This is a genomic window from uncultured Abiotrophia sp. (genome assembly GCF_938010525.1).
Classification (GTDB): domain Bacteria; phylum Bacillota; class Bacilli; order Lactobacillales; family Aerococcaceae; genus Abiotrophia.
Genome location: NZ_CALLVK010000014.1, coordinates 1 through 56602 on the forward strand (window position 1 = coordinate 1; position 56602 = coordinate 56602).

Below are 56602 nucleotides of genomic sequence, written 5' to 3' on the forward strand. Positions count from 1 at the left end.
TCGGATTATGGTGGTTATCAAGTCATACGCCTAGACTTCAACCCAAACTCACTAATAGTGGGGCGCATATTTGTTTTCTCTGGGCATCATGTTCACCCTTGGTCGAAATTAGGTAGGTCTTAAAAGTTAAATTCTGAAAACCGTCTGACTTGGTCCCATTATCTCTGACCGCTGCCGAATAAAGATTCATATCAAGATTATCTGGCAACTAAATTTTGTATTGCATTGATAATATGATCGACCTCCTCAACTTATATCTAACCCTCGGTCCCTATTAATACCACTTTTCGAATAGTCTTTCCTTTAATATAGCTGGGTTTGTAGGGGAAAGGAAATGATAGAACTTGTATTAATTGTACTATTCACGAAATGGGTTGTAAAGGCATTTATGTCTTCTATGCTTATCCGTATTCAATAAAGCTATGAAACACGCAAAAAAACGACCACCCTTACCAGAGTGATCGACTAATCAAGTGTTTGATTATAGTGAGGCTGGTTAAGCCTAGTTTGAGTTTGCTTCTTCTGAGCTACTACTGACTGCTTCTTCCGCCACTTCTTGGCTGGCTTCAGCAAGGTCTTCTGCCTTTTCCTGGACAGTTTGAGCACCTTCTGCGACCGCGTCCTTGGCGTCATCGGCTACTTCTGCGTATGGCGATTGCCTATGTCGGGCTATACCGAAATATGCAGGATCTCGTAGACATTCATACCTTGAATTTGATCCGGCAAGTTTTGGAAGAAATAATATTCTGAGCATTCCCATTTATCGGGGTTATAGATTAATAAGCGGGCTGCGTCCTGGTCAGTGTCGCAGGAGAAGGTCAATTCCTGCATGGTGGCTGACTCTGGGATAGCTCTTTTGAGCTCTATGCAGTATCGCGCTGACAGGAAATCCTCACTTCTTTGGAAGGATAAGGGAACCCCAATGGGAATCTGTTGCCAGCCAAAAGACTTGAGAATGTTGTCGTAGAAGCCCTGCCAAATGAATTGGTTCATCCCCTCTACCCCACTCCACAAATAGAGGGGCGCGTATTGATTTACCTGGGCATCATGTTGGCCCTTGGTCGCAATCAGGTAGGCCTTAAAAATTAAATCCGGAAAACCATCTGTCTTAGTCCCATTCTCTCTGACCCGCTGCCGGATAAGATTCATATCAAAGTCATCTGGTAACTGAATTTTGTATTGCATTGATAACATGGTCGTTCACCTCAACTTATATCTAACCTTCGGTCCCTATTATTATATCGCTTCTCCAATAGTCTGTCATTTAATCTAGTTGGGTGCCCTAGTTGATAGTCAAGTCTTCCTAGTCAAAAAAATCGACCACCCTTACCAGAGTGGTCGACTAATCAAACGTTTGATTATAGTGAGGCTGACTAAGCCCGGTTTGAGTTTGCTGCTTGTGAGCTACTACTGACTGCTTCTTCCGCTACTTCTTGACTGCCTTCAGCAAGGTCTTCTGCCCTTGCTTGGATAGCTTGAACGCCATCTTGAGCAAGGTCCTTAGCCTCTTGAGCTAGCTCTTTTGCGTCCTCAGTCGCCTCTTGGCCTGCCTCAGCAAGATCTTCTGCCGTGTCTTCAGCCACATGTGCTGCTTCTTCTGCAGCTTCTTCGGCTACATCCTTGGCTTGATCAGCTGTATCCTCGGCTGCATCTTTGGCCTGCTCAGCACCGCCACTAATGGCGTCCTTGGCCGCCTCAATGCCTTGGCCTACTTTGCCTGTCACCGCAGCGATACCACTGCCAATCCCATCTTTGGCTTTTTCCAAGGTATGGGAGGCAAATTCGCCTGTGCTTTCAGCCATATGGGTTACATGATCTTGCAGACTGACAGAATCAGCTTCTTGCTTGGCTTGAGTCTTGACTTCAAGGACCTTGAGATTGACATCAATCACGCTAAGGCCTGTCATGTTCCGAATGACATCGATCACTAAATGCTTGATGTCATGATATAAATCAGAAACGTTTTTCTTATATTCTGCGATGACATTTAAGTCTACACGCGCCTTTTCCTTACCAAGCACTAGCTTGACGCCACTGGTAAACTTGTCGGTGTTGACAATCTTGCCCGCTATGTTAGAGAAGAAGCCACCGTCAACTGCCAAGAGGCCGTCAACATTGGCTAGCGCCTGTCCAATCTGCTTTTTGATCGCTTTGCGATTGTAAGACTTGCCAGCAGGACTTGGATTGAGTGTCTTATCTGATGTAGGTTGATTATTTGACATACCCTATCCCCTCTCTACTTTTATTTGCGAGTATTTTGAAGATACCAACCAGCTGCTGCGCCAGTTCCTACAAGCGCGACAACAAAGATGGTTCTGAAAAACCCGATATTCAAAATGACAGTTGCCAAGCCAAGGCCAATGGCCCCTCCGAGAATAGGATAGGGTAGGTTTTTGATTTTCTTCATCATAAGACTTACCCCTAGTTCTCTAAGTTTTCTTGTGGCTGAGCTTCAAATGCTTGAGCTTTTTGGCTAGTTCGCTCTGCTGCAGTATTCAATACCTTCACATTGAGATAAATATTATGGTTCAAGCCCAAGTAGGAATTGAGGCCATTAATAATTTCCTTTTGTAAAGCGTTTGTTCTATTGACAACGTCGACCCCTTGGTTAATGTCACCCTTAACGGTTACTTCACACTTTTTCTTGGTGAGTTTGACCTTAACTTTAGGAGAAGCCATGTAAGAGGCGGCTGCAATAGCCGACTTCACATGGCTTACGATCGCTGATTTTTTAAGTGTCAACCGTCCATTTGCCTCCGACAAGACCACTTGGGTGTAGTCTCGCGGATAGAACAAGATGACAAGTATCGCAATGAGTGTCGCAATGGTCAGGACGAGAGATAACCAGAAGATTGCCTGGTTATAGTAGTACCCGAATGAAGACAGTTTGTTGAGGTACTCTCCTATCCAATCAAGATTGACATAGGACTGATTACGATACAAGTTAATCAAAAATAGAACAAGCGGTGGAATACACAGTAAGATGAGCAGAGATTTTTTAATTCGTGACATGATAGTCTCCCTATACTCTATTTAATGTTATGTACCTGCTTGAGTTTCCTATCGGTTGCTTAAGCCTTTTTGCCAAGTAGTGCAGATACGACTGCTACGACAACTACGGCACCTAATACAGATGGGATTAAAGCCATACCTGCAAGGCTAGGACCCCAAGACCCGAGGAAAAATTGACCAACAGAAGAACCTACTAAACCAGCAAGTACGTTAGCCACGATCCCCATTGAACCGCGTTTTTTAGTGAGGCTACCGGCTACTAAACCGATCAAGCCACCTACGATAATAGACCAGATCATGATATTGCTCCTTTCGTTCAGAATTGAAATGTAAGGACTAATTTCCGCCTTACATCTTCAACCTTATCACAGAGAACTTTACAAATCAAGTTCAATATTCTTGTTCACTCTTTACCATTTTGACAACATTAGATTCTAAAATTTGAAACTAATTTAATTAATTTCACAAGTTGATACACCAAAAATCAAGCTACAGCTCATAATTCGATTGCCTTTATATTAGTTTATATGACATATTTACTTATATCGTTCTAATGGTCGTTTGATTTTTATGTGAAATCAAATTAGAAAAAATCAGTCTTAGGACCGATTTTTAGCTAAAGCACTTTCCAATCAAAATTTTCTGTGCTATACTAAGGTCATCAAATGAAAAGGAGGACATTAAGATGTCTGATTTATTGAAAGATTTGTCTAAAAAAGCTGGCGAATTTGGCGAAAAAGCCATGGATGTAGCTGGTGATGTCTTTGAAAAAACCAAAGAAGTAGCAGGTAACGCATTCGAAACAGCTAAAGATGTAGCGGGCGATGTTGTTGAAAAAGCTAAAGAACTTGGTGGCGCAGCTAAAGACAAAGCTGAAGACGTTGCAGATGCTGCAGCTGACAAAGCTGAAGACGCTAAAGACGCAGCAGCTGATGTTGCTGAAGCGGCAGCTGACAAGGCTGAAGACGCTAAAGACGCGGCTGGCGAGGCATTACAAAACGCTGGCGAAGAACTCGAAAACTAATTCGATTTCGCAAAATAAAAGAGAGGCACTCTGCCTCTCTTTTTTTGTATGAATTAGCTGAATGATTGCTTCATATAGCCTATCGCTTGCCCCACTCCCTATGCCTGGCTCTCTTCTTTCCTTGCTGTCAACCCGCGCAAGGCCAGAAAAACTAGCATTGAGATCAGCGTGAAGGCTATCCAGGTCTTACTAATGCCGATCAGATCTGACAGGTAGCCGTTGACGGTTAGGAGCAGACTGGACATGAGGGCTTGTAAGGAATAGAAGGAAGAGACAAGCGAGGTCCGCAGGTGATCCTGCTTGATGAGCTTTTCGTGGATATAGGTGATAATCATCGTCCCATTAATGCCTACTAAAAAGACGTGGAAGAGGAATAAATAAAGGAAGACCGGCAGATAGAAGCTGATTACCAGGAGGGTCACCACATCTAGCAGGAGGACCCGGTCAATTAAGGCCACCATATCCAGCTTCTTCTTCAAGAGAACCTTGCTGAGGAAGAGGTTAGATAGAATGGTGGAGACCCCTATCCCGATGATATAATAGCCCACGATGTATTCCTGCACGGCATCCCCCAGGATGACCTGCCACTGGTTAGAAGGTCCTAGGTCCAAGACGGCCGGGATAGAAAACATGATGAAGTAGAGCAGGATGCGGCTGTCTTTGAGCGCTTCTAATAGGTTGACCACGGTTTCTCGGTAGACCTGCTTAATCTGGCCCCAGTGGTTCTGACGCGGGCGCGGCTTGAAGACATTGGGCACCAGCTGCACATAGACCAATAAGCCAATCAAGATGGCCGATGCCACATAGAATGGAATGGCCGGGTTGTCTTTGCCCAGTAACTGCGCGCCAACAAAGCCGGACAAGAGGCCGAAGAATGGACCGATGATTTTTAGGTTAGAAAATACTTGCGCGATATCGTAAGGCGCATTGGCTTCCTTGATTTCATTGACAATCCAAGACTGCAGGGTCCCAGAGCTGAGGGAGACGGCTAAGCCGGTTAAGACAGCCGTCAGGATCAAGACGACAAGGTTGCGGGTCCCTGCCATGAAGAATAGGCCAATGGCCCGCAGGAGAAAGGACAGGGACATGACCCGCTTCTCCCCGATAGAATCGACCAAGATCCCACTGGGAATCTCGGCGACCATGGTGGTAGCCGTAAAGGTAGCTAAGAGCAGGCCAATCTCGGTCATGGTGTAGCCTAGGTAGATCAAGAGCAGGTAGGTCAAGGAGACAAACATCTGCTCCGCGATGGTCTCCACCGTCATAATCAAATAAAAATTCTTAATTTTCCAATTCATGGGCTGCCTCCGTCTGAGGCGCTTGCCCTACTTGGGGATTGAGCTGGTAAGACTTACCGTAGTTATCCCGGATCAGAAACTTGTAATCCACCAGATATCTCCGCATGGTCGCGAAATCCTCGTAGACTTCCTTGATCCGTTCATTGAGCTCAGGTTCGGTGAATTCCTGGGCATATTGCTGCAAGTGTTGATAGATATATTGAAAGACTTCTAGTCTATTTTTTTGTTTGCGCGGCAGGACATAGAACCTACCATCTCTCATATAGCGCGAAATACTCTCTTCAACCATGCTTTGGCCTCCTCTGTTTTCAATAAAATGCTACTTGTCTCTATTCTATATGGCATTCTGCTAGATGGCAAGGGAGAGCGACAGTTGCCAGAAGCTAGAGCTAAATTTTTGCGCTAGAAAATAGCCACCGCTAGGTGGCTATTTGTTTTGTATTAGCTTAGCAACTGGTTGACCCTATCCTGCACGGTCTGATAATCATACCCCGCTTCAGTCAGCTCTCTAACCCGATCTTCCCCATTGCCATACTCGCCCCGAATCACATCCCAGGCTACCGCAGTAATGAGGTCGTCACTTGGTGTGGTGTCTTCCGATGATGCGGGGGCTGGCTCCTGACTACCCTGATCATACCTTGGTCTGGCGTAACCCGCAATGGCCTCATGGTTCCAGTCATAGTAGGCGCGAGCTACACGGCCGTTGTAATTGCCTTCTAGGGTGCTAATGGAACCATCTGCTTGGACTCGCTCGACAATGCCAATGTGGTCGACAGGTCCGCCATCAAAATTGAAGATGACAATGTCTCCTGCTTGGGGCCAATCTTGCCCTAGCCAGATGCCTTGTTCCTGGAACCAGGCTAGGTGGCGTGGGACACCGCACTCTCGGCCGATTAGATGGCTGATGCCTGCTTCATCTCCACATACGGTGACAAAAATATCGCACCAGTCGTCTCCGTATTGGACTTGGTAGCCTACAGGGATAGGACTGACTGAATTGTAGGCGTCTACCATAGCGAGGTGGTCGTCCGACCATTGACTGGTGCCTAGGTAACTCTGGGCAACTCTGATCAGTTTATCGGCCTGTCCCATGGTCGTCACCGCCCTTCTTCCAATAGTCTAGGCTGGACTTCTGAATGAGTGCGCCTAGGAAGACAGCGACTAGGTTAATGGTGGCCACTAGTTGACTGGTAGGCGCCCAGGCATAGAGGTCGCCCAAGCCTGAAGCTAGGACGGCCAAGGCGGGCAGGAAGATTAGTACTAGCCATTTGAGCGCATCATAATATCGGTTTTCTAAGTTCATTTACTTACTTCCTTTCTTCTAGTAGGGTCTCAATCTTGGTTATGCGCAGATCCATTGAAGCTAGGCGGTCGTCGATGGTCTTGACCACTAGCTTATTCGCCTCAATCTCTAGCTGCATCTCATCTATGCGGAGGATGAGGCTCTGGATGGCAGTAATGAGGTTGACTAGCTTGCTAATCAGGGTGATCACTGCCACCGTTGCCGATGCCAAGCCTCCAATTTCTAATAAGCTCATCCGGCTCATCTCCTCTCTTTATATATGAATAAGGGACCCGCTCCACGGGTCCCCTGCACCTACGGTGCTTGTTAGTTCTCTGCCTTGTAGATTTCTTCTACGGATCGTGTCACCATGTTGGCGTTCTTGGCGCTAGCATATTGGTCGACGCTGTCCTTCTCGAAGATGTTCTTGGCCACGATGGTCTCCATAGCGGACTTAACCGTGTTGGCATCTAAGTTGTCCTTGGCGTGGGCTAGACTGATCTTCTTGGACTTGCCGTCGGCTGCCTTGAAGTTGAGGTCTAGCTTCTTGGTTGTTTTGACTTCTGCCATTGTGGGTGGCTCCTTTCTTCTAATTTAGTGAGTAGTTGCTAGGCCTAGTTGTAGGCGTAGACTTCAGTGACTTTGGTTTCAGTGATTGGGTGCTTAACCAGTGTCCCCACTGCATCGCGCACCGCCGTCACATCTTCAGTAGAGGCGTTAGCCACCACATGACCTAGGCTGACGTTCTCCTTCTTCTTGTTCTCGTCGATAGAGGTCATTTGGAGGGTGCCCTTAACGAATGATCGTGCCATTGTAATTCGCTCCTTTGCTTTGATTTGTAGCTACATATATAAATAGGGTCTGAGCGCCCCCTTTCTACGTGCTCACTTAGGCACTACTTGTCTTTTTCTAAAAGAATTATCGTGAGCCTGGCCTGGTTCCTTGCAAAGCTCCCAGTTTTCTGACCTATTCCTTAGTTTCTGACCGAGCCAGTGGGCCACTAGCTCATGGCAAAACCCCGGTTCCTGCCCTTTTCCTCAGTTCCCGGCCTAGCCAGTGGTCCACTCTCCAAAGTGGGCCACTAGCTCCTGACAAAACCCCGGTTTCTGCCCTTTTCCTTAGTTCCCGGCCCAGCCAGTGGTCCACTCGAAAAAGTGGTCCACTAGCTCCTAACAAAACCCCGATTTCCTGCCCTTTTCCTCGGTTTCTGTCCGAGCCAGTGGTCCACTCGAAAGAGTGGACCACTAGCTCCTACCAAAACCCCGGTTTTCTGCCCTTTTCCTCAGTTTCCGGCCCAGCCAGTGGTCCACTCGACGGAGTGGACCACTGGCTCCTAACTTTTCTCCTGATTCCAGCCTAAGCCCACACAAAAAAGCCTTCCCATCAGGGAAGGCTTTTGCTTCTATGCTAATCTACTGATTTCAGGGCTTCTAGCATGTCGACTTGGCGGAGTTGGCGGTCTACTAGCCAGCCCAGGGCGGTCAGGATCAGAAGAATGGCCACAACTGGGGTCAGGTAGACGGTCCAGGCGACATTTTGGTTGAATTGGACGAAGTCAGCGCTAATACGATTCAGCAAGTAGCGGTGTAGGACCCAGCCGCCAGCCAAGCCTAGTAGGATGCCGACTAGGGACAGGGCTACGGTCTCACGGTAAATGTAGCGGGTGACTTCGCGATTGTGGAAGCCCAGAACCTTAATGGTCGACAGCTCCCGAATCCGCTCGGCCACATTAATCGTCGTCAGATTATAGAGGATGACGGCGGCCAGCATGACGGACACCAGGGTCAGAATCTGCATGACCAGGGCCAGGGAATCGACTGTCACCTGGATTTGGTGGCGGATGCCGCTGTTTTGGATGACTGAACGCACGCCGTTCAAATCCATAAAGCGGGCGCTGACCTTAGCCAGGTCGCCTTTGGCTTCAGGCGTCAGCCGGACCAAATGGGCGTTGGCTGCCCAGGCTTTGCCATAGGCGGCCTCATAGGCGGTCCGGCTTAGGTAGACACTGTGGCCGGCATAAAGCTCCACAATGCCTGCCACCGTTACACTGACCGGCTGACCGTCGGGGTCTTCCAGGGTCAGGCGGTCGCCCACCTTGAGTCCGGCCTTTTCCGCCATTTTCTGGCTAATCAGGGCGCCCTGGTCGGGCAGTTCCAAGCGCTTATGGCTATAAGCATCATAGAAATTCATGAGCTGGCCAAAGCCACCAGCAGGCGCCACCATAATGGTCACTTCCTGCTGGTCCTTGAAGCCAGGCAAGTGCTGGCGACCCGTTTGCAGCTGAATGTCCAGGGTCTGCGCCAGGTCATCCTGGGCCAGGGCAGAGGCCAAGTCGCTTTCCTGGGAGGCATTGACGTGCGGCTGACGGGCCACAATCAGGTCATAACCCACCAGTTGGTCAAATTGCCGCTCGGTGATGCCGGCGAAGGACGAGGAAATGCCCAGGCCCGCGAAGAGCAAGGCCACCGAGCCGGCCACCCCCAGGATGGTCATGAGCATGCGTTGCTTGTAGCGGAAGATGTTGCGGGCCGTCACCTTCTGGGTGAAGGTCAAGCGGCGCCAGAACCAGGTCACCCGCTCCAGCAAGATGCGGCTGCCACGCGCTGGTGGCTTAGGTAACAGGAGCTGGGCTGGCGTTTCAGCCAGTTCGCGCCGGGCCACCCACCAGATAGGCAGCAGGCTGGACAGGAAGGACAGGCCCAGGGCCAGAGCCGCAAGCGGCCAGTAGAAATGCAGTTGAATGGGCGGATAGGTCGAAGTGGCAAAGAGGGTATGGCCCAAGACATAAGGCAGGCCATAGGTCCCGGCCACAATGCCCAAGACAGCCCCTAGGCCACTAGACAGGAGGCCATAGAGCAGGAATTTGGCTAGGATGTCGCCAGGGCCATAGCCCAGGGCTTGCAGGAGTCCGGCCTTCAGCCGCTCCTCGCTAATAAAGCGGGTCATGGTGGTTAAAGTCACTAGGGCGGCTACTAGGTAGAGCACCACGGGGAAGACATTGCCCACATTGGCCATGCCCTCGGTCCGCAGCTTGCTGGTATAGAACTCGATGTCGCCCGGATAATTCTGGCGACTGTAAACCCGGTACTTAGGCGTCACCAGACCGGCCAGGGCATCTTGGGCCCGGTCAAGGTCGGCCTGACCCTCCTTGATGGCGGCTTGGGCCTCCGCTTCCTTGCTGGCAAATTCAGCCTGCTGGTCATCCAGCTCCTGGCGGGCAGAGGCCAGAGCTTCCTGGCCACTGCTGATTTCCTGGCTGGCCGACTCCAGGGCCTGGGCCCCGGCTTGGGCCGCCGCCGACTGACTGTCGAACTGGGCCTGACCGGCTTGGTATTGGCTCAAGCCGGCTTGATAGTTGGCAGCCTGGCTGTCATATTGGGCCTGACCCGTGGCCAGGGCCGCGACGCCTGCTTGGTAGCGGGCCAGCCCTTCTTGGTAGCTAGTAGTGGCGGCCTGCCACTGGGCTTGGCCGGCTTGAAGTTGGCTTTGGGCGCTGGCCAGGGTCTGGGCTTCTTGAGCTAGGGCCTGGCGGGCGGTCTCAATGTCTGGCATGGTGTCCGGGTCCTGGCCGGCTTGGCGCAGGGCTTCTTCTTGGGCGGCCAGGGCCTGCTGACCGGCGGCTAGTTTGGCTTGGCCGTCAGCCAAGGCCTGGCTCTGGCTTGCTAGCGTCTCAGCCTGGCTGTCCAGTTGGCTCTTGGCGGCGTCCAACTGGGTCTTAGCTTGGGCCAGCTCCTGGGACTTGGCCGTCAAATTGGCCTGGCCGCTGGTCAAGGCGGCTGCCCCGCTATCCAGTTGGGCCTTGGCCTGGGCTAAGGCGGCTTGGGCGCTAGCTAGCTGGCCTTGGCCCTGGGTCAAAGTCTCATCCTGGCTAGCCCATTGGCTGGCCGCTTGGTCCAAGGCAGACGACTGGTCCGCCCACTGGCTTTCAGCTGAAGCTAGCTGGCTGGAGCCTGATGCCAGGGCCTCTGAGGCCGAATCCATATCGGCCTGGCCCTGATCGATTTGGCTGTGGACCTGGGATTGGACTTGGGCCAAACGGGCGGCGCCGTTATCGGCTAAGATGGCCTCCAAGTCAGCCTGGTGCTGGTCCACCAATTCCCAGTAGCGGGCCTGGTAGGCGTTGAGCCCGGCCAAATCCTCATAGCGCAGGCGGGCAATAGTGTAGACCGGACTGTCAAAGTCCTGGGCCGCCACCACCCCGTAGCCAGCCAGGGTCCCGCTGCCGGCCGTGGAAGGACCGAAGAGGACCTGGTTGCCCAGCTCGCCCGAGTTGACGAAGCCCGTAATGGTGAAAGTCGTCTGCCTGAGCATGGCCTTGGCATTGCCGGACTCCTTGAGCTTGACGGTGTCGCCTAGCTGAAAGCGGCCTTGCAGGCTACTTAAAAGGGCAATTTCCCCCGAGGCTTGAGGCAGGCGGCCGGCTACTAAATGATAGTGGGCCAAGTCCTGGGTCAGGCTGAAGATCCGCCAGGCTTCAGGCGTCTGGTCCAGCACTACGTCGGTCAGATAGCCCCCTTCGACCTGAGCACCCGACAGTTGGGCCAGCTCCTCCATGTCTTCTTGGGACAAGCCGTAGTCGGACAGGACGGTCAAGTCCTGAACCCGCAAGCCTTCTAGGTAGGCGCTGGCAGTCTGGGTAATGTCCGGCGGCGCTGCCTGCAAGCCTACCAGGGCAAAGGACCCCAGCATCATGAGGCAGACGATGGATAGGAAGCGCCCCTTGGTCTGACCAAGGCTACGCCAGAATTCTTTGAAAAGTGTTGACTTGGTCATGGGCTGACCTCCTTATGGATCGAGATGTTAGTTAAATTTTTTGCGGGGTGGCTGACAGGTTCATGGCGCTGGCTCGGCTGACACAAGGCGCTGGCTCGGCTGGCTCAAAGCTCGCCCGACTGGCACAAGTTGCTGGCTCGGCAGGCACGCAGCGCACGGCTGGCTCAAGTTGCTTGCATGGCAGGAACAAAGCTCGCGCCCGGCAGACACAAGTTGCTGGCCAGCAGGCAGGCAGCGCCCCGCTCCACAGAGCCAGTCGCCAGCTCTTTTGCACCCATCTTCTAGTACTCCAAGTCCCCAATATGCTGCGACTGGTCGTTGACCGTGATCGACTGAATTTGGGCGTCATGTAGACGAATGACCCGGTCGGCGATAGGCGCTAGGGCACCGTTATGGGTGACGATAATGACCGTGGCCCCCTCCTGGCGGGACATGTCCTGAAGAATCTGCAGGACCTGCTTGCCGGTCTGGTAGTCCAGGGCGCCAGTCGGCTCGTCACAGAGCAGGAGTTTGGGCTTCTTGGCCAGGGCGCGGGCGATAGAGACCCTTTGCTGCTCGCCCCCTGATAGCTGGGCCGGAAAATTATCCAGTCGGTGGCTGAGGCCGACGGCGGCTAGGGCTTGAGCTGGGTCCATGGCATGGGGCACGATTTCCGCGGCCAGCTCGACATTTTCCAGGGCGGTCAGATTGGGCACCAGATTATAAAACTGGAAGACAAAGCCCACGTCATAGCGGCGGTAGTCGGTCCGCTGGTGGCTGGTGTAGTCGGCGATGTTCTGGCCGTCAATCCAAATCTCCCCCTGGCTGGCCGTGTCCATGCCCCCCAGAATGTTGAGTAGCGTCGACTTGCCGGCGCCGGAAGCTCCCAGTATAATGACCAGCTCGCCCTGCTGGATGTCAAAATTCAGGTCTTTGTTAGCTGTAATTTGCCCCTGACCCGATGGAAAAAACTTAGAACAATCTTTTACTTCAATATAGGCCATGCGGTCACGTCCTTTCTCCTGCCTGAGGCGGTTAAATTGACAGGTGTTGATTTATGTCTGCTTTTATTATAGAATAGATGAAAAGCTAAGACAATGAGCAAAAATCAACAGAGTGTCTATTTAAGGAGGGCCTATGACTCAAAAACGCCAAACCCAAACCAAAACGGTCATCAAAACGGCCCTAACCCAGCTCCTGCAGGAAGTAGGCTTCGAGCAGCTGACCGTCCGCCAACTCTGCCAGCGGGCCGGCATTAACCGCGGTACCTTCTACCTGCACTACCAGGACAAGTTCGACCTTATGGAGCAACTCAAGGAAGAGACCCTGAGCCAGCTGCGCACCTTCTTCATTGAAAATCAGGAGCACGATGTCCACCTGGTGCTAGTCCTGGAGTATATTAAGGAAAATTACGACTTCATCTACGCCCTCTCCCAGAGCAACTACCTCAACTTCAAGGCCACCATCCGCGAATTCATGCTGCAACTCTTCCAGCGCGAAGACCCAGCCGATTTACAGGCCTTTCTAGGCCGCAACTTCCCTATTAGCCAAAAGTACGCCCTGGAATGCGTCCTCAGCTTAGTCGAAGGCATCATCAACCTCTGGGTCAGCAGCGGCGCCAAAGAATCCCCCCAAGAAATCCGCGATATCTTTGCAAAAGTGCTAGACTTTACTAACTGGTAAAGGGGTTGGTGGCGAGCTAGTGGTCCACTCGACGGAGTGGACCACTGGCTCCAGCTTTTTCTACCTTTTTGGGGGCTAGAGGCCGCTTTCGTGGCGCGCCAGTGGTCCACTCGACGGAGTGGACCACTGGCTCCAGCTTTTTCTGCCTTTTTGGGTGCTGGAGGCTTTCGTGGCGCGCTAGTGGTCCACTCGACGGAGTGGACCACTAGCTCCAGCTTTTTCTGACTTTTTGGGGGCTGGAGGCTACTTTCGTGGCGCGCTAGTGGTCCACTCGTCCGAGTGGACCACTGGCTTTGGCGGAATCTATCTTTTTAGGAGGCCAGCGCCCCGCTCCCTTTTTCCAAAACACAAAAGAAGCCCTGCCACTAGAATGGCAGGGCTGTTTGCTGTTAACGGGAGTGTTTGCGGTGTTCGGTGTAGGCGATCCAGATGCCGGATACGATTAGGAGGCCGATGATGAAGAGGGAAAGGATTGAGGAGGCTTCACCAGTGCTTGGGAGGCGGCGGCCATTACGGTCATAGCGAACGCCTGGCTCTTTAGACTCCTTAGTTGCTTGGCTGGCTGCGGAGCTTTGGCTCGTAGCTGAAGATTGGTTGGCGGCTGGAGCTTGGCTCGCAGCAGAAGATTGGCTAGCACTTGAAGCCTGGCTCGCAGCAGAAGATTGGCTAGCTGCTGATGACTGGCTTGCGGCAGCACCTTGGTTGTTGCCGGAAGTTTGGTTGGCGCCTGATGCTTGGTTGGCAGCTGGTGCCTTGCTTTCTTGGCTTTGGCTATCGGCAGCCTGACTAGACTGGCTAGCTTGACTAGACTGCCCTGCTTGCCCGGCCGCCACTGCGGTCAGCACATAGTTAGAGCGGTAGACCTTGAAGGTGCCCAGGTTAGTTTGCACCTCTTCCTTGGCGTCTGGGTTGATTTGGCCAACTTGTTGAGCTTGGCTGGCGTCGACTTTGTAGTCGGGATGGGCTTTGACGAAAGCTTGGGCCGCCATATCGAAGGGAGACTGGCTGGTCTCGCTGTTAACCAGGTAGTGGCTAGTTTCGGAGACTGCTTGTTTGTCATCTTGAACCTTAACCGTCATCAGTTGGGCGTCTAGAACAGGGTTTTTCTTAGGCAACTCTGTCACCGCGTAAGTCTTAGGTTCTTGGGCTTCCTCTACTGGCAGGCTGTCGGCAGCTTCCAAGACAAAGTTGGCTTCAAAAGTATGGCCGTCAAACTCGCCCTTGTCTGTGACATAGTGCTTCTTAGCCGTATCAGTCTTGATATTCTGAGGGACGCGCTCAATCTTATAAGTGCCCTTAAGCAAGTCATAGATTTGGTTAAAGGTCACGTCTCCTGTATTGACGCTGGTATAGTAGAGGGTCTTGTGGACCTTGCCGTCCTTGTCGACTAAATGAATCTTGACTAGCCCCTTCTCGAAAGCTGTCTCGTCCGCCTTAGGCATGAGGTTGACAACGGATAAGGTCTCTTGCGCTTGGGCAACCGGCACTGGTGCCAATGGCAAAGCCAGGCTCACGGCTGCTAATAATGTAATACTCTTTTTAATAATTGCTTTCATGGTAGGTCTCTCCTTTTTTTTCTTGACTATAGTATAAGCCTTGGGCCAGCAAAATGGGGCAAAGTCATCAAAATCGATTAAAAATCATCGAATTTGATGTTTTATGAGAAAAACCCTCAGAAAAGTTATCTGGGGGTTTAGAAGTATAATAAATTAATAAGCTTATTACTTATTTAGCACAAAAGTGTCGTAGACTTGTAGACCATATTGCTCAATAAGGTTAATTAAGCTTTGAGCATAGTCAGGTGCCTCTGCATAGCCGCCGGCATGAATATTACGTAAGGTACTTCGATAATCCCGGTTACCAGCTACACCACGATAATGCTGAAGGAATTCAAAACGGTGCTTAAAGCCCTCCTCAACACTCGCATAGCGTCTAAGACTACCGTTGCTGTCCATAACACCAAAGTAATTATTCTTATAGATAGCACCAGGAGAGCTACCCCATGCCGACTCAATAATAGCTTGTCCCAATGTCACAGAAGGTAAAATTTTATATTGATCCCAACCATTTACTGCAGCGGGAGTAATCTTGTTAAGGAATTGCTTCTGCGCACCACTTAAGGCTTGATAATAGCGACTTGTGAGACGAGGTAGGCTGCTTGTTGTTGGACTAGGCTTAGGATTAGAAGTAGCTGACTGACTCTTGACTTTCAAAACTTGGCCAGGATGAATCATGACATTGGCTGAGCTATATCCATTGAGCTTCAAAAGCTCATCTACTGACATTCCAAATTGGTTAGCAATCTTCCAGAAGGAATCGCCTGATTGAATGGTATAAGTACTTGCTTCTTGATTTTTAGGCTCGTCTTTTTTGCTTTCATCCTTCTTAACTTCATCTTTTTGCTTAGGCGTATCCTTACTTACTTGAGGGCGGCTAACAATGATCTTCTGCCCAGGATGCAACATCACATTTAGTGAAGCAAAATTATTCCATTTCATTAATTCATCTAGCGTAATTCTATAGCGCTGAGAAATTCGCCATAGGGAATCGCCACTTTGAATGATATATTCTTGAGGATTGCCTGGCTGTTGAGCTTTTGTTTCTGGCTCAGTCTTCGCTGCTTCTTTTGAAGCAGATACTTTAATTAACTGACCTGGATGCAGCATGACGTTGGTATTCGCAAATCCATTCAACTTAAGTAATTCATCGAGTGTTAAGCCAAACTTGTTAGCAATCAGCCACAAGGAGTCACCTGATTTAATGGTATAATGACGTTCAACATTTCCCGGTGAACGAAGACTCACTTTTCCACTCTCTGTATTTGTCTCATCCTTTGTTAGAGACTCTGATTCACTGTTAGCGGCCTTGCTTACTTCAGATTCCACTCCAGAGATCTCTTGCTCACTTACATCTAGTGATTCTTTAGAGCTACTACTAATCACGTCAGAAGCTGATAAGCCTTGTTCGCTGATACTTGTCATAGATCCGGATAACTCTTCAAGAGAGGCAGGAGCTAACTCATTTTCTGATGGCCGATAATCGCTAGATTCAGCTATGGAGTTCTGAGACGATACGCTATTAGCCTCATTGGCATGTACGATCCCTTGATGAAAGCATAAAGAAAATGCTGCGACTAAGGTAAATTTGAATATTTTATTCTGCATACTTACTGACAACCTTTCTATCACGTTCATAAGTCTATCTTCTTAACCGGCGTTTTTCTGCCAAGACGATTAAGAAACCAATCAGCGTTAATCCAAGGGATAGAATTGAGATAATTCCAATATGGACTTCACCTGTATTTGGTAACTGTCTGCCAATCTTGTTGCTTGGTGTGGTCGCAGCTACTGGAGCTGGGCTTTGGGCTGGTTTGTTAGCTTTCTCAGACTGACTATCTTTCTTAGCCAGATTAGTTGGAGTGTCAACCTTCTTACTTGGAGATTGACTAACTTCTTTCTTAACTGTATCAATCTTCTCTTCTTTCTTGCTTGGAGCTGGTTTTTCTGCCTTATTGTCTTTGGCTTGCGCAGATGAAGTCGCTTCTTGACTTTGGCTTGCTTGGTTACTTACGTTTGTAGCTGATGATTGAGCTGCTGGCTCAGCTGCTGCTACTTGAGGCTTGGCAGCTTGGACCGCTGTTAAGACATAGTGGCTACGGAAGACATTAACAGTCCCTAGACTTGTAAGGACTTCCTCTAGTTGCTGACGGTTAACGCTACCTTGTAGCTGAGCGGTTTGCGCGTCCACTTGGTACTCAGGGTGCTCCTTGGTAAAGGTAGCTGCCGCTAAGTCAACTGGAGATTCTGTGCTATCACTATTAATTAAGTAATGGGTGGTAGCTAAGTCAGTCCCTGCTTGGTCCTTAACATCTACTGTCACTAATTGTTCATAGAATAGGTCTGCTCCTTTTTCTTCCAATACGGTAACAGGATAGATAACAGGTTCTTCAGCTTTTTCAACTGGAACTTGATCTGGGTTCTTAAGAACAAAATTAGCTGCTAAGTAACTTCCATAGAACTCGCCATGATCCGTCACATAATTCTTGAGATGGGTATCTGTTTGCACGTTTTGTGGTGCTAATTCAATGTCATAACTTGACCCTAGCAAGCTAGCAACTTGGCCCAAGGTAATATCCACCGTGTTGAAGCTAGTGTAATAGAGCGACTTATGAACGACATTATCGGCACCTACTAAGTTAATCTTGACTAAGGCATTGCGCCCGATTCTTGGCGTTGCATCTTTGGGTACAAGACTCACAACTGGTAATACATTAGGCTGTTCTTGGGCCTGGGCTTGCACAACTGGCAAACCCATCCCCACAAGAGCCGCTAAGGCCATTAGCTTATGAACAACTTTTTTCATGATAATATCCTCCTAGAACATTGGATTATTGAATAATCCGACGAGCAAAATTTGGCATATAGCTGGGCGTCATATTCGAAATCTTAACAACTTGGCCTGGATAAGGAGCATGAATATATTGCTTACCACCTAAATAGATGGAGACATGCTCGGTGCCACCACGAGGACCATAGAAGAAGAGGTCACCTGGTTTTGCGTCTTTGATTGCAACTTCAGTCCCTTTACTTTCTTGAGTAACTGTCCATGTCGTAATATCAATGCCCAAGGCTTCCTTGAATACATAGCCGACAAAACCTGAACAGTCAAAGCCGCTTGGTGTCTTACCGCCAAAAACGTATGGTACACCTAAATACTTCTTAGCTACTTCAATGACTTTCTGACGTCTAGCATCCAAAGTTGATGGTGTAGTAGGTTGCGGTTTTGCTGGCGCTGGGGTTGCCTTGCCAGAATTACCAGAGCCCTTCTTAACGATAATTTGTTGTCCTGGATGAATCATATCACGATATGAGCTGAAGCCATTCCATTTAACCAAATCGTCAAGCGTCACTCCGTAACGTTGTGATAACAGCCAGAGAGAATCACCTGATTGAATGGTATGAGTAGTGTCAGGTGTATAATTATTGCTTCCACTTGCTGGATTATTGTCATTAGATGGTGTACTAGTAGCAGGCTTGCCTGGTTTCACAACTAGCTTATCCCCCGGATGGATCATTGTGCTTAATGATGAGAAGTTGTTATATTTAAGCAGCTCGTCCAAGGTAATCTTATAGAGGTTCGCGATTGCCCATAGAGAGTCTCCTGATTTTACTTGGTGATACTGTGCCGCCTCCCCGCGAGACTTGAAGCCAGTGTAGCCTTTATCTTCTTTTTCTTTCTTGTCTGCTTGTTTGGCTTCTTCATTAGCTTCTTTCTTCGCATCTTCCTTAGCTTCTTGACTTGAAGCTGGCTCCGATACTTTGTCTTCATTGGTAGTAGGTTTCGCTTCGGCTTCGGAAGATTCTTGGACCTTAGTTTCTTCTGTCTTCTTATCGTCTGGTACTTTCTTATCCTCTGGCGCTTTTTCTTCGGCCACACTCCCTAGCTTAGCAGCTGGGGCTGCTTCAACTTTTGCTGTCTCTGGAGCTTTAGGCACTTGACTTACAGTTGACTCAATAGGTTGTACTTTTTCGACTAATTCAACAGCAGGTGTTGATTGAGCTTCGGTTACTTCCTCTGCCTTGACTGCTTGTTCTGTTGCTAAAATTGCTACTAATGCTGCACCACATAAAAATAATTTCTTGTTCATTTTGTTTTCTCCTCTATATTTATTTTAGCTATAATATGAAATGTTAAATGTATGTCCCGTAGTATCCCCCATCTCCACATCTTTTAACTAGTACTAGTCTCATTCCGCCATATTTAGTTGGCGGATAGTTCTTAAAGATTCTTCGATATGGCATCTTAAAAAATGATGTATATCCAACTTCATTTTCTGTATTAGGATGATTCAACTCATGAGCTGATATGTTACTTACAGCTAACAGTTGAAGCCCCAACAATGCGAGTAGTACTGTTTTTTTCATTGTCATAATCACTCCTTGTTCTTTGGCTAAATTAACTATATAATAGAACTATAAAAAATTGTTCGAAGTCTTCAAAATCGATGTTGAAATCATCATTTTCGATTGCAAAACATCAAAAGCGATGTTCAAAACATCATTTTCGATGACAAGTCATCATTTTCGACGTTTTGTCCATCATTTTCGATGACTACTCGTCTTTTTCGATAGTTTTTTCATCATTTTCGATGACTTATTATTAGATTATTCAATGGAGGTAGCGACTCTATGGAGCTTCTTATCAATCTAAGTGAATCTTACCACACACTAATCGGTATATTTGCTCAGCGAAATCCTCTTAAAAATTGGCCTATGTCCTTTTTTTATAGCATGGCAGTAATTTTGATTTCTTATTCATTTTCTATCTTTGGTTTCCCTACCTATGTTTCGCAGCTAGTTATATTTGTTGTTTTGCTGACTGGCGCCCTAATCGAGCCTAGTGATGATAAGACCAATGCCATGGTAAAAGCGACCATTTTTGCTACGCTCCCCTATATCAACCTCAAACTCGATGGTTTTATTCAGGACTTCTTTCTCTCAAATATCCAGATAGAATCTATCGAAACTGAGCTTATCGTTTCTCACATCATCTCGCTCATTCTTATTATCTTGTTGACTCGCCTTGAAATGTCCTTTTATAAGTATTGTCAGAACCAGTTCAATCGGCTCAGTTTCTGGATTATCCCGATTCAGCTTTCTCTTTACTTCTTCTTTATTTATAGCGATTTGGCCCTAACCATTACCGAAATGTATGACGCAAGTCCAGCTCAGACGCTTCTTCATTTCAGCCCCTTCGTGGTCTTGCCTATCTTATCTATTTTATCCATTGTTTTCTTCAACCATGCTATGAACCAATCCCAAGAAGTCGCCCGCGAGAAGGAGCAATTCAAGGTGAGTCAGGCCTTCTCTAGCATGATGGCGGATCAATACCAGGAAATGCGCAAGTTTCGTCATGACTATAAGAACATCCTCTTGACCCTGGAAGGCTATATTCGCGACCAGGAATGGCAGGGGCTGGCGGATTATTTCCATCAACATATCCAACCCACCCAAGTCATGACCGACCAGCTAGGCCTAGAACTCAGTCGTCTGTCTAAGATTCAGAGTCCGGATGTCCGCAATCTGCTCTTCACCAAGTTGGCCTTTGCCGGGACTAATGGCATGGACCTCAATATTGAAGTGCCGGATGACGTCCACCTCAATGTCGCGCGCAACCCTATCTACTTGGTTCGCATTATCGGGATTCTGTTGGACAATGCCATCGAAGCCTTAAGCAATCAGGAGGGCGGCAAGCTGGCCCTGGCGGTCTTCGAAGATGATGGCGATGTTCACCTTATTATTGAAAATGACTGCCAAGAAGACCCAGGTGACCTCAACAAGCTCCTGGAAGCCGGCTACTCTAGCAAGGGTAGCGGCCGGGGGTTGGGCCTGAGCAACGCCTTAGAATTAGCGCGAGAAAGTCAGTTCCAACTGACTACTCAATTTGCTAACGAACGCTTCACCCAACATTTACTCATTCGGAAGGAGTTGCTAGTCCCATGACAGACTTCAAATTCCCCATCTATATTTGCGAGGACAACCCCAAGCAGCGTCAGTGGCTAGCGGATCTGATTGAACGCTATGTCATGATTGAAGATTATCCTATGGAGCTAGCCTGTGTGACGGGTGACCCGGACAAGCTCTTGAATAGTTGGACCGATCGGCGAGGAAATGCCATCTTCTTCCTGGATATTGACTTACAAGATGAGCTTACTGGTATGGATATTGCGCGGCAGATTCGCCAATATGACGACGGTGCTAAAATTATTTTCGTTACGACCAAGGAAGACTACCTGCCCCTGTCCCTGCGTTATAAGGTTCAGGCTTTGGATTTCATTCCTAAGGATGATATGGACGACATGGCCCAACGCGTCAAGGAGTGCCTGGACACTATCAACAACTGGCGCAGTCTCAATGGCCAAGCTAAGCAAGTCTTTACTTTCAAGCAAGGTAAGAGCCAAATTAGCCTCAGCTACGACAAGATTCGCTTCTTCGCCACCCTGCCCCAGGCTCATACCGTTGAAGTGGTCGCTGTCAATGCCCGCTATCAGTTCTACCATTCGATGAAAGAACTAGTCGATGAGTTGGCTGAACCCTTCATGGCCATTAGCCGCTCTGAAATTGTTAACCTGGACAAGGTGGTCAGCTACAATCCCATGCTGCACACCCTAACCGTGGAAGGCGGCTATTCCCTAGGTATCGCCCAACGCCAGTACGGCCGCGTCATCCGCGCCCTCAAGGTACGGAATATCAAGCCCCAACTTCTCTAGGCAAATAAAGCAAAAGCACTGCACCCGCCAAGGGGCGCAGTGCTTTTTGTGTGGGGCGGATGGGGGTTGGTGCCTTGTTTTGGGGCGAGCCAGTGGTCCACTGGCTTCCCGGAAAAAGGCGGAAATCAGGCAAAAACCCCGAAATACCATGAGCTAGTGGTCCACTTTCAAGAGTGGACCACTAGCTTCCCGGAAAATGTCAGAATTCCGGCAAATTCCCCGAAAAAGCGCGAGCTAGTGGGCCACTTTTTAGAGTGGTCCACTGGCTACCCGGAAAAAGGCAGAAATCCGGTAAAAGCCCAGAAAAAGCCTGAGCTAGTGGTCCACTCTGGAGAGTGGACCACTGGCTTCCTAGAAAAAGGCAGAATTCCGGCAAAAGTCCCGAAAAAGCTTGAGCTAGTGGTCCACTTTTTAGAGTGGACCACTAGCTTCCCGGAAAATGGCAGAATTCCGGCAAAAACCCCGAAATGGCGTGAGCTAGTGGTCCACTAACTCACGCTATATAGAAGCAGCTACCCCTCCCCTTTCAACAGACCCTTCAAATCCCAGAGCTTGGTGGCTAGGCGAGTGCGGCGGTCGTCGTAGGAGCTGAGGCTGATGCCGAGTTGGCGGGCTTTGGCGGTGTCGGTCAGGCGCGGATCTAACAAGAAAGTCAGAAAGTCTGCCTCTTTATCAGACAGGCGCGACCGAGCAAGAGCTAAGAAGGCCTCCGCCCCCTGACTAGTCTCCTGGGCCCCGGCCTGCTGGGCTTGCCAGGCACCCGTCTCGCTCCGCTTCAAATCCTGGGCCAGCAAATCAGCCACCAGCTCCGAATCGGCCTCAACCCCGCCACCATTTGCCAATAGACCTAAAGGTTCGCGACTGCGCCGGCGGCTAGCGGCCTGGGCCAAATCCCAGAGATAGTAGCGCAGGGCCGGCTTGACATAGCCAACGAAGCGGCTGCGACTCTCTTCCTCTAGGGGATGGCCCTTAAATTTCTGGGCCAGGTCCCAGAGCTTGAGGTAGAGTTCCTGATAGAAGTCCTCATAGTCGGGATGGCCGCGGTAGTAACCTTGTGAATGTAATACATAGTGTATGACCCCACCATACTGTTCGACGAGCGCTGTCTGATCCAGCGTCTGGTCTTGTGTCAGCATGGTTTCACCTCTTGGGGCGCCGCCAGTCTGCCCACACTCCCCATCCCGATTTCACCCTAAGGGATGAGGCCAAGCCTAGGCAAAGCTGGCTGGGCGCCATGATAATTGTGCTTAATCAGTCACCTATTGGGCAGCCTCCTGTGTTAAACTAAGACTGACCCCACTAGTTCGACTGAACAACCGCTTGTTGACGCAGGCGGTTGTTTTCTTTTCTTTTGTCTGAAAAGTCCGTCGGCTTGGAGCGACGGGACCTGATTTCCCCTCCTCATAGTGGATGCCGAGGGTGCGCTAGGCCTTACTGGCCTGCTGGCAGATGGTGCTAATATAGGCAAAGGGCTTCTTGGCCTGGCGACGATGAGCCTGCTCGATGGCCTCGATGACGGGCCAGTAGCCGATCTTATCCAGCCAGTTCCGGAATTGCAGGCTTTCTGCCCCAGTCATGGGGCCAAAGTAGCGCTCATAAAAGGGCCGCAGCTTGGCCATGTCGCGCTCCACCCGGACAAATTGGTCCATGGTCTGCTGGCTGACGCCCGCCTGGGACTGATCTGTCTGACTAATCGGGGAATGAGCCTGGGCTAGGGTCTGGCTGAAGCTAGCCTGGGACTGACCTGTCTGACTAATCGGGGACTGGGCTCGGGCTAGGGTCTGGCTGACTCCTGACGGCTTGTTACTAGCCTTCTTGGTCAGGGACTGGGCCTGGGTCAGCAGCTGACTGGCACTCTGACTGGGGAGGCTAATAGCCTGGCCAAAGGGTTGAGTACTGGCGGCGCTGTCCAAGCTAATCATTGGCAGGCCTATGGCTGATTCGCTGTCGCGTCCCTTTGTCAGGTCTGGATCAGCCATGAGCTGACTGGCTAGTGATTTGCCCCCCGAATCAAGGTCCAGCTTGGACGCTGAATTATGATTCTGATTCTGTTTGTGATTATGACTCTGATTCTCTTTATGAATCTGATTGTCTTTCTGATTAGGATCTTGATTATGAAGGTCACTGGTGCTTAGGCGGCTGGTAGCGACATCAGTCTCCTGACTGTCACTAAGCAGCTGGGTCCCCTGGCTCAAACGACTGACCCCTTCCCCCTCACTGCCCAACTCCTGGCGGCGCTTAAGTTCGGTGGCTAGGACCTCCTGGGACAGCTGGTCAATCAGGCGGTGGCTATGCTCATAATAACTGGCTAGGTGCTGGAAGACCTTGACCAGGAGTTGGCTATCGCGGACATCTTCGGCCTGGTTGCGCAGCAGGCGTTCGACCGGCTGGCCGCCTTTGACTAGGCTATAAGTGAGAAAGTCCAGAATGGCCACTTCCTGGGTCTGGTCGGAATAGGCGATGACCTGATAATCGTCTTGGAAACGAGCCAGGAGTTGCCCCACCTGAGCATCGTCCAGACTCATATCAAAGGCAATGACCCGCTTGGGCAGGGAATAGATACCCAGCTGTGTCGAACGCGGACAGGTCATGAGATATAAGGCAAAGAGCTTGTCCTGGGAGGAATAGCGCTCCATAACGTCTACTTGATTCCAGAAGCGGGTGTCGACGACGCGTTTGAGGCTCATAGGTCCTGCCCCTCTCTCTCATTGCAGGCTTGGATGGCCTGACGCAGGGCACTGGCGGGTTGCCATTTGGCCCAGAAATCCAGGGCGGCTTGCTTGTCGCCTTGGCGAATCATGTCGAAGCGACTGACCTCGAACTGGAGTTTGAAGTCGCGTTGGGCTTGGTGGAAGAGTCGGTAGCGCAGCCCTTCATTGAGATAGGCTGGGGCTTGCGGTCCGCCCAACCAGTCCCTCAGGCACTGACGGCGAATAGAGGCCAAACCTTCGGCGACGGCCGGTAGAATGACAGGTTCTGGCCGGCTCTCTAGGGCGGGACGGTCACTGGCCAATTTCATGAGGGCCGCTAGGACCGTTTGGACATCTTGTGGTGACAGAGAATTTGCTTTGTTTGTATTTTTCTTAACATTCGTTGCCATAAGTATTCCCCCTATAGGTGACAACTGTGCTTGCTATCGAGCGCTAGCCGCTTGGCTAGTTGAGGACGTGGCCACCGGGTCACGGCTCGATATCTTCTCTGAAATGATGGCATCAGCCTTGAGCGCTGTCTTCTGCCGCTTCAGGATGCTCGCGCAACCATAATTGGTGGTAGAAGATGCGGATGAAGGCGTCGTTATCTAGATTGAGACCCAGAGTCAAACGCAAGGCCACGCGTCGCCGCGGCTTATAGTGGCCGCAGATAATGCGGTTTAAGAGGGAGCGGTCAATCCCATAGCGTTGGGCCCGTTCCTTCTGGCTACCGTAATCTGCCTCAATCAATTGAATCAAGAAGCCAGCATCATAATCCTCATCGCTGTTAGCACGATAGTCTGCCATTGTAATCCCTCCTTTCTGACTTGTATTACCTTTAAGAAAAGGTTTACAACTACATCATATTCCCATCTTCACGAATTTTCAAGATGATTTTAATTATTTCTGGTAAAATCACACAACTTGTTAACTTTTGTTAACTGACTTTAGCCTGGGACCGGTACTAAGCGGCATTATTTATAGACACAAAAAAAGACAGGAAGCTAAACTTCCCGTCTCTCTTGCATTTCTTAGTACCAGCCGTTGGCTTCCCAGAAGACTTTGGCTGCTTCCCAAGAACCGTAACGGTTCTTAACGTATTCGTCAGCCACGCGTTCTTGGTTCTCGATGGAGTAGTCACCGTTCAAGTACTCAGCAGTTAATTGGTAACGGCCGATGTAACGACCTGATGGGTTGACTGCGTTGTAGTCACCACCGGATTCCTTCTGCGCAATCCATTCTTTGGCTGCGGATTGGATCCCTTGGTAGCCTGAGCTTGAAGAGGTGCTTGTTGTTTCTTCGGTCTTGCTTTCTTCAGCAGCTGGGGCAGCTTGCTCAGAAGATTCCTCGACTGCTGGTGCAGCTGGCGTCGCTGGCGCTTCTTCAACTGGCGCTGGGCTTTCAGCTACAGGAGCTGTAGATTCCGCAACAGGACTTGAGCTTTCTTCAACCGAAACTGGCGCGTTGACTTCGCTAGCAGCTTGGACTTGAGACTCAGAAGATTGGCTTGCTTGCTCTTGGGCGCTAGCAGGCTCAGCAACTGGTTGAGCTTGTGCTTGCGCTGCAGCTGCGGCCTGTGCTTCTTGGAAAGCAGCGGCAGAAGCCGTTGGCGCTTGAAGAACTTGAGTGACTGGTGACAAGTCAACTGGTTGTTGGCTTGCTTCAGATAAAACTTCTTGTGGAACAGCTTCAGCGGCCACTTGTTGGTGGGTATCCGCTTGAACGGTTTCCACGTTACCTTGACGGTCGTCTAAGGTTACGGTGTTAGCGCTTGGGTTATAGTAGATAACAGACCCTGCAATAATCAAGTCTGGGTTGGCAATGCCGTTGAGACCGACTAAAGATTCTGTTGGCACATCTAAGGCCTGAGAAATGGTCCATAAGGTGTCGCCCCACTGTACCACATAGTATTGGGAGTTGGTTACAGAGTTGCGGACATGTTCAACCGTCCGTTGAACCCAGCCGGTTACAGACGCATCAGAATAATCTACGGCTAAGGCAGTTGCTTGTTGTGCTGCAAAACCTAACACGGTTAAGGCAGTCACCACTTTAAGTGTCTTCTTCATATAGATATCTCCTTTTATACATCGCACACGCCCTCGGGCGCAGACGTTAAATTCTTTGAGTGGGCAGGCGCTGGACTTGCGTGAGCTTCTGGAAGCTAGGCTTGCTGAAGCTTTTGAAAGCTTGGCTTGAACTCCTGAAAGTCGGGCTTGCACTCCGGAAAGCCGGAAAGCCTGAAAGCCGGACTTGCTGACCTAGACCTATTAAGCTAGGAAAAGCCGCCAAACTTGGCGCGGCCAGTGACCCTCCACCTCGTGTCACATACTTATCATACCCTAATTAGACGCCCCTGTGGGGAAAATGCCCCAGATGTTAATCAGCTTTAAAGGATCCCGCCCCAAGCTGACGCAAGTTTGTTATCTAGGGCGGGGATTGTAACCTGGCTGTAACTTTTTTTGGTGTGGGGCTGGGGGCATTTGGGTTGCTGCCTTGTTCCTAGGGAGCCAGTGGTCCACTCGAAAGAGTGGTCCACTGGCTCGCGGCTTTTCGGGCTTTTGACCTAGTTTCCGCACTTTTCCCAGGAGCTAGTGGTCCACTCTCAAAAGTGGACCACTGGCTCACAGCTTTTCGAGGCTTTTGGCCTTGTTTCGGCACTTTCCCCAGGAGCTAGTGGTCCACTCTGTCGAGTGGACCACTGGCTCGCGGCTTATCGGCAACTTTGCCTTAGTTTCCGCCTCTCTCCTAGCATTTTGAGCCGGCGGCCTGGCCTTTCCCTAGCTTCTCATCAACTTTTTATCTCGAGCTTTCGTGCAAAAAGCCCCCTTTTCGGGTATTTATATATGAAGTAACATTTTCACACCGAAAGGAGAATGTGTCATGCGACCACCTACTTGGGATCTCTACTTTTATCAGCTGCTTAGTCAGCGTTTTGAACTGAATGATTCGGACCAACGAAGGCTGGCCCGTCTGCGAAAAGGTTACGAGGGGGAGTGTCGGCTGGACGCCAGTATCCAGGCGGCTGGCTTGAGCTCGATTTATCTGCAGGATGTCTGGCTGCCTAGCCGAGAGGGGCCAGCGACTCGGGGCAGCCAGTTGGATGGGGTCTTGGTCTTGCCGGATTGCTTGTTGCTACTGGAGGCCAAGCACTACTCGGGATCCTTCCGCTACCAAGGCAAAAAAAGTTTGTTAAATGATCGCCCTTACCACCACAATTTAGTCAACCAACTTGAAAATCATATTGAGGACTTGCGTCAATTTATCGAAAGTTCCCACCTGCCACCCATTCCTATCCGGGCCCTGCTAATTTTCACAGACGAGCAACTCGCCCTAGAGGGGACGCCGGGGCATTTTCTGACCTACGCCCAGTGGCTTGCCTTGCTCGGACAACTTGCTAGTAGGCCGCCCCTCTCCAGCCAGTCCGTCTACCTCAGGGTGCTAACCCCCTGGCAATTCCAAAACCAGCACCGGCCGCGTCAGCTGGCAGCGATCGAAGAGCAGTTACTGCGGCGGGGTCTGCTTTGTGCAAAATGTGGCTGGGGGCCGCTAGAACTTTCGCGTTATAAGTGCAACTGCCCGGCCTGTGCTTACAGTGAAAACAAGTCACCTTGCTACTTGCGGACTCTCTATGAGTTTGCCCTCTTGCATCCTGACCAGCCCATCACAAGGCGGGCGGTGCTGGATTTTCTGGGAGAGGACGCCAATCCCAAGCTTGTGTCCAAGCTGCTGGCCCATTATGCTCAGCAGCAGGCCCAGGCTCACGGCGCCAACGTGCCCTATGCCATCGCCCAGCCCCATCTCAAGCTGCATGAGCTGCTAGAAAATCCGGACCAGCCCGTGCAGATTCATTAGTCCGCAGGGAAAGGGAGCTAGTGGCCTACGGGCTGGCGACGTTTCGGGGCTTTTGACTGGTTGCTGCCTTGTTCCGGGGAGCTAGTGGTCCACTCTCTAAAGTGGACCACTGGTTCGCGGCTTTTCGGGCTTTTGACCCGGTTGCTGCCCTTTTCCGGGGAGCTAGTGGTCCACTCTCTAAAGTGGACCACTGACTCGTGGGTTTTCGGACTTTTGACCTTGTTTCTGCCCTTTTCCCAGGAGCTAGTGGTCCACTCTCCAGAGTGGACCACTGGCTCACGACTTTTCGGGCTTTTGTCCCTGTTTCTGGCCTTTTCCGGGGAGCTAGTGGTCCACTTTCTAAAGTGGACCACTGGCTCGTGCCTTATCCTAGCTTTTGTCCCATTTTCTGCCCTCTCTTCCCAGCTTCTGCCCTAATTTCCGCCCTTCTCCTGGAAGCTCGCGGCCTGTCCTAGCTTCTGCCTCAAATCCCCTTTCACGCCACACAAAAAGCCCGCACCGTAGTGCGGGCTTTTCCCTATTACTCAGTCACGTAAACCGGACGTAGGTTAATGGTACGGCCGAATGGCATGACTTCGAAGTTTTTCACGCGGGATTTGAGTAGGTAAGAAGTGGCAGATTGATAGATTGGCGCAGCGACTGCGTCTTGCTTAATGCCGATGGTTTCGGCTTGGATTAAGGCTTGGCGACGCTTAGCTGGATCGTTAGCGTATTCGTTGCGGGCTTGCTCCACTAGTTTGTCGTATTCTGCATTGGAATATTTCGCGAAGTTAATACCGCCGCCAGTCTTGTACTGCTCGATAAAGTTGAGGGCATCTTGATAGTCTGGCGCCCAAGTTCCGTAGAAGATGTCAAAGTCAGATTGACGTTGGAACTCTAGACGGTTCTTGAGGGGCACGCTGGAAATAGTCAGCTTGAGACCAGGCAAGTTGGCTTCTAATTGAGCCTGCAAGAACTCAGCGGTCCGCTTGGACAAGCCCACGTCAGAGGTCAGCAGTTGCAATTCAATGGTGTCCTTGCCTAGGGCAGCTTTGGCCTTAGCCCAGTCAGCTTGGGCTGCTTCCAAGTTATACTCTAACATTGGGCCAGCCGCTGTTTGGTAGTCCACGCCTGCCTCGTTGACGTCGAAGTTCTTAGGCACTTGGTTGTTGAGGACCTGGGAGCCGTCTTGGATGACGGAGTCCGCATAAACTTGCTTGTCGAAAGCTTGGGCGATGGCGCGACGTAAGTCGGCATTAGCGGTCGCTTCCCGTTGGGTGTTGAAGCTGAGGTAACCGATGGTGGCTTTAGAAGCCGTATGGAAATCGTCAGCCCCAGTGTATTCTTGGACAAATTGGTCAGTCAAAGTAGTGTAGTCCAACTGGCCAGCATCGAAGAGGTCGGCACCAGTAGAGTTTTCTTTGATGACTTGAACTTGGACATCCTTAAGGTAAACGTTGGCCGCATCCCAGTAGTTGTCGTTCTTGACCAATTTCCACTCCAGGTTGGTCCCGTTCCAGTCTTGGATGGTGAAAGGACCGTTGGTGACAACATTGTCAGCGCTAGTCCCGTACTTGTCGGCCTTGGCGCTGTGAACTGCCTTGCTGACAGGCATGTAGCGGCTACCGGACAAGAGTTTTGGCAGGTATGGCGCTGGGTATTCCAAGGTCACTTCAAGGGTCTTGTCGTCTAAGGCTTTGACCCCTAATTCGGAGATTTCTTTCTCACCTTTGCGGACTGCGGCTGCGTTCTTGAAGACGTCAACCGATTGGACGCTGGCACCGGACTTAGGATCGGCCAGACGTTGGTAGCTATACTCGAAGTCGGCCGCCGTCACCGGGCTGCCGTCGCTCCATTTGAGGCCGTCGCGCAAGGTAAAGGTGTAGGTCAAGCCGTCGTCAGAAACTTTTACTGATTCAGCTTGGCCGAACTCCACTTCGGTCCCGTTCTTAACCCGGTAAAGACCTTCGAAGACCTGACCGATCATGTCGGAACTTGGCACGTCATTGTAGAGGGCGCTGTCCAAAGTAGCCAGCTCCCCTTGGGTTGCGATGCTGAGCTTTTGCTCTACAGAGGCGTCAACGCCAGCTGGTTGGGCAAAGCTTGTCACAGGGCCAGCCACAAAGCTAGCCAATAAAGTCGCCACAAGGGCGGAACGTTTCAATGCTTTTAATTTCATTAAAGAACCTCCTGTCGGGTTTTCATTCTAATCATCATGAGAATATTCTAGCCCTTTTGCCGCCAATAGTCAATCATTTAGTTTCTATGACGGGTTATAGGGGTCAGCTATAGAGGAAAGGAGTTGGGTGTGGTGGCTGGTTGTGGGCTTCTGACTAGGTTGCTGCCCTCTCACAGGGAGCTAGTGGTCCACTCGCCAGAGTGGTCCACTGGCTCGCGGCTTTTCCAGGCTTTTGACTCAGTTTCAGCCCCTTCCCTGGGAGCTAGTGGTCCACTCTCTAAAGTGGGCCACTGGCTCGCGCCTTTTCCGGGCTTTTGACCCTGTTGCGGCCTCTTCCTAGGGAGCTAGTGGTCCACTCTCCAAAGTGGACCACTGGCTCGCACCTTTTCCTAGCTTCAGGCCTAGTTTCGCCCACGCCACACAAAAGCCCGGGCTAGGCCCGGGCGGTCACAATTCCTAAAATTGCTTGAAGCGGTCTTGGCGTTGGGCCAGACGCTCTTGGGCCGTTTTTTGGCCTAGTTTCTTAAATTCGCGCTTGATCAAGTGGCTGAGGCGCTCTAAGAGGACGTCATTTTCCACGGGCTTGGAGTTGTAGGTCTCGGGCACGATGCGGTCGATAACCTTCAAGTCCAAGAGTTCAGTCGCCGTCAATTTCATCATGTCGGCGGCCTTGCCGGCTTGTTTGGCGTCTTTCCATAAGATGGAAGCGAAGCCTTCAGGCGACAAGATGGAGTAAATAGCGTTCTCCAGCATCCAGACTTGGTCGGCTAGGGCCAGGGCAATGGCACCACCGCTGCCGCCCTCGCCTAGGATAATAGCAATAGTCGGTACGGTCAGTTCACTCATGAGCAGCAAGGAAGAGGCAATGGCTTCCCCGATCCCATTTTCCTCGGACTCTGGCGAACAGAAGGCGCCGGCCGTGTTAATCAGGGTCAGGATAGGCCGGCCAAATTTCTCGGCCTGCTTCATCAGGCGTTGGGCCTTACGGTAGCCAGCAGGACTGGCTGAACCGAAGTTGCGCTTGATGTTTTCCTTGGTGGTCTTGCCCTTTTGAATGCCGATGATGGTCATAGGCTGGTCGTCCACCATGCCCACACCACCCATAATGGCTGCGTCATCGCCCATAATGCGGTCGCCGTGGCACTCGATGAAGTCGTCGCCACAGAGGGCCCCAATCACATCCGAGGTGGAGATACGCTTAATGTCGCGGGCTTTTTGGACAATTTGATAAGCCTTCATTCAGCCTTCCCTCCCTCGTGAATGGTCAAGAGTTGCGCCAGCATCCGCTTTTGGCGGTCGCGGGGCACAATTTGGTCGATAAAGCCATAGCCTAGGACGGTCTCAGCCGCCTGGAAATCATCAGGCAAAGGCTTGCGCAGGGTCTGCTCGATGACCCGTTTGCCGGCAAAGCCGACGGTGGCATCGGGTTCAGCCAAGATCATATCGCCCTGCATGGCGAAGCTGGCCGTGACCCCACCGGTCGTCGGATGGGTCAAAACGGCACAGTAGAAGCCGCCGGCCGCCGAATGACGGGCTACGGCTTGGCTGACCTTGGCCATTTGCATGAGGGACAGGATGCCTTCCTGCATGCGGGCCCCACCAGAAGCGATATAGAGGACCACTGGCAGGCCTTGGGCCGTCGCCAGGTCAAAGAGTTGAACCAGCTTCTCACCTACGGCCGTCCCCATGGAAGCCATGACGAAGCGGCTATCCATGACGCCTAGGGCCAAGGCATGGCCGTCCAGGCGGGCTGTCCCGGTCACGATGGCCTCCTTAAGGCCGGTCGCTTCCTGCAGCTTGGCTAATTTTTCAGAATACTTAGGAAAACCTAGGGGATTGTCATTCCAGAGATCAGCGTTGATTTCTTGGAAGCTGCCCTCATCCACTAGCCAGTCAATCCGTTCCATAGCCGGAAATGGCAAATGGTGGTGGCAGTGCATGCAGCAGTAGTCCTCAGGTTTCTGCTTGGTGAAGTAGACCTTGTGGCACTTAGGACAGCGGGCCATCAAATCATCTGGGATTTGGGCGACCTTATCCGAATATTTTGCTACGGCGTCCGCATTCAGTTGAATGGTTTTATTACGACGAAATAATGCCATTTACTAGGCCTCCTCTGTTGCTTCAGCCTCTTTCTGGAAGTCCAGCCAGGCTGGCATGAAGCTTTCTTCTAACCACTTGGTGTGGTAATCATCCGCTTGGATGTGGGAATCCGCCACCATGGCTTCTAGCAGTTCCACGTTGGTGACCAGTCCATCCACGGCCACTTCATAGAGGGCCCGTTCCATGAGTCGGAAGGCCGCCTCACGATTAGGTTGGTGGACAATGATTTTAGCAATCATGGAATCATAGAAAGGTGGCAAGGTGTATTGAGGATAGATTCCAGACTCCACCCGCAAGCCCATACCGCCAGACGGTAGGACTAGCTGCTTGATATGGCCAGCAGCCGGACGGAATTGGTGGAGCGGATCTTCCGCATTCAAACGGCACTCAATGGCAAACCCTGACAAGACGATGTCCTCTTGTTTATAAGAGAGGGGTTGCCCCATAGCGATTTTAATCTGTTCTTGGACGATGTCGACCCCTGTAATCATCTCGGTCACCGGATGTTCCACTTGCAGACGGGTGTTCATTTCCATGAAGTAGAACTCGCCATTGTCAGCCAAGAGGAACTCGATGGTCCCGGCATTGGTGTAGCCAATGGCTGAAGCGGCCTTAACGGCTGCCCCACAAATGGCCTGACGAGTGGCCTCATCTAGGCAGACAGCGGGCGCGAACTCAATAACCTTCTGGTTATTACGTTGCAGGGAGCAGTCCCGTTCACCCAGGTGGATGACATGGCCATGTTCGTCGCCCAAGAGTTGGACTTCGATATGGCGGGCTGGGTAGATGATTTTCTCGATATAGAGATCTTGGTTACCATAGACCGACTGGGTTTCGTTCTGGGCTTGGAGGAAGAGGGCTTCAAAATCCTTAGGATCTTCCACCCGGCGCATGCCCTTACCGCCCCCACCGTCGGCTGCCTTGATAATCAAGGGGAAGCCAATCTTTTGGGCGATGGCATGGGCTTCTTCTAAGCTATGCACCAAGCCGTCGGAACCTGGCGTGATGGGCACGCCGGCTGCCTTCATGGTGTTGCGGGCATTTTGCTTGTTCCCCATGGCTTCGATAATGTGGCTCTTAGGGCCAATGAACTTGATATTGACCTCTTCACAGAGGGCAACGAAATCGCTACGCTCGGATAAGAAGCCGTAGCCTGGGTGGATGGCGTCAGCCCCCGTCACCATGGCAGCGGACAGAATGGCCACTGGGTTGGCGTAGGAGTCTAAGCCCTTGGCAGGCCCGATACAGATGGCTTCATCCGCTAATTGGGTATGAAGGGCCTCACGGTCTGCCTCGCTATAGACCGCCACCGACGTAATATTCATTTCGCGCAGGGCCCGAATGATTCGGACTGCAATCTCACCACGGTTGGCGACTAACACTTTTTTAAACATATTATTTTGCTCCGATAATGAAGGTCATTTCTGCTTCCGCAACTTTCTTGTCGCCAACGAAGGCTTGGCCGTAACCAATCCCTGCGTTCTTACGCAATTTGACGATGTCTACTTGGAGACGAAGCACGTCACCAGGTACTACCTTTTGACGGAATTTTACCTTGTTCAAGCCACCTAGGTAAGCGGTCTTGCCTTGGAAACCTTCCATTTGCAAGAGTGGGATAGAACCGGCTTGAGCTAAAGCTTCGCAGATGAAGACACCTGGTAAAACAGGCTCGCCTGGGAAGTGACCTTGGAAGACTTGTTCATTGATGGTCACGTTCTTACGGCAGACGATTTTTTCACCTGGAATCAACTCATCCACAGCGTCGATGAAGAAGATTGGGTAACGGTTAGGGATAATATCCATTACTTGTTGAGCAGTTAATAAAGTCATGTTTATTCCTCTTTTCTTTGGGGGTGATGTTTCAATCAGATTAGCTAATGCGGAAGAGGGCTTGGCCGTATTCCACGATGTTTTCATTTTCAACTAAGATGGCAGAGACCACGCCGTCTTGAGGGGCCACAATCTCATTCATGAGCTTCATGGCTTCAATCAAGCAGAGGACTTGGCCCTTCTTGACGCTGTCGCCTACTTGCACGTAAGGATCCGCATCTGGGTTAGCTTGCAGGTAGACTACCCCTACCATAGGGGCTGGCACCTCCTTACCAGCGGCTTCTGGCGCTGGCGCAGGAGCAGCAGGCGCTTCTACCACTTCAGGAGCCGCCACAGGGGCTGGGGCCGCCAGGCTAGCTGGGGCTGTTAGGGCAGCAGATTCAGTCACATCGGTCACCACGACTGGGGCTGGCGCTGCCACTTGTGGCACTTCCTTAGCCAAGAGCAGACGCTCATTGTCATTGGTGAATTCGAAGTAGGCCAGGCTAGACTGGTCGAGTTTGTCGATTAATTTGACGAGTTCTTCATATTGCATGCTTACTTACCATCCCATCGTTTGAAGGCGAGGACCGCATTGTGACCGCCAAAGCCCAGGGAGTTAGACAGGGCAACTTGGATGTCTTGTTGGCGTCCATGGCCTGGGACATAGTCCAGGTCACAGCCTTCTTCTGGATTTTCTAGACCGAGGGTCGCAGGTACGAACCCTTCTTCCAAGGCCTTAACGCAGACAATGGCTTCTACCCCACCGGCACCACCTAAGAGGTGACCGAAGTGGCCCTTAGAGCTGGATACAGCTAGCTTGTAAGCCGCATCGCCCAAAGCATACTTGATGGCTTGGGTTTCGCCCTTGTCATTGGTTGGGGTGCTGGTCCCGTGGGCATTGATGTAGTCCACGTCTTCAGCGCTGAGCCCGGCCATAGCCAAGGCTTGCTTGATACATTCACCGGCGCCAGACCCGTCTGGGGTTGGAGCGGTCATGTGGTAGGCGTCTGAGTTCGCCCCGTAACCCACCAATTCAGCATAGATGTGGGCGCCACGAGCTTGGGCAGACTCCAGGGATTCTAGGAAGAGGACACCGGCCCCTTCACCCATAACGAAGCCATCGCGGTCCTTGTCAAAAGGACGGGAAGCAGTGGCTGGATCTTGGTTGGTGGACAAGGCTGTCAAGGCTGCGAAGCCACCAATCCCGATTTCACAGATGGTAGCTTCTGCCCCACCTGCCAAGCAGGCATCTAAGAGGCCTGTCTTGATCTTGAGGAAGGCTTCCCCGATAGAGTTAGTAGCAGAGGCACAGGCTGTCACGATGTCCAAGCTTGGGCCCTTGATGCCTAACTTCATGGAAATATTACCAGAGGCCATGTTCCCGATGGTCAGTGGCACGAAGAGTGGCGGAATACGTTTAGCGCCCTTTTCAATCATCTTACGGATGCCTTTTTCGATTTCGATTAAGCCCCCGATCCCAGAGCTGACTAAGACCCCTACCCGGTGGGCATTGTCTTCAATCTGGTAGCCTGAGTCTTTGACTGCTTCCACCGATGCCACCACGGCATATTGGGAGAAGAAGTCCATCCGTTGGGTTTCCCGACGGTCTAAGACTGGGCTTGGGTCGAAGTCTTTGACTTCAGCGGCCACAGAGACGCTAGAGCCACTGTGATCGAATTTAGTGATAGGCGCGATACCGCCCTTGTCATGGCGCATGCTGTCCCAGAATGCGGCGACATTGTTACCAATTGGGGAGACAGTCCCCAAACCTGTTACGACAACTCGTTGCATAATTACCTCCTGTAGTGCGGGTCTAGGAATCAGACCTTAGATGTGCAAGCCACCGTTGACTTCGATGACTTGGCCTGTGATGTAGTCATTGTCGATTAAGAAGTCGACTGTTTTAGCGATATGTTCCACTTGGCCAAAGCGTTTGAGTGGGATTTGGCCTAACATGGCTTCCTTAACGCGATCAGATAATTGATCGGTCATATCCGTTTCGATAAAGCCTGGGGCGATAGCGTTGACGGTGATGCCACGGCTAGCCACTTCGCGGGCTAGGGACTTGGTCAAACCAATCATACCAGCCTTAGAGGCAGCATAGTTGACCTGGCCAGCATTCCCCATAACCCCAACAACGGAAGTCATGTTGATAATGCGGCCCCCCTTTTGTTTCAAGAGACGTGGGGTCAAATGACGGCACATGTTGAAGCAACCATTCAAGTTGGTTTGGATCACCGCGTTGAAGTCTTCTTCGCTCATGCGCATAACCAAACCGTCGCGGGTAATACCGGCGTTGTTGACCAATACATCCACTTGGACGCCTTGGTCATAGAGGTCGTCCACTAATTGCTTAGCCACGTCAAATTGACTGATGTCGCCAGTCGCTTGTAAGACTGGTTGCTCATAGCCTTCAAATTGGGCTAAGACTTCAGGGGCAATAGGACTACGGCTGTTTAAGATGACACGGTGGCCTTTAGCCGCTAAGTGGTGGGCAATGGCTAGGCCAATCCCGCGGGAGCTGCCCGTAATCAAACAGGTTAAGGTCATTTATTCTTCCTCCGTTAAAAAGTTTTTGAGGGCGTCGAGGTCTTCGACTTTGTCCAGGACTTGTACCTTGAGGGGCTGGCCTTCGCGTTTGAGCAGGCCAGCTAAGGTATTGCCGGGACCGATTTGAACTAGGTGAGTCACACCTTCTTCAACCAATTTATCAATGGTTTGCTTCCAGTAAACTGGCTCAACAAGATGTCGAACAAGTACGTGGGAGAGGCTTTCAGGCTGATGAAGGTCTAGCGTGGTGTTGCTGATGACAGGCACGTCCCCTTGCTTAAAGGTCACTTTTTCCAAGGCTTGGGCCATGGCTTCTTGGGCATTGGCCATCAAGGGACTATGGAAAGGTCCTTCGACTTTGAGGGGGATGACTTTCTTGTAGCCGGCAGCTTTGGCGATTTCCTTGAAGCGCTCAACGGCCGCAATGGTCCCAGCCACGATGATTTGGGCTGAAGAGTTGATATTGGCAATGTAGAGCGGCTCTTGATCGGCCACTTGGGCTACCAAAGCTTGACATTCTTCATAAGGCACACCCATGACCGCCGCCATTTGGCATGGACTGTCGCTGGCTAGGGCTTCGCATTGTCTGGACATGAGTTCGCCACGTTCCTGCAATAAGGCAAAGGCATTGGCTTGGTCTAGGGCACCACTGGCAACCAGGGCGGAATATTCACCTAGGCTCAATCCGGCCATATAGCTTACAGGAGGTAACAAGTCTTGGATGCTACGGTAGATAGCTAGGCTGGTCGACGTAATGGCGACTTGGGCATAGCGGGTCTGGCCGAAGCGTTCAGGTTCTTGTTGGATCCATTCTCTTAAGGGCCAACCGGTCACCGCTTCTGCCTGCTCATAGACAGCGCTGGCTTGGGGAAATTGACGGTCGAAGTCCATTCCCATGCCCGCATAGTGGGCACCTTGGCCATTAAAGATAAGTGCTAGTTTCATACACTGACTCCTATCCTCAGTTATCGTTCGTTTTGTTTGCGTTCATAATATAAAAGGCCCGAAGGCCAGAGCTCACTCCTAAGAGGGATAAAGTCAGAGCAAGCTCTTTGGTTCGCCTACTGGCCAGCTAGGGGGTGCCGGCTAGCAGGAAAGGAAATATCAATTATTGATTGACCATGTCAAGTTTGGCTTGAATGGTCTGACGGCATTCTGCCAAGTATTCTTGGATGATGTCGTGACAGGATTGTTCCTTAGAGACCAAACCAGCAATCTGGCCGGCCATGAGGGAACCTGTCTTAACGTCACCTTCGACTACCGCACGGCGGAGGGCGCCTTTACCGATTTTGTTCAATCGTTCAAAGTCTGGCTCTGCCTTGCTGGTTTCTTCTTTTTCCGCTTGGAGGTATTCGGTGGTTAAGGCGTTACGCAAGACCCGTACTGGGTGGCCGGTAATTTGGCCGGTCACGACGGTTTCGATGTCTTTGGCCTTAATGATGGCTTGCTTGAAGTTGTCATGAGCGTTGGACTCATGCGCTACGACAAAGCGAGTCCCCACTTGAACCGCGGAAGCCCCCAACATGAAGGCTGCTGCCATGGCACGGCCGTCCCCAATCCCGCCGGCAGCGATGACTGGGATATTAACGGCATCCACCACTTGTGGGACCAAGGCCATGGTGGTCAGTTTGCCGATGTGGCCCCCTGCTTCCATGCCTTCGACAACCACTGCTTTGGCGCCGATGCGTTCCATACGTTTGGCCAAGGCCACAGACGCTACTACTGGAATCAGGCTAATGCCCGCTTCTTCGAAGCGCTGCATGTACTTACTTGGGTTACCTGCACCAGTGGTAATGATTTTGACGCCAGATGCGATTAAGTAGTCTACCACTTCTTCCACATGTGGGTTCAATAACATTACATTGACAGCGAAAGGTTTGTCGGTTTTGGCAAACATTGCCTCTACCTTAGCGCGAACTGTGTCCACGTTGTCGTGACCAGTCCCGATAACCCCTAAGCCGCCTGCATTTGATACCGCGCTTGCTAAATCAGCGTCTGCTACCCAAGCCATTGCGCCTTGAACAATTGGATATTCAATGTTTAATAACTCCGTAATAGCTGTTTTCATACCTTCAGTCCTAACTTTAAGAAAAATAGATTATAAAGAGTCGATGTAGTTTACTAAGTCTTGAACAGTCTTCAAGTTTTGGTCAGTGTCGATGGTGATGTCTAATTCATCTTCGATTTCGCTGATGATTTGGAATACGTCTAAGCTGTCAGCTTTCAAGTCGTTTTCGAAGTCAGTGGTTAATTGTACTTCTGCTTCGTCGATCCCTAATTGGTTTGCAATAATCGCTTGTACTTTTTCAAATGTCATAATAATGATCCTCCATTAAATAAATAATATTTTTTGATTTTTAGATGGAAAGGTGTAGGTGACCCCAGGCTAAGCCAGCACCGAAGCCACTTAGGATAATGGACTGCGTTCCATCCAGTCGCAATCGTCCGTCACGAACCAGTTGGTCTAGGAGAATTGGGATAGAGCCTGCTGAGGTATTGGCCGCTTGGGCAATATTGGCAGGTACCTTGTCTTCTTCTAGGGACAACTTGTCCGCAATCAGATTTAACAAGCGTTGGTTCGCTTGGTGACAAATCAAATAGTCAATATCAAAATCATTCTGCTCAATAAAGTTTGCCAGGGTTTTGATGACGGTTCGTTTGACGAAATTGAAGACGTCACGCCCTTGCATTTGCATAGCCCATTGACCATCGGACGCTTCATGGACCTCAATGGCCGCGCCCCCTGTTCCTTGGGCAAAGAGTTGACTGGCATAGCCGCTGAGTTCTTGACCATCATGTTGAATCAGGACAGCCCCCGCCCCATCACCGAACAAGACGGCAGTGGTACGGTCTGTCAGATCCACAATCTGACTCATTTTCTCAGCACCGATGACTAGGGTGTAACCTTGGGTCTGGCTAGCTGCCAGGCGGTTGGCTACTTCCATCGCCATTACAAAACCAGAACAGGCGCCGTTGAGGTCAAAGCCCCAAGCCCCTTCGGCCCCAATCATGGCTTGCACTTGGCAGGCAATAGATGGGGTCGCAGCCTTAGCCGACATGGTTGCGACGACAATATGACGAATTTGGCTGACAATGTCAGGGGATAAATTCTTCAATAATTGCTTGGCCGCCTCACTCGCCATCATCGCGACGGTTTCGTGCTCAGCTGCGAAGTAACGTTGGTGAATTCCTGTTCGTTGGACAATCCACTCGTCACTGGATTCTAGTTGATAAGCATTGATTAATTGGTCGTTGGACCAGGCTTGTCCAGGTAAATAAGCACCTGTTGCAATAATACGACTCATCTTACTCTCCTAATCGTTGTTTAGCGTTATCCAAGAAACGATGTAAATTACGCAGGCCCTTAACTAGAGTGGCCGCCTCTTCAGGCTCCATGCCGTTTAGGGTCTCGGCTACCATGTTCAAGTGGAACTTACGGTGCATCCGATAGAGTAATTTACCCCGCTTGGTTAGCTTGAGTAGCACCACCCGGCGATCGCTGGGTGAGGACACACGCTCAACATAGCCTTTTTTTACTAAGTTTTGGATGGACACTGACAGGGTCCCCATGGTGATGGCAATTTTCTTAGCCACCTCCGAAGAGCTCAAGTTGCCGCCCAAACCAATGGCTTCAATCGTATGCATTTCCTTGATTGATAAATCCGAAAACTCACTCATCTTGAGCGAAGTTTCTTCAATTAACAGAATTTCATTAAAGATAGAGACCAAAAATTCGTTCATTTCAAAAATGGTCGAATGGTCCACTCACTATCACCCCTTTAACTTATTTTGAATATCAAACTATTTGATAATCAAAGTTTATCGAAAGTCTGCTCATCTGTCAACACATGTGCTAGACCCTGACAGGCTTTATGGGGCCCTATCCTTGATAAATCAAGCATGGTCGCGTTTGCAGGATTTTTTATCATCTTCTTGTTGACTTAGAGACAGAAAGTGACTGAAAAGCCCTTACCTTGAGTCTGGGCCGGTCTTAAGAGCTTGTGACTTGCAGCTAGCAATCGAAACCTGGGGAAATCGACGTTTTGCCGTGAGCTAGTGGTCCACTAGCTCCTCTGATTTTGCCGGAAACCTGGGGGATTCGCCGGTTTGACGTGAGCCAGTGGCCCACTTTCCAGAGTGGTCCACTGGCTCCTCTGATTTTGCCGGAAACCAGGGGTATTCGCCGGTTTTGACTGAGCTAGTGGTCCACTTTCTCGAGTGGACCACTGGCTCCTTTGTTTTTGCCGGAAACCTGGGGATATCGCCGGTTTGCCGTGAGCTAGTGGCCCACTTTCTCGAGTGGACCACTGGCTCCATACAAAAAAGCCAGCAAGACTGGCTTGCTGGCTAGCTATAAGGCTTGAGAACTTATTGGGGCAGGCGCTCCCACTTGGCCTTGACTAGGTCGCCCTGCTGGCTGTAGTGGACGCCCATGCTGGTGTCACCCTGCTCAGGCGCCGTCCCACTAATGGCGGCCAGGACCTGACCCGAAGATAGGTCCACTAGGTACCATTGCTGGCTGGATTTGTCTTGCCCGATTAGGGCCGGTTTCTGGGTCCCCTGATCATTAAAGGCATTGACCTGGCGCATGTCCTGGTAGTCCTTGAAGTCAATGAGCTTGTCCTTGGCCCGTAGGTGGAGGGCATAGCCGGACTGGGTCTGATAGAGGGTGGCAGACCGGGTCAGCGACCAAGCCTGCTTAATGCCTGTCAGGCGCTCTTCTTCCCCAATCCAGAGGGTCTGATTGCCCTCTGGCCCTTCAAGGCGACCACTCTCCCCCATTTGATCTAGGCCGGACAAGTCCAGACTAAAACTCGGAATGGAAATAGGGTCATAGCTAATGACGGCCAACTTGCCGACGTCGACCGCTGGCTTGCGTGGCGGAATAGGATGGCTAGGGCCTGAACCGGTAAAGCGTCCCAAGATCGCTGCCAGTAAAAAGGCAAGCCCCGCTAAGACCAAGCGCCACATAGGCCAATAAGGCAGGCGGAAGCCCTGCTTGCTCTTCCTAAGCAAATGAATCAGGCCATATTGCTGGGCCAGTTGCTTGACCCGCTTGCGCTTGCGACGATTCTGGGTCAGGACTAGGCGGGTCAGAGCCCGGTCTAATTCTTCTTTCTGGCCATGCTGGCTAATTTGCGCCATGAGGGCTTGGTTGGTCAGCAGTTCTTCTAGGTCCTGGTCATCCAGGAAGCCTCTGAGCGGGGCCAAAAGCTGCTGAATGTCAACTTGATAGTCCAGGTTGAAGTCCATGGACGGCTGGTAGTCCGCAGGCTCTGGGTCCTGCTCCAGCTCCTCCTGGCGGAAAAGGTCCTGCTCGGAGTCTTCCAATTCAGAGAAAATGGGGTCGTCAGCCTCCAACTCGTCCAAGTCCCCCAAAGAACTATCGGACTGGCTGTCATCCCAGTTGAGGTCGCCCGATTGGCGGCGCTCTTCTGCCTGGTCCTGCCAGTTGAGGCTGCCTGACTGGCGACCTTCCTCAGGTTGGTCCTGCCAGCTAAGACTACCCGACTGGCGACCTTCCTCAGCTTGGTCCCGCCAGCTAAAGCTGCCCGACTGGCGACTGTCCTCAGGCTGGTCCTGCCAGCTTAAATGACCGTCGCTGACTGGCTCCTGGTCTTGCGGTGCTGACCAGGACAGGGTCTGGCTGCTACTACTGTCCTCAGGCGCTTGATTGGCATCCGACCAATCTAAGCTGCTTTCAGAGCTAGGCTCTGTTTGCTTAGGTGCTTGCCATTGGGACTTGGTCTGGCCACTTGGGCCGGCCGACTGGCCAGGCTTTTGGTCGGTTGACTGGCTAGGCTTTTGGTCGGCCGACTGGGCTGGCCCCTGATCTGACGGCTTGGCCTTAGACTGCTCGCTGGCATGAGCGGGCTGGCGACCGGCTTTGCTCGTGGCGCTTGGGCCATTGCTTGCTGACTGGTCGCCTAAGAAATCCGCCCCCGCCCCTCTGCTTTCTTGGGCAGCTAAGTCGGTCGCCCGCTTGAGCGCCTCTTGATAGGCTGCCTGTAGGGCCTGGAATTCTTCCGGATGGTCCTCTGGGTGGTAGAGCTTAACTTGTTGTGCGTAGGCCCGCTTAATGGCCTTCTTATCCGCAGTTGGCCCGCTTAGCCCTAAGACTTGCCAGGGCGTCTTAGCCATGGGCATCCTCCCCTTCCTCAGTTTCACTATCCTCATTGAGGAATTCCATGACGGTCCGGTCTAGTTCGGCTTCTAGCTCTTGGTCCCAATCCGAATCTTGGTCCCAGTCAGACTCCACATCCCGGAAGATATCGCCCATGCCGGCATCCAAGCCCCACTCTAGGTGGTCTAGGTAGTCATTGGTTGAATCCAGCAACTGCCGCTTCTTGAGCAGGTTGTTCTGATAACGGGCAAAGAGGCGGGAGAAGCGCATCAGAGTCAGTTGTAAGGCTTGCTGTTGGTCCAGATTCAACTCTTGGTAGAGACGCAGGGCCCGTTCAAAGAGGGCATCCCGCTCTGGCTGGCTAGCCAATTGTAGAGCCAGCTCCTTGATTTCCTTATGGGCCGTGTCAGTGGCATCTACCGCTACCAGGCTCTTGTTAGGGCCCAGCTTGTAGGTCTTAACTTCGTCGGTGGCCACGGTCTTGATTTCCACATAGAGAATGGAGTTGATGTCATAGGAATAGGTGACCGCGAAGGACTGATCGTCAACATTGCTAGGCACCGGCAACTGAACCGAGCCCAGGAAGAGATTATCCTTGGCATACATGGCTTCCCCCTGGTAGACCTTGAAGCGAATGGTTGGTTGATCCTTACGGACTGGCGAATAAATCTGGGTCTTGCTACTTGGCAGAACAGAGTTGCGCGCAATTAGGACGTCGGACAAATCCTTGTCCTCATCCACATAGTTGTGCACCGAAGTAGACAGGGAGAAAGGACAAATGTCGGTCACCACCAAGTCCTTGACCTCCTGGGCCCGGGTCTTGATACCGATATACTGACCTAAACCAAGGGCCACTAACTCGTCCATCTTCTGACCGCTAACGACTGGCAGGTTAAGTAGGCGCTTGAGGTAGTCATTGACCACCGGCATGTAGGAAGAACCCCCAACCAAGATCAGGCGATCTAGTTCGCCCGCGCCAAACTTACTTTCCACAATGGCCTTGCGGATGACTTCCCGCATGCGTTTGAAGAGGGGCTGGCTGATTTCAGCCAATAATTCATTGGTAATCTTGTATTCGTGGGACTTGCCTTCCAGTTGGACCTGCATATTGACTGACTCAAATTCAGACAATTGCTTCTTGACCCGCTCCGCCGCCAAGAGCAGAGAGTTGCGGGTCCGGCGATTGAGGGCTTCAAAGTTAGTCCCAGCCTTGCGGCAAACATATTGGGCAATCAATCGGTCGAAGTCGCTACCGCCTAGGTGGTTATCCCCGGCAATAGCCGCAATGGAGATAACATTTTCGAAGCAGTCCACCACGGACACGTCCAGGGTCCCGCCCCCAAAGTCGAAGACCACGAAGGTCTCGAATTCATCTGCCTCGTGACAGGCAATGGCTGCTGCAGACGGCTCATTAATAAGACGTTCTACCTTGAGACCTAGCAATTCGCCCGCCTTCTTAGTGGCTTGGCGTTGCTCCGCGTTGAAGTAAGCCGGCACACTAATAACCAGCTCAGTCACCGTCTGACCTAAAAAGGCCTCGGCGTCTGCCACCAACTGTTTGAGGACGCAGGCTGACAATTCTTCCGGCTGGAAGGCCCGTTTGGACAGGGTAATTTGGCGGTTGGCCCCCATATGGAGCTTGAAGAGTTGGGCGGTGTCTTGGGGATGGGTCACTAATTTCTCCCGTGCAATCTTACCCACTTGGATTTCCGACCCGTCGTAGTAGACCACGCTAGGGGTCAGATATTCCCCAAAACTATTGGGAATCATGCGAACTTGTCCGTCACTATAGGCCACCGCCAAGCTGTTGGTGGTACCTAAGTCAATACCGATAACTGTCATAATACTTACTCCTTTTCACGCGATTGGAATCTGGCCAGCAAAGCCCCCACAAGGTAGGGAACTAAGGTCAGGGCCATGACCCACCAGATAATGTTGGGCACCTGCCAGAAGGCACCTTGATAGAGTCGCCAAGCCACTAGCAAGGCCGAGACGCTGATCAGGTAGCTGACCTGGTTAAGCAGGTAGCGCCCTGCTGGCTTCTTGGTCGGGTCTAGTTTGGCGTTGACATATAAATAGAAGCTACTTAATAAGAAGATAGAAAAATTAGGCTGGCTCATGCGCAAGAACCAGGCAACCAGGCTGATTAAGACCAGGGCGGCCAAAATCAAATAGAGGATGGGTTGGCCCGCATCATAGACCTGATTTTTGAAGTGAAAGGCCCCCATGCCTAAGCCCCGCTGGGCCAAGAGCAGGACCGCCACTAAGACCATCAGCAGGCCAAAGGTCCAGCCAAAGGCCGGCAACCAGGTCTCTTGCCAGACCGCCAAGAGGCCCAAAACCAGGGTAGCCAGATAGAGGCCGGCCAAGGGCAGACTGGACAGGGCCAGATAGCGATAGCCCCTGCTATCCAAGTAATGAGGGAAGTGTCCCCAGTTGTTGACCGTACTATACTCTAGTTCGAAGCAGTAGCAGACTAAGGCGTTGCTGGCCACCAAGGGCAGCCAGACGGCATAGGCTTGGGGCCAAATCATGATTCCCAACCAGATTAAAATCTGTAAGCCAAAGCAAGCCAGACTACCAATGGTCGTGATGAGACCCGCCAGCAGCATGCAACGGTTGGTTGGATACCAGGACTTGCCCACCAGCTCTTCCCAGCGCTGATTGACCCGCTGGCCAAGGGCTTGGGTCAGGTCAGGGTCGCCCTTGAGGCTGGGGACATAGCCGATGAGGGTGTAAAGTACCCGTTTATTTTCTAATGATTCTAGGGGCAGCTGCTGGAGGGCCAAGAGGAAGTCTTCCTGGGGCACCTGCCAGTCCTTATTGGCTTGGTCGACTAGGAGTTGCTGCCAGGCTGACCAGTCATTGAATTGGGCCTTGACCCCGGCCAGGTTCTGGACCAGTCGATTATGAGCCACCTGCTGGCTGAATTGGCCCGACAGGCCTGACGCCATCCAGGCTTCCAGGTCAAAGTCGGTCCAGTCGGTCCTTGACTGCTCATACGGATCATCCAGGTCATTAAACAAGCTGGCGATGTCCTGGCTAGCCCCCCGCTGACTGAGGGCCCATTGGTAGGCCGCTTCTAGTTGGGCCAGAGCCTGGGCATCCTCCTGCCACTCCTCATAGCGTTGGCGATAGGCTGCCTCTAGGACCGCCTCATCCTCTGTGGGACCCTCTAGGCCCAATATTTCATATGCTAACATTTTGTCGCCCCCTCCGTCGCGCGGTCATATTTTTCTGCTTGATTTTCGTGCTTCTATTGTACTACAGATTGAGGCCAGTTGAAAGTTAGGGCCTTTTCTTGGGCAAGGAGCGCCTGGGTCTGCTATACTAGAGCTAAACATCCATAAGGAGGGATTAGTATGGTATTAGGCAATTTATTCCAAGGCCTTTCCGGCAATATGAGCGAGGTCTCCAAGGACAGCTTGGCCAAGGACTACGGCCACCTCTTAATTGAAAAGGAGGAAATCCAGGCGGGCTATGCCCTCATTCGGGACCTGGTTATCTTCACCAATATCCGCATCCTCTTGGTCGACCGCCAAGGCACCACCGGCAAGAAGGCCCGCTATAAGACCATCTTCCTCATGAACATTATTAATGTCGAGCTAGAAACGGCTGGCGCCATGCTGGATGACAGCGAACTGACCATTGAGTATCTGGATAACATCCGCCTCAAGGCCCACACCGAAAGCCGTCAGACCCTGACCCTAGAATTCCCCAAACGCTATGACATGGGTCCCCTCTATACCATGTTAATGAAACTGGCCTATGAGAACCGGCTAAGGGCTAATGGGTAGAGATTAGACATATAGTAGCTAATTAACTATTATTTAGCAAGTCAGAGATAAAAACTGGAAATAGGTCATCATTATAAGGGACTTATTTTCGGTTTTTGCATTAAAACCGAAAATAACCCACCTAATATAAGTAGGTGGATTATTTTATATAGCTTTATTCTTTAACTAGAACTGAGTTTGGAAACTTCAGAATAGTCTACTCTACTCAAATACTATATATAGTATGCAAAATCTCCAGCAACTTCTCATTCCGTGTTACTGGTCTTGAGTTACTTAAGTATTAGGAGTATAATTTGCTTGTAAGAATTACTGCTTAACCTATAAATTTATGCGTCTTTACGTATGAGGGCAATGGATAAGGAAGTAGCAACACATGATTAACTAGCCGTATAGATTTAGATGGTTGTCAGTAAGCTAAAAAAGTTAGCAAAAGCTTTGACATTTTTGGCAAAAAGTACTATACTATGGTTAATCTTAATGAAGGGCAGAGGTTCTGCCAACCGAAAGACCGTAGGTATTAGTATCTACGGTCTTTTGCGTTTAGGGGGATATTATAATGACCAAGCCGTTTAGATCCGTCACAGATCAAGTCGTAATCTTAGAAGCTAGGGGGCTTTCTTTCAAAGATAAGGCACAAGCAATGAAGATACTAGAGCGATACGGCTACTACGAAATTATTAATGGGTACAAAGATCCTTTCTTAGAGTCAAGTAATCCAGAGAAATATATATACGAGGCATGTTTTGAAGATATCTATGCTTTGTATTCTTTCGATGCTGCACTTAGAGACTATACCTTAGTCACTATGTTAAACATTGAGAGGAATCTGAGAGCTATCGTTAGCTACACCATTGCTGAAACATTCGGCCATTTAGAAAGCGACTATTTAAAACGCTCAAACTACAAAGACGGCAAGAAATACAAAGATGGCTATAAACTTGATCAGCTATTACTAAAATTCAAAAAAATCATCCATGATGATACTCAGCCATTTAAGCACTACAAACAGGCACATGGCAATTGTCCGCCTTGGATTCTAGTCAAAGGCATGACCTTTGGCAATCTCATTAATTTTATCAAACTTCAAAAATCAGAGATTAAGAGTCGAATTATAGCTAGATGCTACGGAGCGGAAGAAAGCTCCATCACGGAGGAGCTTAAAACTTTCTTCATGGAATCAATGTATTTGTTCCTTGCCTACCGTAACCGTTGTGCTCACAGCGGTCGAATCTATAACTATAAATCGTCGAAAGCAAAAGTCTCCTTCTGCGCCCCTATCCACGCCAAGCGAAAGATTAACGAAGCAAAATATCGACAAGGCTTCGGTAAAAATGACTGGAATGCACTCCAGTTAGCCCTTAGCTTGTTTGATGATAAAACTCCAGCGAAGCTCTTCGACCAAAATCTGAAGGACTTACTACTAAAATATTCTCATATTTTCCCTGATAGCAATGATTTCCTAACTCAAGAAATGAAATTACTACCCGAGCAAATCCAAGCTATTTTAAAGGATTGACAGTAACATGAAAAGCCACCCTTGAATACAATGTTCAAGGGTGGCTTTTGAGCTCGGGGCAATAGACAGTGCCCCTGACATCCCAGGAGGGATTCGAACCCCCGACCGTTCGCTTAGAAGGCGAATGCTCTATCCAGCTGAGCTACTGAGACATGATGTATTCGCAAGTCGAATACCTATCTATTTTACGGCATGGGACGGCCTTTGTCAAGGTCTGTCAGGCCTGGGCTGGCAGATGAGCTAGCCTGGTCCTAAGCCGAGACATCGCAAGCGCCCCTTCTCGGTCGGCTCTTTTACTTAACTTGAGTCCTGGCCTCCCCTTCTCAGCTAGCTCCCAAGTCCAAAGCCCAGCCCATACAAAAAGAGACCAGGACCACCGTCCTAGTCTCCTAATTCTTAGCTTATTATGCTTGGCCAGTTGCTTTGGCAACGGCTTCAGCTACCAAGGCTTCTACTTCATCAACAGTGGTGCACTCGTTGATGGCTTTGTCAGCCAAGGCTTTCATTTCTTGAGAGTCCAACTTGGTTAAGAGGGAGCGCGTCTTCAAGATAGAAGTCGCTGACATAGAGAACTCGTCTAAGCCCATCCCTAAGAGGAGTGGCACAGCCGTTTGGTCCCCAGCCATTTCCCCACACATACCAGTCCATTTGCCTTCAGCATGCGATGCGTCGATGACGTGCTTGATCAAGGTCAAGATAGATGGGTTGTAAGGTTGGTAGAGGTAAGAGACTTGCTCGTTCATCCGGTCCGCCGCCATAGTGTATTGGATCAAGTCGTTGGTACCGATAGAGAAGAAGTCTACTTCCTTAGCAAATTGATGAGCCAAGACAGCCGCAGCTGGAATCTCAATCATGATCCCGACTTGGATGCCGTCAGCTACTGCCACGCCTTCAGCGACTAATTCAGCCTTGACTTCTTCGTAGAAGGACTTAGCTGAACGGAATTCGCTCAAGGTCGCGATCATTGGGAACATAATCCGTAAGTTACCATGAACAGACGCGCGTAAGAGAGCCCGCAATTGGGTCTTGAACATGTCGCGTTGGTCCAAGGAAATCCGGATAGCCCGGTAACCCAAGAATGGGTTCATTTCGTGTGGTAATTCCAAGTATGGTAACTCTTTGTCACCACCGATATCCATGGTACGTACCACCACTGGCTTGCCAGCCATTGATTCCAATACGGCCTTGTAAGCTTCGTATTGTTCATCTTCAGTTGGGAAATCAGCAGAGTCCATGTAAAGGAACTCAGTCCGGTAGAGACCGACTGCTTCCCCACCGTTAGCCAAGACACCGGCTACGTCTTTTGGCGTCCCGATATTGGCAGCCAATTCCACGTGTTTGCCGTCTTTGGTTACGGATGGTGCAGAGACCAGTTTTGCCCATTCTGCTTTTTGGTCAGCGAAGGCTTGGGCTTTTTGGCGGTATTCCGCTACTTCCGCTTCGCTAGGGTTAACAAGTACTTTACCTTCTAAGGCGTCGACGATCAGTAAGTCGCCATCCTTAACCACATGGGTTACTTCCTTGGTCCCGACAATGGCAGGAATTTCCAAAGAGCGCGCCATAATGGCTGAGTGAGACGTGCGTCCGCCAATATTTGTTACAAAGGCCCGAACGTATTTCTTGTTCAATTGCGCCGTGTCACTTGGAGTCAAGTCATGGGCAATGACAATGGCTTCTTCAGAGATAGTAGCTGGACTTGGTAACTTAACGCCTAAGAGAGCGGCAAGTACGCGTTCAGATACGTCTTTGATGTCGGCTGCACGCTCTTGCATGTATGGGTTGTCTTCCATTGATTTGAACAATTGGATGAACATGCCACTTACATCACGCAAGGCTGCTTCCGCATTTACCTTTTCGTTACGGATAGTGTTTTTGATTTGGTCAGTTAATTCTGGGTCGCCTAATACCAACAAGTGAGCTTCAAAGACCTGTGCCTCGTGGGCGCCTAAAGCGTCTAATGCCAAGTCACGAATGGCAGTGATCTCTTCTTTGGCTTGAGCCAAGGCAGCATCCAAACGCGCAACTTCGGCGTCAGTGTCTGCTACGGCTACTCGCTCAAAGCTCAAATCTGGCTCCGTTAATAAATAAGCAGGAGCGATGGCAATCCCATCACTCGCTGCAATACCCGCTAAGTAAGTCATTACTCAGCCAAGCCTTCTTTTTTCATAGTTTCAGTTACTGCTTCAAGCGCTTCTTTTTCGTCAGCACCTTCTGCCGTAATGGTTACGTCAGCGCCTTGGCCTACGCCTAATGACATAACACCCATGATGGATTTCAAGTTAACAGATTTACCTTTGTATTCTAAGTTTAAATCAGCAGAGAATTTGCTTGCAGTTTGTACCAACAAAGTCGCTGGACGTGCGTGAATCCCTGTTTCAGCTACAACGTGAAATTCTTTCTTTTCCATATCAAAAAAACTCCTTTGAAAAAATAGTTTAGAAGATGAGGATGTAATGGCGATTACATCTCTTCACGTACTAGGATAACATTTTTTTCCCGATAGAACAACCGTCTAGCATGAAAAAATGGCCCAAAGGCGAAATTTTTTTAAACGCTTTCCTAATTTAGCCCCATCCTAGTCGCTTTTTATCATGAAAATGTCTCTTTGCGGTTTTTTTCTAGAAATTCCCCTATATTTTTGGTTTGAAAAGGCTTATAATAGACTTAAAGGAGGGTCTCGTATGAAAATGATTGACGTCACCAATAGTCATTATGACTTGGTCACTAAACAGCTAGAATGTTCGGACGCATCCATTGTTAAGGTCTACACCCTAGGTCCTACAACCGTCTTCTATTCAGCTGCCCCAACCCACAAGAATATCATCGTCATCAATAAGAACCGCCCTGTGCGCGCCAAGGAAATTGATTTTGCCATTGCCAAGCTCTTCCAGCAAAACAACCGCGACAATGTCGAAATCCTAGAGGCCCACAACTTTGTCGAGTTAGAACTCCGCCTATAAGCAGGCGGTTTTTTTCTTATATAAAATAAAAAAATAAGAGACTGAAAGGCCAACTTTCAGTCTCTTTTGCTTCTATTATTTTTCTTTGAGCAGCTGACGAATGTCTTCTAGACAAGTCCGGCGCAAGAGGCGGCCGTTCTCGAAGACTGGTAGCAAGAGGTTGTCGCAGCCTGCCAAACTTTCGCGGGTATGGCCGTCTTCGTAGGTCAGCTGACCTTGGTCATTGCGGTAAACCCGCACCCGGCCTTTTTGCGACTTCTTGGTGCCACCCTTGTCAGTCTTAGGCGCCTTGAAGATGGCCTTTTCCTGACCGTCGATGACCACTGAGGTCGCCTTGAGGGCGAAGCCGAAGGAGTCCCGGGTCATGGATTGATAGGACCGGCTGCCAATGCCGAAGACCACGTTGGAGCTAGCAAAGCCCTTGGCTGCCAAGCGCTCTAAGATCAGTTGAGCCCGTTCCAGGGTAATGGAGTCGCCATAGATGGCCCCGATATGCGGATCTAGGATCTTGTAGCCCAAGTCATTGACCTGGCCGCCAAAGGTATCCCAGAGGCACTCAATTAGCCCCTTTTCTTCTGGCGTTTGGCCCTTGCCAAATTCTTGGACCGTCCCGCAGAGAATGTCTTCCGGCACGCCAGAGTCAGGTCGGATGACTAGGCGGCCGTCTCGTTCCAGAATGACTGACTTAAGGGCTGGCAGGTATTCCCCTACCACGCGCCAGAAGTCCCAACTGTCGCTAACCACGCTGACAAAGCCCTTAGGATAGACATCCGTCAACAGGTGGCGGAAGAGTTCTTGCTCGCTGTCCTCGCCATAGGCACACATGACGCTGTGCTCAGTGGCCGGAATACTCATAATAATCGGCGCCTTTTCACAGTCAGCCTCATAGTATTCTTCATGGAAGCAACCGGCTGGGATGGTATCGGAACCCAAGAAGCTGAGCAAATGGGCTGCGCCAGATACGGTCGAGGTCATTTCTGAACTCATGCCCCGCATCCCGAAGTCATGGGCTTGGAAGTCCACGCCTTCGACCCCACCTGTGGTTTGCAGGCTGAAGCTTTCCAAAATCCGGCGGTAGCCATCCGCCACAGTGGCGCTAGTCATCGGCAACCAGAGGGTGTTGAGCATGGTGGTTTCTAAGTAGCTAGACAACCAGAAGAAGTCCGGATGGGTATTCTCGATGGTCAAAACTGGCACCTTGATAGGCGCCCGGGTCCCTTCAGCTAGGGCAGAAATTTTAATAGGCAGAAAGCCTAGATCGTGCAGGGCCTCCAAATGAGCCACTGGCACTGGGTCCAAGCCTAGGGAGTGCTTAACGAAGCGTTGGTAGTCGGCGATGACTTGACGCTTAGGCTTTTGGAAGAAGCCCTCATTGAAGCGTCGGATCAAGTATTCCTTGATATAGTATTGGATCCCGAAGACCACCACATGTTGGCTAAATTGGGCCCGTTCATTGGAACGTGGGGTCAAGACTGAGTAGACATTTTCGGTCTTGGCTGGGTATTGTTCCCGGTGGGAGAGTTTATAGAAATCTGCTAAGAGGGTAACTGGCGTATTCATGGGCCTGGCTTCTTTCTATGAGCAAGTGATTAGAGTAATTTTTTCAATTCAATGTCTGGGTACTTGTCCTTGAACCAATTTTCAGCAAAGGCGTTCTCGAACAAGAAGACCGGCTGACCGAAGCGGTCCTTAGCCAAGAGGTTACGGCTGGAAGACATGTTAGGGTTGAGGTCCTTCTCGTCAATCCAACGGGCAATCTTGTTGCCAATTGGGGTCATGTCCACTTCCGCATTGTACTCATGCAGGAGGCGGTACTGGAAGACTTCAAATTGCAGCTGACCGACTGCCCCGATAATGTATTCTTCGGTGTGGTAGGTCTTGTAGAGCTGGATGGCCCCTTCTTGGACTAGCTGCTCAATCCCCTTGTGGAAGGACTTCTGCTTCATGACGTTCTTAGGCGTCACCTTCATGAAGAGTTCCGGCGTAAACTGTGGCAGTGGCTTGAATTGCAGACCGGCATTGCCCGTGTAGAGGGTGTCGCCAATCTGCAGGTTGCCTGTATCATAGAGACCAATAATGTCCCCGGCCACGGCTTCTTGCACTTCTTCCCGGGTATCGGCCATGAATTGCGTGGTGTGAGCCATGCGGATGGTCCGCTTGGTCCGGTTGAGAGTCACGTTCATGCCCTGCTCGAATTTGCCTGAACAGATACGGACAAAGGCGATCCGGTCGCGGTGGGCTGGGTTCATGTTGGCTTGAATCTTGAAGATAAAGCCAGTAAAGCGTTCATCGGTTGGCTGGACCACTACCCCTTCCTCTGCCTCCACTGCGGCTGGCGCTGGCGCCAAATCCACAAAGGCATCGAAGAAGGTTTGAACCCCGAAACCGGTTAAGGCTGACCCGAAGAAGACAGGTGTCAACTTGCCCCGGTTAATGAGCTCACGGTCGAAGGCATTGCCCGCTTCTAACAAGAGCTGGGCATCTTCCATGGCTTGAGAGTAGATAGAGGATTGCTTGAAGGCATGGTCGCCTTGGGCTTCCCCATCTTCATCTAGGGGAATATAGCTGTCCTCTTCCCCGTCCAGACCGCGTAGTTCTACCCGGTTATTGTAGAGGTCGTAGAGACCCAGCAAGTTTTTCCCCATACCCATTGGCCAGTTCATGGGATAGGCATCAATGCCTAGGACCTCTTCCAGTTCGGCCACTAATTCTAGGGGCTCGCGACCGTCCCGGTCCAACTTGTTCATGAAGGTGAAGATGGGAATCCCACGCATGGAGCAGACTTCGAAGAGTTTCTTGGTCTGAGGCTCAATCCCCTTCCCTGAGTCCACCACCATGACCGCGGCATCCACCGCCATCAGGGTCCGGTAGGTATCTTCCGAGAAGTCCTCGTGCCCTGGGGTATCCAAAATATTGACTTGATAGCCATCATAGTCCACCTGCATAACCGAAGAAGTAACGGAGATCCCCCGTTGTTTCTCGATTTCCATCCAGTCGGACTTGGCAAATTTCTTAGACTGCTTCCCCTTGGCCTTGACCGTCCCGGCTTCCCGGATGGCCCCCGAGAAGAGCAGGAGTTGCTCAGTAATGGTCGTCTTCCCCGCGTCCGGGTGAGAAATAATGGCAAAGGTCCGGCGCTTGGCTACTTGACTTGTTAAACTCATATTAGGCTCCTTCTTAGTAAGCAAAAGCCCGTGGTTGGTTGACACGGGACTTGAGGCTTATGATCGTTTCTTCTTGTTGTGTTTGGGTTTAAAAGGGACGAGCTTGCGGTCAGCCTCGCTGACTGGGCTGGAGGACTCTTCCCCTACGGGCGCTTCTTCATAGACTTGATCAGACCCGACAACTTTCTTGACTGCTTGGAACTGAGAGGAGGCGTCGTCCTCCTGGTCTTGCTTATCTTTGGCAGATGTTGATGACGCGTTCGATTGGGGCGCCTCTTGATTAGGCTCGACCGTCATCACTTCCTGGATTAATTTCTTCAATTCCTGCTTCTCTTCTTCAGTCAGGCTGCCGTCTTGTAAGAGGTGGCTTAAATCTTCCCGACCCTTAAGGCTAAAGCCGTCGTCGGCCACGTATTCCTGAAGCTGGATGTTGAAGCGATTGACTTCCTTCTCTGGATAGAGGGCATCAAAGTCAGTGTCTTTGAGGATGGCTTCATACTGTGACAAAATAGTCATCATTTGGGCCTTCATCTCATTGAGCTGGTCCTTAAGCTGGGCCCCGCCTTCCACCAAATCATGGCTGTAGGCGGCGAACTCTTCCTTGTATTGGACCACTTGTTGGTTGGTCTGATCGACTAGGCGTTGGGCCTCTTCCGTCGATTCTTGGACAATCTGGTTACCTGTGCGGCGGGCATCCACAATCCCGTCCTTAAGGGCTTGTTCCATGTCCTGGTATTTGACCATGTCTGCTTGCAGCTTGGTCACTTGTGCTTGGATGTCAGCGACTTGCTTTTCCAGCTCACTAATGCGCTGATCCTTGGATTCAATGACGCGTTCTACCTGACTACGATTGTAGCCGAAGAAGCTTAATCCAATATGGGTTACTTGACTCATATGGGTCACCTTTCTACTCATTCTAACTGTCCCTATTAGTTTATCAAAAAAACGGCGCCTTGGCATCCCTTTTTTGATAATTTTTCACTTATTTTGCCCCTAAATGAAAGGCCTGGGCGATATTAACCGGCGTCTGGCTGTTAAGCAAGACCAGCAACTTGATGCGAGCCTTGACCCCGCTCAAGCCCTGAGTGAAGATGACCCCGGCTTGGCGCAGCTGCTTGCCGCCCCCTTCATAGTCATAAACATCTTCCGTAATGCCGTTGAAGGCCCGCGACACCATGACTACTGGCAGGCCAGCCGCCAGCACCTTCTTAAGGCCAGCTAAGCTAGCAGGTGGCAGGTTACCTGCCCCTAAGCCTTCTATGACCAGACCATCATAGGCGCCTGAGTCCACAATGTGATCAAACAAATCAGCCGTCATGCCCGAGTAAGCCTTGAGCAGGGCTACTTGCTTGGTCAGCGCCTGGAGTTCATAGTGCTCGGTATGGATCAACTTCTGGAAGTAGAGGACCTGGTTCTTAGACACAATCCCATTGGGGCCAAAGGTTGGCGTCTGGAAGGTGGCCACATTGGTAGTGTGGGTCTTAGTCACATAGGTAGCCGTGTGGATTTCCTCGTTCATGACCACCATGACCCCCTTGCCCCGCGACTGGTCGGCAACGGCGGTGACAATAGCCGACCGCAAATTGGCTAGGCCATCCGAGCCCATTTCATTGCTGGAACGCATGGCCCCGGTAATGATGACCGGAATGTCTAGATTCAGGGTCAACTCCAGGAAATAGGCCGTCTCTTCCAGAGTGTCGGTCCCGTGGGTGATGACCACCCCATCGAAATCGGCCTGATGGGCCTCAATCCAGTTCTTGAGCTCCAACATATGTTGGGGCGTCACATGGGGTGACGGCAGGTGGAAGAAGTCAATGATGGTTAGGTCAGCCAAGGAACGGAAGAGATTGCCTTCCTGGCTGAGCGGATTGGTGGAAGATGGCGAGACCTTACCCGTGGTCTGGTCCTCACTCATGGAGATGGTTCCCCCTGTGTTTAATATGGCAATCCGTTTCATCCCTTGCCTCCCTCCTTTGGTCCTAATCGGCTATACAATACTTGCACCCCTTATTGTAACATGAATGCCCCCCAGTGTCTGTAACAAATTCCCTACAAAATAGCCGACTCAAGGCTAAAAAAAGAGGCCCTGGGGCCTCTTTTAGGTGTGCTTAAATTGGCTTAACTAGGAAAAGAGTGAGCCCGAGTCAGCCACACTCATCAGCTGAAACTAGCCAAACGAGTTAGACAAGACCAGTCAGGCAAGTGAATCTAAGCCAACCGAGCTAATTAGCCTAAGTCAATCTAGCAAGTGAGTCCATGCCAAGCGAGCTAGTTAGCCTGAGTTAATCCAGCTAGTTACCCGAAGCTAACTGTAGCAGATAGTCCAAGTAGTTGCCCTCATGGGACTGGAGCTTTTGTCTGATGCTGGCCACTTGATCCGGCTGGTCCGTAATGATGGCATCGACCGGTTTTTGCAGGTATTTGCGGATTTTTTCGTTGTCATTAATGGTCCAGACATAGACGGCCTTGCCCTGGTCGTGGGCTTGTTCAGCCAAGTAGTCCTGATAGGAGAAGTCTTCGATGACGAAGAAGTCTACCTGATTGTCGCCAAAGCCCCCT

Annotated in this window: 56 protein-coding genes and 1 tRNA gene (1 of these 57 cut by a window edge); 9 read left to right on the top strand and 48 right to left on the bottom strand. The window is 50.7% G+C overall.

The window, feature by feature from the left end; genetic code table 11:
- Positions 1–37: 37 nt before the first annotated feature.
- The 6 genes from Q0339_RS09090 to Q0339_RS02410 form a co-directional block, all read right to left on the bottom strand.
- Positions 38–208 (bottom strand): DUF4865 family protein, encoded by a 171-nt coding sequence (locus Q0339_RS09090; RefSeq protein WP_366517270.1) that lies wholly within the window; start codon positions 206–208, stop codon positions 38–40.
- Positions 209–669: 461 nt separating this feature from the next.
- Entirely contained in the window at positions 670–1194 is a 525-nt protein-coding gene (locus Q0339_RS02390) for a DUF4865 family protein (RefSeq protein WP_291429317.1), read from the bottom strand.
- Positions 1195–1373: 179 nt separating this feature from the next.
- The gene (locus Q0339_RS02395) at positions 1374–2222 is read right to left on the bottom strand and encodes an Asp23/Gls24 family envelope stress response protein (RefSeq protein ID WP_298077187.1); all 849 of its coding nucleotides are present in this window, start codon (positions 2220–2222) and stop codon (positions 1374–1376) included.
- A gap of 20 nt (positions 2223–2242) precedes the next feature.
- Positions 2243–2410, bottom strand: a complete 168-nt coding sequence (locus tag Q0339_RS02400; RefSeq protein ID WP_298077188.1) for a DUF2273 domain-containing protein — start codon at positions 2408–2410, stop codon at positions 2243–2245.
- A gap of 11 nt (positions 2411–2421) precedes the next feature.
- Positions 2422–3012 carry an alkaline shock response membrane anchor protein AmaP gene (amaP, locus tag Q0339_RS02405; RefSeq protein ID WP_298077189.1) on the bottom strand — a complete coding sequence of 197 codons (591 nt, stop codon included), beginning with the start codon at positions 3010–3012 and terminating at the stop codon, positions 2422–2424.
- A 59-nt stretch (positions 3013–3071) separates the two neighbouring features.
- Complete coding sequence (locus Q0339_RS02410) at positions 3072–3311, bottom strand: GlsB/YeaQ/YmgE family stress response membrane protein (protein ID WP_023391812.1); 240 nt, start codon at positions 3309–3311, stop codon at positions 3072–3074.
- 386 nt (positions 3312–3697) lie between these two features.
- On the opposite strand from Q0339_RS02410, the gene Q0339_RS02415 reads away from it, so the two are divergent.
- Positions 3698–4036 (top strand): hypothetical protein, encoded by a 339-nt coding sequence (locus Q0339_RS02415; protein WP_298077190.1) that lies wholly within the window; start codon positions 3698–3700, stop codon positions 4034–4036.
- Positions 4037–4134: 98 nt separating this feature from the next.
- Here the strand turns inward: Q0339_RS02415 and Q0339_RS02420 are convergent, their stop codons facing one another.
- The 9 genes from Q0339_RS02420 to Q0339_RS02460 all read right to left on the bottom strand — a co-directional run bounded on the left by Q0339_RS02420 (position 4135) and on the right by Q0339_RS02460 (position 12372).
- Entirely contained in the window at positions 4135–5334 is a 1200-nt protein-coding gene (locus Q0339_RS02420; protein WP_298077191.1) for an MFS transporter, read from the bottom strand.
- Positions 5318–5623 carry a DUF2087 domain-containing protein gene (locus tag Q0339_RS02425; protein ID WP_298077192.1) on the bottom strand — a complete coding sequence of 102 codons (306 nt, stop codon included), beginning with the start codon at positions 5621–5623 and terminating at the stop codon, positions 5318–5320. Before Q0339_RS02425 ends, Q0339_RS02420 begins: the two co-directional genes overlap by 17 nt.
- Positions 5624–5775: 152 nt before the next feature.
- Positions 5776–6426, bottom strand: a complete 651-nt coding sequence (locus Q0339_RS02430) for a CHAP domain-containing protein (protein ID WP_298077247.1) — start codon at positions 6424–6426, stop codon at positions 5776–5778.
- A complete protein-coding gene (locus Q0339_RS02435; RefSeq protein ID WP_298077193.1) occupies positions 6410–6637 on the bottom strand; it encodes a phage holin in 228 nt (75 codons plus the stop codon). The genes Q0339_RS02430 and Q0339_RS02435 overlap by 17 nt, the downstream gene beginning before the upstream one ends.
- 4 nt (positions 6638–6641) lie before the next feature.
- Positions 6642–6872: a hypothetical protein gene (locus Q0339_RS02440; protein WP_023391806.1), complete on the bottom strand. Its 231-nt coding sequence runs from the start codon at positions 6870–6872 to the stop codon at positions 6642–6644.
- Between the two features lie 71 nt (positions 6873–6943).
- Positions 6944–7186: a DUF2922 domain-containing protein gene (locus Q0339_RS02445; protein ID WP_291432591.1), complete on the bottom strand. Its 243-nt coding sequence runs from the start codon at positions 7184–7186 to the stop codon at positions 6944–6946.
- Between the two features lie 44 nt (positions 7187–7230).
- Positions 7231–7428 carry a hypothetical protein gene (locus Q0339_RS02450; RefSeq protein WP_298077195.1) on the bottom strand — a complete coding sequence of 66 codons (198 nt, stop codon included), beginning with the start codon at positions 7426–7428 and terminating at the stop codon, positions 7231–7233.
- Between the two features lie 595 nt (positions 7429–8023).
- The gene (locus Q0339_RS02455) at positions 8024–11389 is read right to left on the bottom strand and encodes an FtsX-like permease family protein (RefSeq protein ID WP_298077197.1); all 3366 of its coding nucleotides are present in this window, start codon (positions 11387–11389) and stop codon (positions 8024–8026) included.
- Between the two features lie 281 nt (positions 11390–11670).
- Positions 11671–12372, bottom strand: a complete 702-nt coding sequence (locus Q0339_RS02460; RefSeq protein WP_298077198.1) for an ABC transporter ATP-binding protein — start codon at positions 12370–12372, stop codon at positions 11671–11673.
- Between the two features lie 133 nt (positions 12373–12505).
- Between Q0339_RS02460 and Q0339_RS02465 the strand changes: the two genes are divergently transcribed.
- Positions 12506–13051: a TetR/AcrR family transcriptional regulator gene (locus tag Q0339_RS02465; RefSeq protein WP_298077199.1), complete on the top strand. Its 546-nt coding sequence runs from the start codon at positions 12506–12508 to the stop codon at positions 13049–13051.
- A 389-nt stretch (positions 13052–13440) separates the two neighbouring features.
- Here the strand turns inward: Q0339_RS02465 and Q0339_RS02470 are convergent, their stop codons facing one another.
- The 4 genes from Q0339_RS02470 to Q0339_RS02485 form a co-directional block, all read right to left on the bottom strand.
- A complete protein-coding gene (locus Q0339_RS02470) occupies positions 13441–14607 on the bottom strand; it encodes an LPXTG cell wall anchor domain-containing protein (RefSeq protein ID WP_298077201.1) in 1167 nt (388 codons plus the stop codon).
- A gap of 165 nt (positions 14608–14772) precedes the next feature.
- On the bottom strand, positions 14773–16245 hold the full coding sequence (locus tag Q0339_RS02475) for a LysM peptidoglycan-binding domain-containing protein (protein ID WP_298077203.1): 1473 nt from the start codon (positions 16243–16245) through the stop codon (positions 14773–14775).
- 4 nt (positions 16246–16249) lie between these two features.
- Complete coding sequence (locus tag Q0339_RS02480) at positions 16250–17413, bottom strand: hypothetical protein (protein WP_298077204.1); 1164 nt, start codon at positions 17411–17413, stop codon at positions 16250–16252.
- A 25-nt stretch (positions 17414–17438) separates the two neighbouring features.
- On the bottom strand, positions 17439–18698 hold the full coding sequence (locus Q0339_RS02485) for a LysM peptidoglycan-binding domain-containing protein (protein ID WP_298077205.1): 1260 nt from the start codon (positions 18696–18698) through the stop codon (positions 17439–17441).
- 643 nt (positions 18699–19341) lie between these two features.
- On the opposite strand from Q0339_RS02485, the gene Q0339_RS02490 reads away from it, so the two are divergent.
- Genes Q0339_RS02490 through Q0339_RS02500 form a run of 3 tightly spaced genes read left to right on the top strand, consistent with a single transcriptional unit; the run spans position 19342 to position 21812 of the window.
- A complete protein-coding gene (locus Q0339_RS02490; protein WP_298077206.1) occupies positions 19342–20553 on the top strand; it encodes a GHKL domain-containing protein in 1212 nt (403 codons plus the stop codon).
- Positions 20550–21320 carry a response regulator transcription factor gene (locus Q0339_RS02495; protein WP_298077207.1) on the top strand — a complete coding sequence of 257 codons (771 nt, stop codon included), beginning with the start codon at positions 20550–20552 and terminating at the stop codon, positions 21318–21320. Before Q0339_RS02490 ends, Q0339_RS02495 begins: the two co-directional genes overlap by 4 nt.
- 48 nt (positions 21321–21368) lie before the next feature.
- Entirely contained in the window at positions 21369–21812 is a 444-nt protein-coding gene (locus Q0339_RS02500; RefSeq protein ID WP_298077208.1) for a hypothetical protein, read from the top strand.
- A 20-nt stretch (positions 21813–21832) separates the two neighbouring features.
- Here Q0339_RS02500 and Q0339_RS02505 read toward each other — a convergent pair whose 3' ends face one another.
- From Q0339_RS02505 to Q0339_RS02525, 5 genes are all read right to left on the bottom strand, one after another.
- Positions 21833–22456: a hypothetical protein gene (locus tag Q0339_RS02505; protein WP_298077209.1), complete on the bottom strand. Its 624-nt coding sequence runs from the start codon at positions 22454–22456 to the stop codon at positions 21833–21835.
- A gap of 288 nt (positions 22457–22744) precedes the next feature.
- Positions 22745–24007, bottom strand: coding sequence for a hypothetical protein (locus Q0339_RS02510; RefSeq protein ID WP_298077210.1), 1263 nt, complete (start codon positions 24005–24007; stop codon positions 22745–22747).
- Positions 24004–24420: an ORF6C domain-containing protein gene (locus tag Q0339_RS02515; protein WP_298077211.1), complete on the bottom strand. Its 417-nt coding sequence runs from the start codon at positions 24418–24420 to the stop codon at positions 24004–24006. The genes Q0339_RS02510 and Q0339_RS02515 overlap by 4 nt, the downstream gene beginning before the upstream one ends.
- Before the next feature lie 112 nt (positions 24421–24532).
- Positions 24533–24817 (bottom strand): helix-turn-helix transcriptional regulator, encoded by a 285-nt coding sequence (locus Q0339_RS02520; RefSeq protein ID WP_298077212.1) that lies wholly within the window; start codon positions 24815–24817, stop codon positions 24533–24535.
- Positions 24818–25041: 224 nt separating this feature from the next.
- The gene (locus tag Q0339_RS02525) at positions 25042–26076 is read right to left on the bottom strand and encodes a LysM peptidoglycan-binding domain-containing protein (protein ID WP_298077214.1); all 1035 of its coding nucleotides are present in this window, start codon (positions 26074–26076) and stop codon (positions 25042–25044) included.
- 814 nt (positions 26077–26890) lie between these two features.
- On the opposite strand from Q0339_RS02525, the gene Q0339_RS02530 reads away from it, so the two are divergent.
- Complete coding sequence (locus tag Q0339_RS02530) at positions 26891–27862, top strand: NERD domain-containing protein (protein WP_298077216.1); 972 nt, start codon at positions 26891–26893, stop codon at positions 27860–27862.
- A 520-nt stretch (positions 27863–28382) separates the two neighbouring features.
- On the opposite strand, the gene Q0339_RS02535 is transcribed toward Q0339_RS02530, so the two are convergent.
- The 16 genes from Q0339_RS02535 to Q0339_RS02610 all read right to left on the bottom strand — a co-directional run bounded on the left by Q0339_RS02535 (position 28383) and on the right by Q0339_RS02610 (position 45809).
- On the bottom strand, positions 28383–30020 hold the full coding sequence (locus Q0339_RS02535) for a peptide ABC transporter substrate-binding protein (protein WP_298077217.1): 1638 nt from the start codon (positions 30018–30020) through the stop codon (positions 28383–28385).
- 456 nt (positions 30021–30476) lie between these two features.
- The gene (gene accA, locus Q0339_RS02540; protein WP_298077218.1) at positions 30477–31259 is read right to left on the bottom strand and encodes a carboxyltransferase subunit alpha; all 783 of its coding nucleotides are present in this window, start codon (positions 31257–31259) and stop codon (positions 30477–30479) included.
- Entirely contained in the window at positions 31256–32119 is an 864-nt protein-coding gene (gene accD, locus Q0339_RS02545) for an acetyl-CoA carboxylase, carboxyltransferase subunit beta (RefSeq protein WP_298077219.1), read from the bottom strand. Before accD ends, accA begins: the two co-directional genes overlap by 4 nt.
- A gap of 3 nt (positions 32120–32122) precedes the next feature.
- Positions 32123–33514 carry an acetyl-CoA carboxylase biotin carboxylase subunit gene (gene accC / locus Q0339_RS02550; protein ID WP_298077220.1) on the bottom strand — a complete coding sequence of 464 codons (1392 nt, stop codon included), beginning with the start codon at positions 33512–33514 and terminating at the stop codon, positions 32123–32125.
- A gap of 1 nt (position 33515) precedes the next feature.
- Positions 33516–33950 carry a 3-hydroxyacyl-ACP dehydratase FabZ gene (gene fabZ / locus Q0339_RS02555; protein ID WP_070755848.1) on the bottom strand — a complete coding sequence of 145 codons (435 nt, stop codon included), beginning with the start codon at positions 33948–33950 and terminating at the stop codon, positions 33516–33518.
- Between the two features lie 40 nt (positions 33951–33990).
- Positions 33991–34485: an acetyl-CoA carboxylase biotin carboxyl carrier protein gene (gene accB / locus Q0339_RS02560; protein ID WP_298077222.1), complete on the bottom strand. Its 495-nt coding sequence runs from the start codon at positions 34483–34485 to the stop codon at positions 33991–33993.
- A 2-nt stretch (positions 34486–34487) separates the two neighbouring features.
- Positions 34488–35723 carry a beta-ketoacyl-ACP synthase II gene (gene fabF, locus Q0339_RS02565; protein ID WP_291454436.1) on the bottom strand — a complete coding sequence of 412 codons (1236 nt, stop codon included), beginning with the start codon at positions 35721–35723 and terminating at the stop codon, positions 34488–34490.
- Between the two features lie 36 nt (positions 35724–35759).
- Positions 35760–36482, bottom strand: coding sequence for a 3-oxoacyl-[acyl-carrier-protein] reductase (gene fabG / locus Q0339_RS02570; protein WP_291427509.1), 723 nt, complete (start codon positions 36480–36482; stop codon positions 35760–35762).
- Positions 36483–37427, bottom strand: a complete 945-nt coding sequence (locus Q0339_RS02575; protein ID WP_298077226.1) for an ACP S-malonyltransferase — start codon at positions 37425–37427, stop codon at positions 36483–36485.
- A gap of 163 nt (positions 37428–37590) precedes the next feature.
- Positions 37591–38550 (bottom strand): enoyl-[acyl-carrier-protein] reductase FabK, encoded by a 960-nt coding sequence (gene fabK, locus Q0339_RS02580; RefSeq protein ID WP_298077227.1) that lies wholly within the window; start codon positions 38548–38550, stop codon positions 37591–37593.
- 30 nt (positions 38551–38580) lie between these two features.
- Positions 38581–38799, bottom strand: a complete 219-nt coding sequence (locus Q0339_RS02585) for an acyl carrier protein (protein ID WP_023391761.1) — start codon at positions 38797–38799, stop codon at positions 38581–38583.
- Positions 38800–38839: 40 nt separating this feature from the next.
- Entirely contained in the window at positions 38840–39787 is a 948-nt protein-coding gene (locus tag Q0339_RS02590) for a beta-ketoacyl-ACP synthase 3 (protein WP_023391760.1), read from the bottom strand.
- A gap of 1 nt (position 39788) precedes the next feature.
- Complete coding sequence (locus tag Q0339_RS02595) at positions 39789–40223, bottom strand: MarR family transcriptional regulator (RefSeq protein WP_291431598.1); 435 nt, start codon at positions 40221–40223, stop codon at positions 39789–39791.
- 627 nt (positions 40224–40850) lie between these two features.
- Positions 40851–42623, bottom strand: coding sequence for a hypothetical protein (locus Q0339_RS02600; protein WP_298077230.1), 1773 nt, complete (start codon positions 42621–42623; stop codon positions 40851–40853).
- The gene (locus tag Q0339_RS02605; RefSeq protein WP_298077232.1) at positions 42616–44448 is read right to left on the bottom strand and encodes a molecular chaperone HscC; all 1833 of its coding nucleotides are present in this window, start codon (positions 44446–44448) and stop codon (positions 42616–42618) included. The genes Q0339_RS02600 and Q0339_RS02605 overlap by 8 nt, the downstream gene beginning before the upstream one ends.
- A gap of 5 nt (positions 44449–44453) precedes the next feature.
- On the bottom strand, positions 44454–45809 hold the full coding sequence (locus Q0339_RS02610; protein WP_298077233.1) for a hypothetical protein: 1356 nt from the start codon (positions 45807–45809) through the stop codon (positions 44454–44456).
- Between the two features lie 159 nt (positions 45810–45968).
- On the opposite strand from Q0339_RS02610, the gene Q0339_RS02615 reads away from it, so the two are divergent.
- Both Q0339_RS02615 and Q0339_RS02620 read left to right on the top strand, forming a co-directional pair.
- On the top strand, positions 45969–46403 hold the full coding sequence (locus Q0339_RS02615; protein WP_298077234.1) for a PH domain-containing protein: 435 nt from the start codon (positions 45969–45971) through the stop codon (positions 46401–46403).
- A 556-nt stretch (positions 46404–46959) separates the two neighbouring features.
- Positions 46960–47919: an Abi family protein gene (locus Q0339_RS02620; protein ID WP_298077235.1), complete on the top strand. Its 960-nt coding sequence runs from the start codon at positions 46960–46962 to the stop codon at positions 47917–47919.
- A gap of 78 nt (positions 47920–47997) precedes the next feature.
- Here Q0339_RS02620 and Q0339_RS02625 read toward each other — a convergent pair.
- The 3 genes from Q0339_RS02625 to Q0339_RS02635 all read right to left on the bottom strand — a co-directional run bounded on the left by Q0339_RS02625 (position 47998) and on the right by Q0339_RS02635 (position 50326).
- Positions 47998–48071, bottom strand: a tRNA-Arg gene (locus Q0339_RS02625).
- Positions 48072–48323: 252 nt separating this feature from the next.
- Positions 48324–50060 carry a phosphoenolpyruvate--protein phosphotransferase gene (gene ptsP, locus Q0339_RS02630; RefSeq protein ID WP_298077237.1) on the bottom strand — a complete coding sequence of 579 codons (1737 nt, stop codon included), beginning with the start codon at positions 50058–50060 and terminating at the stop codon, positions 48324–48326.
- Entirely contained in the window at positions 50060–50326 is a 267-nt protein-coding gene (locus Q0339_RS02635) for a phosphocarrier protein HPr (protein ID WP_023391747.1), read from the bottom strand. Before Q0339_RS02635 ends, ptsP begins: the two co-directional genes overlap by 1 nt.
- Positions 50327–50600: 274 nt before the next feature.
- On the opposite strand from Q0339_RS02635, the gene Q0339_RS02640 reads away from it, so the two are divergent.
- Complete coding sequence (locus tag Q0339_RS02640) at positions 50601–50879, top strand: DUF1827 family protein (RefSeq protein WP_035364153.1); 279 nt, start codon at positions 50601–50603, stop codon at positions 50877–50879.
- A gap of 75 nt (positions 50880–50954) precedes the next feature.
- Here Q0339_RS02640 and Q0339_RS02645 read toward each other — a convergent pair whose 3' ends face one another.
- From Q0339_RS02645 to Q0339_RS02665, 5 genes are all read right to left on the bottom strand, one after another.
- Positions 50955–52439 carry a nicotinate phosphoribosyltransferase gene (locus tag Q0339_RS02645; RefSeq protein WP_298077239.1) on the bottom strand — a complete coding sequence of 495 codons (1485 nt, stop codon included), beginning with the start codon at positions 52437–52439 and terminating at the stop codon, positions 50955–50957.
- A gap of 29 nt (positions 52440–52468) precedes the next feature.
- Positions 52469–54043, bottom strand: coding sequence for a peptide chain release factor 3 (locus Q0339_RS02650; RefSeq protein ID WP_070755870.1), 1575 nt, complete (start codon positions 54041–54043; stop codon positions 52469–52471).
- Positions 54044–54100: 57 nt separating this feature from the next.
- A complete protein-coding gene (locus tag Q0339_RS02655; RefSeq protein ID WP_298077241.1) occupies positions 54101–54937 on the bottom strand; it encodes a DivIVA domain-containing protein in 837 nt (278 codons plus the stop codon).
- An 88-nt stretch (positions 54938–55025) separates the two neighbouring features.
- Positions 55026–56000, bottom strand: a complete 975-nt coding sequence (locus Q0339_RS02660; RefSeq protein WP_298077242.1) for an asparaginase — start codon at positions 55998–56000, stop codon at positions 55026–55028.
- Between the two features lie 334 nt (positions 56001–56334).
- Positions 56335–56602 carry the 3' end of a glycerophosphodiester phosphodiesterase gene (locus tag Q0339_RS02665; protein ID WP_298077243.1) on the bottom strand. The gene runs 1511 nt beyond the window's last position, so only the last 268 of its 1779 coding nucleotides appear in the window; its start codon lies off the right edge, out of view; its stop codon occupies positions 56335–56337.

Bases quoted from the DNA above. Each gene is read 5' to 3' on its own strand.
- Q0339_RS02390 (WP_291429317.1), bottom strand. From the start codon at position 1,194: ATGTTATCAATGCAATACAAAATTCAGTTACCAGATGACTTTGATATG.
- Q0339_RS02395 (WP_298077187.1), bottom strand. From the start codon at position 2,222: ATGTCAAATAATCAACCTACATCAGATAAGACACTCAATCCAAGTCCT.
- Q0339_RS02400 (WP_298077188.1), bottom strand. From the start codon at position 2,410: ATGATGAAGAAAATCAAAAACCTACCCTATCCTATTCTCGGAGGGGCC.
- amaP (WP_298077189.1), bottom strand. From the start codon at position 3,012: ATGTCACGAATTAAAAAATCTCTGCTCATCTTACTGTGTATTCCACCG.
- Q0339_RS02410 (WP_023391812.1), bottom strand. From the start codon at position 3,311: ATGATCTGGTCTATTATCGTAGGTGGCTTGATCGGTTTAGTAGCCGGT.
- Q0339_RS02415 (WP_298077190.1), top strand. From the start codon at position 3,698: ATGTCTGATTTATTGAAAGATTTGTCTAAAAAAGCTGGCGAATTTGGC.
- Q0339_RS02420 (WP_298077191.1), bottom strand. From the start codon at position 5,334: ATGAATTGGAAAATTAAGAATTTTTATTTGATTATGACGGTGGAGACC.
- Q0339_RS02425 (WP_298077192.1), bottom strand. From the start codon at position 5,623: ATGGTTGAAGAGAGTATTTCGCGCTATATGAGAGATGGTAGGTTCTAT.
- Q0339_RS02430 (WP_298077247.1), bottom strand. From the start codon at position 6,426: ATGGGACAGGCCGATAAACTGATCAGAGTTGCCCAGAGTTACCTAGGC.
- Q0339_RS02435 (WP_298077193.1), bottom strand. From the start codon at position 6,637: ATGAACTTAGAAAACCGATATTATGATGCGCTCAAATGGCTAGTACTA.
- Q0339_RS02440 (WP_023391806.1), bottom strand. From the start codon at position 6,872: ATGAGCTTATTAGAAATTGGAGGCTTGGCATCGGCAACGGTGGCAGTG.
- Q0339_RS02445 (WP_291432591.1), bottom strand. From the start codon at position 7,186: ATGGCAGAAGTCAAAACAACCAAGAAGCTAGACCTCAACTTCAAGGCA.
- Q0339_RS02450 (WP_298077195.1), bottom strand. From the start codon at position 7,428: ATGGCACGATCATTCGTTAAGGGCACCCTCCAAATGACCTCTATCGAC.
- Q0339_RS02455 (WP_298077197.1), bottom strand. From the start codon at position 11,389: ATGACCAAGTCAACACTTTTCAAAGAATTCTGGCGTAGCCTTGGTCAG.
- Q0339_RS02460 (WP_298077198.1), bottom strand. From the start codon at position 12,372: ATGGCCTATATTGAAGTAAAAGATTGTTCTAAGTTTTTTCCATCGGGT.
- Q0339_RS02465 (WP_298077199.1), top strand. From the start codon at position 12,506: ATGACTCAAAAACGCCAAACCCAAACCAAAACGGTCATCAAAACGGCC.
- Q0339_RS02470 (WP_298077201.1), bottom strand. From the start codon at position 14,607: ATGAAAGCAATTATTAAAAAGAGTATTACATTATTAGCAGCCGTGAGC.
- Q0339_RS02475 (WP_298077203.1), bottom strand. From the start codon at position 16,245: ATGAACGTGATAGAAAGGTTGTCAGTAAGTATGCAGAATAAAATATTC.
- Q0339_RS02480 (WP_298077204.1), bottom strand. From the start codon at position 17,413: ATGAAAAAAGTTGTTCATAAGCTAATGGCCTTAGCGGCTCTTGTGGGG.
- Q0339_RS02485 (WP_298077205.1), bottom strand. From the start codon at position 18,698: ATGAACAAGAAATTATTTTTATGTGGTGCAGCATTAGTAGCAATTTTA.
- Q0339_RS02490 (WP_298077206.1), top strand. From the start codon at position 19,342: ATGGCAGTAATTTTGATTTCTTATTCATTTTCTATCTTTGGTTTCCCT.
- Q0339_RS02495 (WP_298077207.1), top strand. From the start codon at position 20,550: ATGACAGACTTCAAATTCCCCATCTATATTTGCGAGGACAACCCCAAG.
- Q0339_RS02505 (WP_298077209.1), bottom strand. From the start codon at position 22,456: ATGCTGACACAAGACCAGACGCTGGATCAGACAGCGCTCGTCGAACAG.
- Q0339_RS02510 (WP_298077210.1), bottom strand. From the start codon at position 24,007: ATGAGCCTCAAACGCGTCGTCGACACCCGCTTCTGGAATCAAGTAGAC.
- Q0339_RS02515 (WP_298077211.1), bottom strand. From the start codon at position 24,420: ATGGCAACGAATGTTAAGAAAAATACAAACAAAGCAAATTCTCTGTCA.
- Q0339_RS02520 (WP_298077212.1), bottom strand. From the start codon at position 24,817: ATGGCAGACTATCGTGCTAACAGCGATGAGGATTATGATGCTGGCTTC.
- Q0339_RS02525 (WP_298077214.1), bottom strand. From the start codon at position 26,076: ATGAAGAAGACACTTAAAGTGGTGACTGCCTTAACCGTGTTAGGTTTT.
- Q0339_RS02530 (WP_298077216.1), top strand. From the start codon at position 26,891: ATGCGACCACCTACTTGGGATCTCTACTTTTATCAGCTGCTTAGTCAG.
- Q0339_RS02535 (WP_298077217.1), bottom strand. From the start codon at position 30,020: ATGAAATTAAAAGCATTGAAACGTTCCGCCCTTGTGGCGACTTTATTG.
- accA (WP_298077218.1), bottom strand. From the start codon at position 31,259: ATGAAGGCTTATCAAATTGTCCAAAAAGCCCGCGACATTAAGCGTATC.
- accD (WP_298077219.1), bottom strand. From the start codon at position 32,119: ATGGCATTATTTCGTCGTAATAAAACCATTCAACTGAATGCGGACGCC.
- accC (WP_298077220.1), bottom strand. From the start codon at position 33,514: ATGTTTAAAAAAGTGTTAGTCGCCAACCGTGGTGAGATTGCAGTCCGA.
- fabZ (WP_070755848.1), bottom strand. From the start codon at position 33,950: ATGACTTTATTAACTGCTCAACAAGTAATGGATATTATCCCTAACCGT.
- accB (WP_298077222.1), bottom strand. From the start codon at position 34,485: ATGCAATATGAAGAACTCGTCAAATTAATCGACAAACTCGACCAGTCT.
- fabF (WP_291454436.1), bottom strand. From the start codon at position 35,723: ATGCAACGAGTTGTCGTAACAGGTTTGGGGACTGTCTCCCCAATTGGT.
- fabG (WP_291427509.1), bottom strand. From the start codon at position 36,482: ATGACCTTAACCTGTTTGATTACGGGCAGCTCCCGCGGGATTGGCCTA.
- Q0339_RS02575 (WP_298077226.1), bottom strand. From the start codon at position 37,427: ATGAAACTAGCACTTATCTTTAATGGCCAAGGTGCCCACTATGCGGGC.
- fabK (WP_298077227.1), bottom strand. From the start codon at position 38,550: ATGAAAACAGCTATTACGGAGTTATTAAACATTGAATATCCAATTGTT.
- Q0339_RS02585 (WP_023391761.1), bottom strand. From the start codon at position 38,799: ATGACATTTGAAAAAGTACAAGCGATTATTGCAAACCAATTAGGGATC.
- Q0339_RS02590 (WP_023391760.1), bottom strand. From the start codon at position 39,787: ATGAGTCGTATTATTGCAACAGGTGCTTATTTACCTGGACAAGCCTGG.
- Q0339_RS02595 (WP_291431598.1), bottom strand. From the start codon at position 40,223: ATGAACGAATTTTTGGTCTCTATCTTTAATGAAATTCTGTTAATTGAA.
- Q0339_RS02600 (WP_298077230.1), bottom strand. From the start codon at position 42,623: ATGGCTAAGACGCCCTGGCAAGTCTTAGGGCTAAGCGGGCCAACTGCG.
- Q0339_RS02605 (WP_298077232.1), bottom strand. From the start codon at position 44,448: ATGACAGTTATCGGTATTGACTTAGGTACCACCAACAGCTTGGCGGTG.
- Q0339_RS02610 (WP_298077233.1), bottom strand. From the start codon at position 45,809: ATGTTAGCATATGAAATATTGGGCCTAGAGGGTCCCACAGAGGATGAG.
- Q0339_RS02615 (WP_298077234.1), top strand. From the start codon at position 45,969: ATGGTATTAGGCAATTTATTCCAAGGCCTTTCCGGCAATATGAGCGAG.
- Q0339_RS02620 (WP_298077235.1), top strand. From the start codon at position 46,960: ATGACCAAGCCGTTTAGATCCGTCACAGATCAAGTCGTAATCTTAGAA.
- ptsP (WP_298077237.1), bottom strand. From the start codon at position 50,060: ATGACTTACTTAGCGGGTATTGCAGCGAGTGATGGGATTGCCATCGCT.
- Q0339_RS02635 (WP_023391747.1), bottom strand. From the start codon at position 50,326: ATGGAAAAGAAAGAATTTCACGTTGTAGCTGAAACAGGGATTCACGCA.
- Q0339_RS02640 (WP_035364153.1), top strand. From the start codon at position 50,601: ATGAAAATGATTGACGTCACCAATAGTCATTATGACTTGGTCACTAAA.
- Q0339_RS02645 (WP_298077239.1), bottom strand. From the start codon at position 52,439: ATGAATACGCCAGTTACCCTCTTAGCAGATTTCTATAAACTCTCCCAC.
- Q0339_RS02650 (WP_070755870.1), bottom strand. From the start codon at position 54,043: ATGAGTTTAACAAGTCAAGTAGCCAAGCGCCGGACCTTTGCCATTATT.
- Q0339_RS02655 (WP_298077241.1), bottom strand. From the start codon at position 54,937: ATGAGTCAAGTAACCCATATTGGATTAAGCTTCTTCGGCTACAATCGT.
- Q0339_RS02660 (WP_298077242.1), bottom strand. From the start codon at position 56,000: ATGAAACGGATTGCCATATTAAACACAGGGGGAACCATCTCCATGAGT.